Consider the following 57,671-nt stretch of genomic DNA (forward strand, 5'->3'; position numbering starts at 1 on the left):
CTTTGAAAGAATTTCATTTTCATACTCCCTCTGAAAATGCTATAAATAATATTAAATATCCCTTAGAACTTCATTTTGTGCATAAAAATTCTTTAAATCAAATTTTAGTTATAGGAGTTTTATTTAAAGAGGGAAGAGAAAATTTAACTTTAAAACAAATTTTAAAAAATATAAAAGAGATTAAAAAGAATCAAAAATTAGATTTGAAAACTTTATTACCTAAAAATAAATCTTATTTTAATTTTGAAGGTTCTTTAACAACTAAACCTTATACAGAAGGCGTAGAATGGATAGTTATGGAGTATCCTTTAGAATTATCAAAAGCTCAAGTTTTAGAATTTCAAAAATTATTAAAAAATAATGCAAGAGCTTTACAAACTTTAAATAATAGAATAATTAAATATTATAAAGAATGATTTTTTACTGATCAGCTAATCAGTAGTTTATAAAATTTTATTTATTGATTGCTTAATCTATTTTACTAAATATAAAACTTGGAACACTTCTTGCTTTTTGTATAGTAAGTTATAGATTAAAGGAATAATCAATGAGAGTTTTGGCACTTTTTTTACTCTTTATCGCTAGTGCTTTTGCGGTTCAAATTAAGGATATTGCTAATACCGTCGGAGTAAGAGATAATCAACTTATAGGTTATGGTTTGGTTGTTGGACTTAATGGGAGTGGAGATGGAACAAGTTCTAAATTTACTCTTCAATCTGTTTCAAATCTTTTGCAAGGTATGAATATAAAAGTTGATCCAAATAATATTAAATCAAAAAATATAGCAGCAGTTATGGTAACTGCCAAGCTTCCTGCTTTTGCAAAAAGTGGAGATAAACTTGATGTAACTGTCTCATCGTTAGGAGATGCTAAATCCTTACAAGGTGGAACTCTTTTACTTACGGCTTTAAGAGGAATTGATGGAGAAATTTATGCTATAGCACAAGGTTCTTTATCTGTAGGTGGTTTAGCTCCAAGACCTGGAGCAGCAGGATCTCATTCTACTGCCGCTACAGTTATAGGTGGAGCTAATGTTGAAAGAGAAATTCCTCAAAATTTTAATGAAAGTAATAATTTAACTCTAAGCTTAAAAACAGCAGATTTTAAAACAGCTAATGATATAGAAAGAGTTTTAAATACTGTTTTTGAAGAAAATGTTGCAAAAGCTGTTGATTCAAGAACGATAAAATTAAATAAACCTGAAGATCTTTCTAATGTAGAATTTATGGCTAAAGTTTTAGAACAAGATATTTCTTATACTCCGCAAAATAAAGTTATAATTGATGAAAGAACTGGAACAGTTATTGCAGGGGTTGATGTAGAAGTTGAACCTATTTTAATCACTCATAAAGATATTACCATTAAAATTGATCCTAATAATACTACACCTTTAGCTGGTAATGAGATTGATATGAAGGATGGGGGAATCGTTGATCCAAATTCTAATACTTTAAGGATTAATAGTTCAAAAACAACTGTAGCAAATATAGCAAGAATGCTTAATAAATTGGGTGCTAGTCCAAATGATATTATAGCTATTATGGAAAATTTGAAAAGAGCAGGTGCTATTAATGCTGATTTGGAGATTATATAATGAAAATTGATAATTTCTTAAATACTTATAATATGTCAGGTCAAGTTTATGATTTGAAAAAACCTTTTGAGGCTAGAGTAAAAGATAACGAAGTTGTTGCAAAAACACCACAAGATCAAGCCTTAAAAGAGCAAACAGATGCTTTTGAAGCTTTTTTGGTTAAGTCTGTTCTTGATATTTCGCTAAAAAACCAAAATTCACTTTTTGGAAAAGATGCAAGTGATGAGATATATTCATCAATGTATAATGATGCTATGAGCAAGGCTTTAAGTGGCGGACTCGGATTTTCTAAATTATTATATGATTTTTTAAAAGAAAGGAGTTAATTTTTTTTAGATTTATCCGATATGCCTTATAGGAAATTGTAAAATCCATTTTAACAAGGAAGGCAAAAATGATAAATCCAGTAAAACAAGGTTATCTTAGTAGTATTGCTACCATAGATACAAATAAATCAGATAAAAAAATAAAATTAGATAATACTCAAAAAACAGAAAATGAAAAAGTTGCTAAAATTGCTGAGCAAATTAAAAATGGAGAATATAAAATCGATTTAAAAGCTACAGCAAGTGCTATTGCAGATTCTTTAATCTAGCTTTTTTCTCTTCTTTTTTTGAGTAAAAAAGGAGAGAAAAATGATAAAAAAACATTTAGATAAAGTTAATACGATTTTAGAGAAGTTAATTTCTCTAACTACTGAAGATATAGAAAATATTAAAGTTGCTAAACATGAAAGCGTTTCTTTAAGCGTGGAAGAAAAAAATAAGCTAATAATAGAATTTAATCAAGCTAAAAAAGAATTAGATCAAGCTCTTATTACTCTTAATAATAGTTCTACGGCAGGATTATCTCAAATGCTTGATGAAGAAGATAAACAAAAACTTGATCAACTTAAAAATAATCTTCAAGCTCTTTATACAAAAAATAAAGAATATGCAAAATTTGTTTTAATTGTTAAAGATTTTTTAGATGGTTTGCTTAATAAAATGTTTGATGCAAATAATGGAACAAATAATGCTTATGGAGATAAAAAAACTACACCAGAATCATTTTTTAAAATAAATGTTTAAAGGGTTATATAATGGGTATTTTTTCTACGCTTCATACAGGGGTAACAGGTTTAAAAGCAAGTGAAGTTCAAATTGCTACAACAAGTAATAATATTTCAAATGCTAATAGCACTTTTTATACACGTCAAAGAGTTGTTCAAACAACCAATGGATTTTATACAACAGGAGGAGTACAGGTTGGCACTGGAACGAGTGTTGATAGTATTATTCGCTTGCATGATGAATATTCTTATTACAAACTAAAAAATGCTTCAACGCAACTTGAATATACAAAATATTTAGGAGATACATTAAAAGAAGTATCTCAGAGATTTCCAGATTTACAATCAACTGGAATTTTAAAAGATTTGGAAAATTATAATAAAGCTTGGAATGATTTTGCTTCAAACCCAAACGAGAATGCAACAAAAGTAGCTCTTGTTAAAGCTACTCAAACTTTAACAGAAAGTTTAAATAATACTTTTGTTACTTTGGGAAAAATGCAACAAAAAGTCAATGATGATATAAAATCAACAGTTGATGAGATCAATCGTATTGGTGAAGAAATTGCAACAATTAATAAACAAATTTATGGACAAGAAGCCTTAACTACAGAGCATGCCAATGAATTAAGAGATAGAAGAGATGAGTTAGAACTAACTCTTTCGAAATTAGTAGATAGTGTTGCTTCCAAAAATCCTATCAATCAAGACAATCGTTTTGATCAAACAGTTACAGATCCTGGACATCAATATAACCTTAGCATAGAAGGTTTTACTATAGTAGATGGAATAAATTTTCATCCTTTAAAACTTGATTATGATGATAAAAATAAATCTTATAGTATTTATTATGAAACCGCAGATGAGAAAATTCGTGATTTAACTGGAAAGATTAAAGGAGGTCAACTTGGAGCACAACTTGATCTTCGTGGTAGAGATTATAATAAACTAGAAGGAAAATATGAAAATGGGATTCTTCAAGGTTATATGGACTCTTTAGATACTTTTGCTAAGACTTTAATCAATGAAACAAATAATTTATATGCGAGTTCTGCAAAAAATTCGATGACTTCTGATTATATTAGCGGTTTGCAATCTAATATACCTTTAATGAATTATGATAGAACCATACAGCCTGGAAGTTTTGATATTGTTATTTATGATGAAAAAGGAGATAAAAAAGCTACAAAAACTATTACCATAGATGTTAATACTACTATGGAAGATTTGATAAAACAGATAAATTTTAACTCCGATGATAATGGCAATCATAATAACCAAGATGATGTAGATGATTATATTAATGCAAGTTTTAGCTATGATCCAAAAAGCGATAGTGGATTGTTTCAAATCAATGCAAAATCAGGGTTTAAGGTAGCTATTGAAGATAAAGGGACAAATTTCGCAGGAGCTTTTAGTATAGGAGGATTTTTTAGTGGAAATAATGCTGGGAATATTTCTGTTAAAGATAGCATTTTAAATGATCCTAGTACTTTAAGAGCAAGTTTAAGTGGTGTTGATAGTGGTAATGACATGGCGAATAAAATTATACAGCTTCAATACGATAAAGTAAATTTTTATAATGATGATGGGACTATTGATAAACTAACTTTAGAAGAATATTATAGAAAATTTACAGGTAAAATTGCAAGTGATGGAGAAAATAATGAAGTTGTTCTTGCAAGTAATACTACCTTATATAATTCTGTTTATACAGAATATCAGTCAAAATGTGGTGTAAATACCAACGAAGAATTAGCAGCTTTAATACAATATCAATCAAGTTATGGAGCAGCAGCAAAAATCGTTAGTACTGTTGATCAGATGCTTGATACTTTATTAGGACTTAAATCTTAAATATTAATTTTGAAATTTGACTTTTTATTTTTTGTCAAATTTCTTTAATCTTTAAAAATTCTTTTATTTTTATTGTTTTAATTTTCGGCTTTCTAAAAAATTTAAATTAGAATAAATAAAGGATTTTAATGCAAAATTTAATTAATCTTAAAATCAAGCTAGATGAATTAGCAAGAGAAAAGAATAATTCTAAAGCTTTATTTAGTGCTCCTGATCCTCTTCAAGTTGCCAAAATATATAATGATGAATTTATAGCATTAATTTGTGCTTTATTTTCTTATGGAAATGCAAAAAATATGCTTAATTTTTTAAAAAAGCTTGATTTTAATTTAATTAATTTAAACGAAGAACAAATTCACAAAAAATGTAAAAAATTAAAATATCGTTTTCAAAATGAGCAAGATATTGTTCAGATTTTTATTACTTTTAGAAGATTAAAACAAGAAATTTCTCTTAATGAATTATTTACTAAAGCTTATCAAAAAGAAGAAAATATTTTAGATGCTATTTTAGTTTTTATACAGAAAGTAAAAATGCTTAATAATTATGAAAGTTATGGATATACTTTTTTCTTTTCTAAAAGCTTTGAAAATATTCCAAAATCACCATTAAAACGTTATAATATGTTTTTAAGATGGATGGTAAGAAAAGATAATCTTGATATGGGACTTTTTGATAAAATTCATACTAAAGATCTATTAATGCCTTTAGATATACATACTTTTAAAACCTCGATTGCTTTAGGACTTATTAAGCGTAAAGTATATGATTTTAAAAGTGTGTTAGAATTAACAAATAAACTCAAAGAATTTGATTTTTATGATCCTGTAAAATATGATTTTGCTCTTTATAGATTAGGGCAAAGTAAGGAGATTTTAAAGTATGGGAATTGAAAATTTTGATATATTTTATTATTTTGTGCTTTTGTTTGTTGCTATTTTTGCAGGATTTATTGACTCTATTGTAGGTGGCGGGGGTCTTATAACTATACCTGCTCTCCTTGCTTGTGGAATTTCACCGCATTTGGCTATAGCAACTAATAAGCTTCAGAGTGTTTTTGGATCTTTAACTGCTGCTTTTACGTATTATAAATCAACTACTTTACCTCATTTAATTTGGGGAGTTTGTTTTACAGCTATTGGTGCAGCTATCGGAAGTTATGGTGTTTTATTTATTGAAGATGATTCTTTAAAAATTATAATATTAGTGTGTTTAACTTTTACTTTTTTATATATTGCATTCAAGCCTAATTTTGGAAAAGAACAAAGCAAAGCAAAGATTAAAAATATCAAAGTTTTTCATATTATTTGCGGATTAACTTTGGGTTTTTATGATGGTTTTTTGGGACCAGGAACAGGATCATTTTGGATTTTTGCTTGTGTCTTTTTATTGGGTTTTAGCATGAAACAGGCTAGTATTAATACTAAAATTTTAAATTTTTCTAGCAATATTGTTGCTCTTTTTATTTTTATTTGGCAATATAAAGTTTTATGGGATATAGGTTTTTTAATGGGATTTGGTCAAATTATAGGTGCATTTTTAGGTTCAAAACTTGTTCTAAAAACTAAAGGACATTTTATAAAAATTTTATTTTTAGTTGTTGTTGCTTTAACTATCATAAAAGTATCTTGGGATTATTTTATAAAATGAAGGCGTTTATGTATAAAATTATCTTTTTAATGTTTTTTTCTTCTTTGCTTTTTGCAAAAGATTTTATTAATTTTGAACAAAATATTTCTAAAAAACAACAAATAGATAAAAAGAAGATAGTTAAAATTCCAACTCATTAAGGATATAGTTTGGAGCTTTTGCATTTTTTTCAATACAAAGAAGGCTATCGTTACAATAGTGATTCTTTATTGCTTGTAGATTTTATATTAAAAGAAGGTATAAAATCTGAAGTTTTAGATGTTGGTAGTGGTTGTGGTATTATAGGAATATTATTGAAACAAAATATTCCTAGTTTGAGTTTAAATTTATTAGATATTCAAAAAGAAAATATAAAACTTATTAAAAAAAACTTAGAATATAATTTTTTGGAAGCTGAGGTATTTTGCGAGGATTTTAAAAATTTTAATTCTTTAAAAAAATTTGATTTTATTGTTAGTAATCCTCCTTTTTACAGACAAGGGGCACAACTTAGCAATAATATCCATAAAAATATAAGCAAATTTAGAGAATTTTTACCTTTAGAGGTTTTTATTGAAAAATCCTATCATTTATTAAAACCGCAAGGAATTTTATATTTTTGCTATGAAAGCATAGCTTTAAGTGAAATTTGTGCTTTATTGGAGAAAAATAATATAAAAATTATTAAAATTTGTTGTGTTCATAAAGATATTAAATCAAAGTCAAGATTAGTTTTGATTAAAGCAAGAAAAGGAGTAAAAAGTTCTTGTGAAATTTTAGCTCCTTTTTTAATGTATGAAAATAATCACTTAAGTGATAAAATGAATGAAATTTGCTTAAGGTTTGGGATAAAAAGTTATGATATATGAAAAAGATTTTCCTTATGCTTTTGATGAGAATGCTTGTGCTAAATGTGGCGGGAAATGTTGCACTGGAGAAAGTGGGAATATTTTTATAAATAATGATGAAATAAACCTTCTTAGTGATTATTTAAAGCTAGATAACAAGCAGTTTATGGAACGATTTATAAAAAAAGTTGGCTTAAGATATAGTTTAAAAGAAGTTGAATTTGAACAAGGATATGCTTGTATTTTCTTTGATAAAAAGAAAAGAAATTGTAGTATTTATGAATTAAGACCTAATCAGTGTAAAACATTTCCATTTTGGAAATATTTTAAATTTCATAAAGAGGAATTGCAAAAAGAATGTATAGGAATTTATTATTTATCTTAATAACTATTTTTTTAACAGCTTGTGCAAATAAAAACCAAGTAGTTTTTAAAGATTATGAAGAGCAAAAAAGTAATAAGCTTGATATGCAGATTCTTAGTGCTTTAAATTATGAGTATTTTAATGATTATAAAAAATCTAGAGATATATTTTTAGATCTTTTTAAAGAATATAAAGATGTTGTTTTTTTACAAAATGCTTATTTTTTGACATTGGCAAATAATTTAAATGATATTAAAGAAATTGACAATATTGCTAGAGTTTATGTAGATGAAAATGATAATCTTAAAAGACTTAGTGCTTTTTATGCTTTAAAAAGTTTAGAGCTTAATAGAGCGCAAAAATTAATCAACGAACTTTTGGCTAAAAATTCTAATGATCTTAGAAATTTGGAACTTTATGGCGATTTATTTGTGCAAAAAAAAGATTTTATCAATGCTTTAAAATATTACAAATTAGCTTATGAACAAAATCCAACAGAAGATTTTTTATTTAAAATTATCAGCACTTATGCAATTTTAGATGATACTAAAAGCATTAAAAAATTTCTTGAACAATGGCGTCAAAAAAATGGTTGCACATTAAAAACTTGTTCAGTTTTAGCTAAAATTTATAATGATGAAAAGAAATTTGATTTGCTTGAAAATATTTATATCGATCTTTATAAAATAAGCAATAATAAAAGTTTTATTTATTCTTTGCTTGATATTTTAAATAAAGAGCAAAAAAAACAAGAGGCACTAGATTTAGCTTTAGAATATGATTTAGATAATGATATTAAAATCTTTTTATATCAAGATCTTAAAAAATTTAATGAAGCTAAAAATTTAAGTTTAAAAATGTATGAGCAAAGTGGAAATAAAGAATATCTTATGCGTGCTGCCGTTTTCGAATTTGAACAAGCGAGTTTAGATAAAAAAATAACTCCAAGTTTAGTTTTATCTGTAGCAAAAAAATTCGAACAAGGAATAGATTATAATAGTAATGCTTTATATTTAAATTATTATGGATATTTATTAATTGATAATGATATAGATATTGAAAAAGGGATATATTTAGTAAAACTTGCCCTAGAAAAAGAACCAAATAATTTATATTATATTGATTCACTTGCTTGGGGTTATTATAAATTAAAAGATTGCAAAAAAGCTTGGGAGTTTTTGGAAAAAACTTTTGTTGATAAAGAGTTTTCAAATTCAAAAGAAAGTAAAGATCATATTAAAGCGATTAAAGAATGTTTAAAATAACAGATGAAATAATAAATGAAAGCAAGATAGAGCTTGAAAAAAGAAAGAAAATTTTTCCTTATGATATGCTAGGAAGATCTTTAGCTTCAAATCCCTTTTTTCCAAAAGAAGTGAAAAAAAATCTACAAAGAAGCAATAATGAAATAAAATTTATGCCTATTATAAAAGAAGAAAAAGAAGAAAAACTTTTACAACAAGCTTTGGATTTAGAAAAAGATAAAGCTAATTGTGCTTTATGTATTGAATTACAACCCCAAAATCTTCAAAATTTAAGTTTAATAAGACGTTATCTTAAGCTTCCTTTGCTCAATAAACAGCTTATTTTTGATGAATATCAAATTCTTGAATCTTTAGTTTATGGAGCAGATTTTATTTTGCTTAGTGCTAAATTTTTAAATTTAAAAGAACTTAAAAGATTACTTGAATTTACAAGATACTTAGGACTTGAGGCTTTAGTTTTAATTAGTGATAAAGAAGATTTAAGTAAGGCAATTTTTGCTGGAGCGGATATTTTAGGAATTTATTTTTTGCAAACCTTTAATGAAGTATCTTATAAAAAAATAATTTCTTTAATTCCTAATTCTAAAATTATTTTAGCTTGTAATATGATAGAAAAAAATGAGATAGAAAAATATCAAAATTTAGGAATTGATGTTTTTTGTAAGGATAAATAATGCAATATTTGTATGCACCTTGGCGTCAGGAATATTTTAATCATAAAAAACAAAGTTGTGTCTTTTGTGATTGTGCGAATAAAATTAAAAGTGATGAAGAATTAGGAGTTATTTTTAGAGCAAAATATTGCTTTGGTGTGATGAATGCTTATCCTTATTCTGTAGGACATTTTATGATAGTTCCTTATATACACGAGGAGCATATAGAAAATTTAAAAAATGAAATTTGGCAAGAAATGAGTGATTTAGTAAGAGTTGGTGTTAAAATTTTAAAACAAGAATTAAATGCTAGCGGGGTTAATATAGGTATGAATTTAAGCAAAGACGCTGGAGCTGGGATTGCAATGCATTGTCATTATCATCTCGTGCCACGTTGGAGCGGGGATACCAATTTTATTACAACAATAGGAGAAACTAGAGTTTATGGAAGTGATTTTAAAAAAAATTACGAAAAAATAGCAACAGCTTTTAATAATGTTTCAAGAGTTTGAATTTCAGGAATTTGATAAGCAAAATTTTGATTGTTTGATTGATGCAAGAAGCCCTAGAGAATTTATTTATTCCCACATTTTTAGAGCCAAAAATTTTTATGCATTAAATAATGAAGAATTTGAAGAGATAGGTATTTTATATACTAAAAATCAATCTTTGGCTAAAATCAAGGGTGCAAGCTATATTTGCAATAATATGGCAAAACATATTTTAGAATTATATAAAGAGTTTCCATTAAAATCTTTGATTGGAGTATATTGTGCTAGAGGAGGAATGCGCTCTAAAAGTGTGAGCATTATTTTATCAGAACTTGGTTATCGCGTGGTTAGATTAAAAGGAGGTTATAAAGCCTATCGATCGTATTTAAATAATTATTTTTCCAAACAACTCAATTTTAAACTTTTATCGCTTTGTGGTAATACAGGATGTGGAAAAACAGAACTTTTAGAATTATTACCTCAAAGTATTAATCTTGAAAAACTAGCTAATCATTTAGGTTCAGTTTTTGGATCGATTTTGGGAGAGCAGCCAAATCAAAAATTTTTTGAAACTATGCTTTTTGAGAATTTTAAAAATATTAAAAATCAGGCTTTTATTGAACTTGAAAGTAGAAGGATAGGAGATATTATTTTACCTTTAAATTTATATGAAGCTATGCAAAATTCTTTTAAAATTTATTGTTTTTGCTCTTTGGAAAATCGTATTTTACGAATAGAAAAATTTTATAAATCGAAAATAACACCTTTAAAATTTAAGAAAGCTATAGAAAAAATTACACCTTATATTAGTATGAATTTACGTCTTGATTTGTTAAGTTCTTATGATAGAGGTGATTTAAGAAGGGTTATTGTTATGCTTTTAGAATATTATGATAAAGTTTATAAAAAACCTAAAAATATTGATTTTATATTAAATACAGATGATATTTTGCAAGCAAAAGAGAATCTTTTAAATTTATTCAATTTAAAAGATTCTTTAGATTAAAGCCCTAATGCAAATTTAAAAATAACAAAAACAATAGCCGCCATAAGTCCCGCTGCAGGTAAAGTAATCACCCAAGCTAAACCTATAGGCTTCATAAGAGACCAATTTGCATTTTTATTATAAAGACCTATGCCTAAAATTGCCCCTATTAAAATATGAGTTGAACTTACTGGGATACCAAGCCCTGTAGCAAGAAGTATAACCAAACTTGCACCAAGTTCTGCACTAAATCCTGTTGTTGGTTTAATTTTTGTGAGTTTAGAACCAACTGTTCTTATCACTTCTTTTCCTAAAAACCAAAGTCCTATTACTAAAGCTACACCAAACATACAAAGAGCAGCAAAAGGAACTGGAGAATTTGCATTGATTGTATTATTTTTTAAAACGTCTAAGATAGCAGCAAAAGGTCCAATGGCATTTGCTATATCATTTGCACCGTGTGAAAAAGCAAAACTTGAAGCAGTAAAAATTTGAAGCCATGCAAAAATCCTATTAGTTGTTTTATTTAGTTCTGTTTTTCTTACAATTTTTACAATGGCAAAAGTAACTATATATGCAACAATACCTAATATTCCTATAATCCATACATTTTGTAAAATATCTAATGTGCTAACATTATTTAAACCTTTAAATAAAAACATAGCGGAAATAATAATAGCACTCAAGCAACCTATTATAGGCATATGAGTTTTTAAAACAGAGTAAATATCAATAGCTTTTTCTTTTTCTTTAAAATTTTTAATTTGATTTTTATAAAAACTCTTTTCCTTTTCTCCATCATCTAAAACGATCAAGCTTAATTCTTTGATTTGCTCATCTTGAGATTTGTTTTTAAGAGCTTGAAAATATTCTTCTTTGAATTTTTTCTTTTCTTTTTTTATATTTTTAATTTGATCATTTAAGTTTTTAGAAGGTTTAAGAATTTTTTTATCTATGTAGCTAAAAATGCAATAAGCTACTAAACCACCTAAAAGAGGAGAAATAACCCAGCTAATAGCAATTTTTAAAATTCCACTCCATTTTACCATAGAAAGAGTTTGTTCACCATCAAAATATATCATTCCCATCATAATACTAGCACCAACAATTCCTCCTATAATACTATGAGTCGTTGAAACAGGAAGCCCTTTTTTTGTAGCAATAAAAATCCAAGTTCCAGAGCTTATAAGAGCTGCCAACATAATAGATACAAAGAGCATAGGATTTAAATCTTGTGAAAAATTTACTATATTTGAACGAATGGTTTTTGTAACCTCTCCACCTGCAAAAATAGCTCCACTTAATTCAAAAATAGCGGCTATTATTAGAGCTTGTTTTATGGTAATGGTTTTTGCGCCAACGCTTGTACCAAAAGAATTAGCCACATCATTTCCACCAATATTAAAAGCCATAAAAATTCCAAAAATACTTGCAAGAATAAAGAGTATTAAATGATCATTAGAGATATAATAACTCCCCCAAACAAAAAAGACAACAATACTAATAATAAATATGCCAGAAGCAACAATATTATCCTTTTTCAAACAAAATCCTTAAAATTAAATTGCGATCGCAATTGAAGTTTAGCAAATTTTTCTTATTTTACTTTTAATTTGTTTTATTTTTTTATAATGTTTTTTATTTTATTTTGGATAATGATGAAAAGAGTATTTTTAATTGTAGTAATATGCACTATAAATGTTTTAGCAGGATCTAACCCAAATAATCAATGGAAGAAATTCGATTTTAATATTTCTCAAAAAAAAATAAAAACACCAGAATATAATATAAATTTTAAAGATTCTTTTAGTTCTTTGTTGTCTAATGTCTTGGAAAATAAAAATGGCATTGATAAAACTTGGGATGATTTGAATTTTAACAATGGGAATGTAAAAATTAAAAATTTAAATTCTTTATATGAATATAAAAATATTTCTTTGTTATTTCAAAAAGAACTTTATGTGAGTGAAGATAATTATAATTATTCTGGTGGATTGATTAATCGCTATAAGCAAGATAATTTTTTAATTGGTGTTAATAGTTTTATCGATAGAAAAAAAGAGCAAAAAGATGTCAGTTTCGGGGGAGAATTTGGTTATAGTAATTTTTTAAAAGCTTATACAAACTATTATTATTTTGATCAAGCAAAACGTAACATTCAACTTGGGGTAAGTTTTACTATTCCAAATTATGATTATTTTTATTTTGATATAAATAAAAACGAAGAAAATATTGATTATAAAGTATCTTATTCTCCTTATAGTATTTTTAATTTAAATTTTATTTTTAGAGAATTGGATCAAAGTGAAGATAGAATTTTGCAATTAGGTTTTAAGATTGATTTGAATAAAAGTTTTTTTAAACAGCTTAAAAAAAATAATGATATTTTTGAGGAAGTTCAACGTTATGATTTCCTCAAAAGATAACTAATACATTCCAGCATTACGAAATTCTTCAGGGTGATCTAGAGCATATTTAAATTTTTCTCTATCGATTTGTTTATCCCATATACTTACAATTAAAGCTGCAACACTATTTCCGCAAAGATTGCCCACAGCTCTCATTTCTGACATAAATTTATCAACTCCAAGTAAAATTCCTATAGCAGCTACAGGTAAAACTTCAGCTAAGGTTCCACCAAATCCATTATTTGCTTCCGGAATTTGCATACCACCTAATGCCGCTAAAGTGCTTCCAAGAACTATAAATCCAGAACCAGTAACACCAACAGCCCCCTTAGATGCTATCATTAAAACAATTAAAATACTAATTTCATGACTTAAAGATAAATTTACATTAAAGGCTTGCGCTAAAAAGATTAGACTCATTGCTAAATAAATATTTGTACAATCTAGATTAAAACTATATCCTGTTGGTAAAACTAATCCAACTGTTGTTTTTGATAATCCTGCTTTTTCTAATTTTCTCATTAAAGGAGCAAGAGCTGACTCACTTGAACTTGTAGCAAAAACAATTAAAACTTCTCTAGAAATAAAACGCATAAATTTAAAAATATTTACTTTAACTAAATAACAAATAATACCTAAAATAATAAAAATAAAGACAAGACAAGAAATAAGCATTACAAAAAGTAAATAACCAAGATTAATTAAAGATTCAATGCCATATTGTGCAATCAATACAGCCATAGCGGAAAATGCTGCAATAGGGCTAAAATACATTACAATTTGTAAAATTTTAAATACAAAATTTTGTGCAATTTCAAATGTTTTTTGTATTATTTGTTTATCTTCTTGCTTCATTAAAGAAATAATTAAAGCTGTAATAATAGCAATAATAAGAACTTGCAAAGTTTTTCCTTCTGTAAAAGGACTAATAATATCTGTTGGAATTGCATCTTTTAAAATATGCATAATTTCTGATTTGGCGCTAATTTCTTGAGTTTGATTTACATATTTTTCAACTTTAGTTAAATCAAGTGTTTTTGGATCTAGATTCATTCCAGATCCTGGTTGCATGATATTTGCCATAAAAATTCCAATAGCTAAAGCTAAAGTGCTTACTATTTCAAAATAAAGAACAGATTTAACACCAATACTACCAAGTTTTTTAAGATTTTCAAGACTAATAATACCCAATACAATGGTAATAAATATAATAGGTCCAATTAAAATTTTTAAAGTTTTAATAAAATATTCAACTCCGCCTTTACTAGCAAAAGCTAAATCTTTATTAAAATATCCAAGTATAACTCCTCCAACGATGCCAATAATAACCCAAAAACCGAGACTTTTTATTAAAGATTTTAAAAAAGGTGGTTTTCTTTTTACCAATGTTTGACTCAAAGTTTCCAAAATAAACTCCTCTAAAAAAACTTCAAAAATTTTAACAGAAAAATAAATACTTAGCATTATTTTAATATGAATTCTTTTTTAAGTGTTACTTATTTTCTCAAATATATATTATTTTAATAAAAATATTTAATTTTTATTTTAATTAAACACGATATAATGCGTCAAAAATTTAGAGGTGAATTATTATGAAAGAGATTTTTTTATCAAAAGATGCTTTAATTACTTCTAAAACAGATCTTAAGGGAAATATTATTTATGCAAATGATGATTTTTCCAAATATGCTGGTTATGAGACTAAGGAATTTTTAGGAAAGCCTCATAATATTGTAAGGCATCAAGATATGCCAAAAACTGTTTTTAAATGTCTATGGGATACCATACAAAAAGGAGAAGAAATTTTTGCCTTTGTAAAAAACCAAGCAAAAAATGGAGATTATTATTGGGTTTTTGCAAATGTTACCCCATCGTTTAATTCTAGCGGTAAGATAATTAATTATTATTCAGTTAGAAGAGCTCCAAATCGCAAAGCTTTGCCTATCATAGAGAGTGTTTATAAAACTATTTTAGAAAAAGAGAAGCAAGGAGGCATTAAGGCAGGATTAGATTCTTTGATAGAAATCGTTTCATCTTATAATGTCAGTTACAATCAGTTAGTTTTCGATTTGCAAGAAAATCTTAGATAATTAAGATAGAATTAATCTTGTTTTTAATATAATTTCCTTTTCAAAAATTCTAAAAAATTATAAGTCTATTTGGCTTAAAAATCATTCTTTTTAAAATATCTTAAAATTTATTAATTTTCATAGGAGTATAGATTTAAAATGGTAAATTGGTTTATATTTTCTATTTTATCGGTTATATTAGGAATTTTAGGAGCTTTTATAAGTATTTTTATAGCAATCCCTATTTTAATTTTATCTTTAGTATTGCTTATATATATGTTTTTTTACTATAAAAATGAACAAGTTATAATTGATAAATTGCTTCAACTTTCTGGGGAGTTAAGAGAGGGTAATTTTGATGGTAGAATTATTTATACTAATACCAAAAGTAAAAAATTAGGTATTATTGCTGATAATATGAATAATACCATAGATAATTTAGAGGCTTATTTAAGAGAAATTAATACTGCTATTTCTTGTTCTCAAAAGGGTGAATTTTATAGAAAAGCACTTCCTGAGGGTTTAAAGGGAACTTTTGCTTCTAATATAGAATTTATTAATAAAGTTTTATCAAGTATAGAGGCTACTTCTAAATTGGCATACAAAAATGCTTTATCAAAAACTTTAATGGATTTAAGTCTTACAAATCAAAATAAAGATATGTCAGAAATTTCATCTTCTTTAAATCAAGATATAAGTATTATGAAAAATGTTTATGATATGGTTGATTTTATAACACAAACTGCAACTCAAAGTGGTTCTGAAGTGAATTCTTTACAAAATTCTATGAGTTCTTTATTAGAAGTTGTAAATTCAAGTAAAGATACTGTGCAGACTTTCGTAGCAAATTCTCAAAATATCACTTCTGTTGTAGAAGTAATTAGAGATATAGCAGATCAAACAAATTTATTAGCGTTAAATGCTGCAATAGAAGCTGCACGTGCAGGAGAACACGGACGTGGATTTGCTGTTGTTGCCGATGAAGTTAGAAAACTAGCAGAGAGAACTCAAAAATCTACAAGCGAAATTTCAATTGCCATACAGACAATGCAGCAAGATTTTACAAATATTCAATCAGGTAGTGAGCAAATATTTGGTATTGTGAGTGAGTCAGAAGAAAGAATTAATAAATTTTCTCAAGCATTTAAGCGTCTTGAAGAGAATAGTCTATCTTTAGGAAAAGATTTTGTAGAATTTGCAAAAAGACTTATACTTTCAACTGTAAAAATAGATCATATTTTGTATAAATCAAATATTTATCTTAACCTTAATGGAGCTCAACAATTTAATCTTGAAAGTGTTGATCCAATTTCAAATCTTTGTAATGATGACAGAGCTAAAAGCATTATTGACGAATGTATTAAAGAGAATGAATTAAATCAAGGAAAAGAGTATATAAAAGATAATGCTCAAAAAGCAATTAAAGAATCAAGTCTTGAATATATTGATCAGAATGCATATAATATAATTGTTAATGATGTTAAAAATTTAGAACAAAAAAGTTTAGAAATTTTAGAAAAATTAAAAGTATAATTCAAAGAGGAATAACAATGTCAAAGGAGATTTTTTTAACACAATATTGTTTGATAACTTCAAAAACTGATTTACAAGGAAGAATAGTTTATGCAAATGGCGATTTTTTAAAATATGCCGGTTTTTCAATGAGTGAAATTTTATATAAACCTCATAATATAGTAAGACACTCTTCTATGCCAAAAGCTGTTTTTAAACTCTTGTGGAATTATATGAAAGAAAAAAAGGAAATTTTTGCTTTTGTAAAAAATCAATCAAAAAATGGAGATTATTATTGGGTTTTTGCAAATGTTACTCCATCATTTGATTCTATTGCAAACAAAGTTATAGGATATTATTCTGTTCGTCGTAAACCTAATAAAAAAGCTGTTGATATAATTGAAAAATTTTATGATGAATTATTAAAAATTGAAGATAAAGAGGGTATCAGTGCAAGCTTGCAAACTTTAGATGAATTTTGTAAAAGTCAAAATAAAACTTATAATGAACTTATGTTTCACCTTCAAGAATCTTAAATAGTTTTTTAAGATTCTTTTTTACTCAACATATTTTAGAGGTTAGCTATGTTTGATATTATTGTTATAGGCGGAGGTCATGCAGGAATTGAAGCAAGTGCAGCAGCTTCTAGAATGGGTAAAAAAATCTTACTTTTAACTACTCTTATTGAGCAAATTGGCGCAGCAAGTTGCAATCCTGCTATAGGAGGGCTTGCTAAAGGACATTTAGTAAAAGAACTTGATGCTATGGGTGGTTTGATGGGAGAAATTACAGATCAAACAGGAATTCAATTTCGTATATTAAATGAAAGCAAGGGTGTAGCTGTTAGAGGTTCTAGAGCGCAAATTGATATGGATGCATATAGAATTTATGCTAGAAATAAACTTTTAAGTTTGGATAATTTAGATATTTCTCAAGAGCAGGCTGTAGATTTAATTATTGAAAATAATCAAGCGCTTGGTGTTAAAACAAATTTAAATAATGAATATTTTGCTAAAAAAATTATTTTAACAACAGGGACATTTTTAAATGGACTTATTCATATTGGGGAGAAAAAAATTGAAGCAGGAAGAGTAGGGGAATACTCTTCTATAAAACTTGCGAATTCTTTAAAAAAAATTAATTTAAATATTGGAAGATTAAAAACTGGAACTTGTCCAAGAGTTGATGCTAAAAGTATTGATTTTAATCTTTTAGAAATTCAATACGGAGATAAATTTCCTAAAGCTTTTAGTTTTAGAACAAAAAATTTTAATCCTATTCAACTTCCATGTTTTATTGCAAGGACAAATTTAAAAACACATGATATAATCAAAAATAATTTTTATCGTGCTCCACTTTTTACTGGACAGATTGAAGGTATAGGTCCAAGATATTGTCCTTCTATAGAAGATAAAATTAATCGTTTTGGCGATAAAGAAAGTCATCATTTATTTATAGAACCTCAGACAAAAGCTGCAAATGAATACTATATAAATGGTTTTTCTACCTCATTGCCATATGAGGTGCAAATTGCAATGTTAAGAAGTATAAAAGGTTTTGAAGAAGCCAAAATAACGCGCTTTGGTTATGCCATAGAATATGATTATATTGATCCAATGGAGCTTTATCATACTTTAGAAACTAAAAAAATTAAAAATTTGTATTGTGCTGGACAAATTAATGGAACAACAGGTTATGAAGAAGCTGCAGCTCAAGGTTTTATGGCTGGGGTAAATGCGGTTTTAGCTATTGATAAAAAAGAACCTTTTATTTTAGATAGGGATGAAGCTTATATAGGCGTATTGATTGATGATTTGGTAACAAAAGGAACAAAAGAGCCATATAGAATGTTTACTTCAAGGGCTGAATTTAGACTTTTATTAAGAGAAGAAAATGCTATATTAAGACTTGGTAAATATGGTTTTAAATTAGGGCTTCTAAGTAAAAAAGACTTTGGTTTTATTGAAAATATTAATAAGAATTTGAATAAAGGTTTAAAATTTTTACTAGAAAAAGAACTTACCCCAAATAATGAAAATAATGAATTTTTAGCAAGTATTAAAGAAGAGTCAATCACCTCAGTATTAAACTGGCAAAAAATCGTTGCAAGATCAAGTTTTAATATTGAAAAACTTAGAAAAGTTGATACAATTTTTGAGGATATGGATGAGTATTCTTTACAAGAAATTTTAAGTGAAGCCAAATATTATCATTATATTAAAATGCAAAAAGCACAAATCAATAAAATGAAAAATTTAAATGAATTAAAAATTCCAAATGACTTTAATTTTAGAAATATTAGTGGTTTAAGTAATGAGGTAGTAGAAAAATTAGAAAAATTTAAACCCCAAACTCTTTTTGCAGCAAGTAAGATTAGTGGTATTACTCCAGCGGCTTTAGATATTTTACATATTTATATTAAAATGAAAAAGAGTGATAAAAAAAATTATTGATTAGAATTATTTTGTATAGGTTTTAAAAAATCTTCATTGATCAAAATATCAATAACATCTTTAAACATAGGTAAAGCACTTTGTGCAGCATAATAAGTCTTAGTAGGATTTCTTACTAAAACCCCTATAGTATAGCGATGATTTTCATCATTAGCAAAGCCAAAAAAGGAAGCATTGTAGCGATTAGATGTGTAACCTTGTCTTTCTGCAATTCTTGCTGTTCCTGTTTTGCCTCCTATGATAATACCAGGTGTCATAGCCTTTTTTCCTGTTCCTTTTTCTATAACGTCAATTAAAATATTTTGCATAGTTTTTGCTGCTTCATTTGAAAGAATTTTTTCTTTTTTAATTTCATCGTCCAAGCTAATAAAACGTCCATTCTGATAAAACTTATCTGCAAGTTTTGGGGTGATGTAAATTCCATCATTATTAAAGACATTATAAGCTCCAAGAAGTTGTATAAAAGTAGTTTTTAAACCATATCCATAACTTAAAACAGATTTTTCTATATCTCTTAATCTTTTAGGATTTGGAAGCTCTCCTTTTTGTTCATAAGGCAAATCTATACCACTTTTTTCTCCAAATTTAAAAATTCTAAGTCCTGAAATAATTTCTAAATTATTTAATCTTTTAGCGATTTGAATCATTCCTATATTTGATGAATATCGAATAATTTCTTCCATACTCATTTTATCTTTTCTATGATCATCGCTGATAATAAAACGTCCTAGTTTATATTTCCCTCCATAAGTATTAATGATTTCATCGAGTTTAATTTTATTAAGTCTTAAAGCTGTTACAAAAATAAATGGCTTAATAACAGATCCAGCTTCATAGCCATATTCTATAGCACTAGCATTTAAAACAGATAAATCTTTGCTACGGTTTTTAGGATCATATCTTCTTGAGCTAGCAAGGGCTAGTATTTTACCTGTTTTGCTTTCCATAACCCCTACAATAATTTCATTTGCTTTTAATTCTTCATTTCTTTGATCAATTGCCTTTTCTATATTTTTTTGAAGTTTTAGTGAAACATTAAGATAAAGATCGCAACCATTAATTTTTTTTTGTTGCAAGGAGTTAGAATTTAAAATAATATTCCCTCCTATATCTTTAAGACCTTGAATTTTTTCATCTTGTAAAGGACTTAAACATTCATCATAGTATTTTTCTAAACCTTTAACACCTATATTTTTTAAAATATTATTGTCTTTATCTAAAAAAGTTTTTGTATAGCCAATAGCAGGAGTTAAAGTATCTGCTGACATATAAATTCTATCTTCTCTATGTTCAATAATACTTAAACCTCTAGTTTCAACACGATTGTTATTGTTAAATGCTTTAAAAAATCCTTGTATATATAGTTTTTTAGCAAGTTCTTTTAAATAGCTTGCTCTTTTTGAATCAAGGTTTTGCAAAAGGACAAAATTATAACTTTTTTTCTTTGCGTTTTGAATTCTTTTTCTAATATCAAGCATTTGTTCATTGCTAGCTCCACTATAAATTTGAAAAAGCTTTAAAAATAAATCAAATTTATCTTTATCAATGCTTCTAAGATCAATTTCAGCACGATATACTTGACGCGATGATGCAATGGTAAAATTATCTTTTGTAACAATATTTCCTCTTAATGCGTGAGAATATTGATCTTTTTCTGTGTTTGGAATATGACGTTTTGAAGTTAGAAAAAAAGTTGAAATGAGAAAAATAATCATAAATAAAAGTGCCATGCAAAAAGCAAAGGCAACTTTTGATATTCTATTTCTCTTGTTTTCTTGTATCAAAGTTTAAATTTGTGTTCTTGTAATTTCTTTGTAGGCATTAATAGCTTTATTTCTAACCTCAAGCATAAATTTCATACTACTTTCGGCTTTAGTTATAGCAATTGCAGCTTGATGCAAATCTTTAACTTCTCCTGTTGCTATATCTGTCATAGCTGCTTCAGCATCTTCTTGAGTTTTGTTGAGGCTATTAATTTCATTTTTTAGAAGTTTTGAAAATTCATCTCCAATATTATTTGAAGTTTTATTATCAGATAAGTTATTATTTGAAATTGTATTAAGTCTTAAATCATTAATATTATTCATTTTTAACCTTTAAGTAAATCAATAGCACTTTGCGCTATAGTTTTAGCACTTGTAAAAGCACTTACATTTGCCTGATAAGCTCTAGTGGCTTCAATTAAATCGGCCATTTCGATAACTGGATTAACATTAGGATAAGCTACGTACCCCTCTGCATTAGCATCTGGATGAGAAGGATCGTATTTCATACGAAAATCTTTATCATCTCTTACAACTTTATCAACCACAACACTCATAATAGCAGGTTTGGCATCATTAGGAGAAGTTGGATCATTTAAAGGGTTTTCATATTTTAAGAAATTATTATCTTTATTAATTTGTTCATTTAATAACTTATCAAAATCTGTCGCTTTAAAAATAACCTCTCTTCTTCTATAAGGCCCACCTTCTGCGGTCCTTGTTGTATTTGCATTAGCTATATTGGAACTAATGACATTCATTCTAAAGCGTTGAGCACTTAATCCATATCCGCTTATATCAAAATCACTTAAGTATGCCATAATTTTCCTTTAACTTAATTTAGAGCTTGCATCAATAATGGAGCTAAAAATATTACTTTGTCTTCTTAATACCCCATCAAGAGCTGTTATCATAACTGTATTTTTGCTCATTTCTGTAGTCTCTACATCAAGATCTACTGTATTTGCATCATTTCTCGCTAAATGTCCATCTCTTAAATAAATAGTTGATTTATTTGGATCTGGAAATTTCCAAGGTTTTTGATGTCCTTCTTCTGTTATTGCTAATTGTAATTCTTTGTTATCATTTTTCTTAAAAATTTCATTAGCACGGTTAACTAAAGCTGTTTCAAATTCAATATCTCTTGCTTTATAAAAAGGAGTATCAACATTTGCTAAATTAGAATTAATAAGTTGATTTCTTAAATTTCTACCAGCTAAAGCGCTTGCTACAAGCTCTTTCGATTTAAATGGTGAGATCATTTTCTTCCTTTTTATTTGATATTTTTAAATAATAAGCAAAAATTGTTCCATTATTTTTGTCTATTAATAGCATTATTATGATCCTTGATATTTGTGGTAAAGATATGTTTTTTTGTATTTTTATCTCTTACGAAATATAGATACTCACTTTTTATTGGGAAAATAGCAGCTTTAATAGCATTTAATGAAACATTGCAAACTGCATCTTGTGGAACCCCGCTAAATTTATAAGTATTATAAGAAGTATTATCTTGTTTTATTCTTTGAGGTGTTATTTTTTCGTGAGAATAAATTCCATAATTAAGTGTTCCATCCATTTGAAGTTTCATTCCTTTTTTAAGACGATTGTAAATAACACTTGAAACAATTGGCATTTCATCTTCACTAGCTGCCTCTTTTTGGATAATTGAAGCTATTATAATATATTGATGCCATTTTTTTGCATTATATTCCCCAAAAATTTTTTTAGAGATTTTTTGAAAATTATTTTCAGAATACTTTAATATAAAATTAATAAATAAAGATTCAGTAATTCCTTTAGGAATTTTATAAGTTTCTGGTATTAAAACTCCTTCTTTGTAAGAGGCTTGTTTTTCAAATTCTTTTAAAAGTATAGTTTTGTTAAGATCTAATTGTTTAGCAACTTGATCTAAAAAAACAATTGTTGTTTCACCTGGTATTAAAGTGATAGTTTCAAGAGCAGCTTTAGATACGGTGAGTTTATATAAAAATTCAGCACGATTTAATTCTTTGTTTCCTATATTAATCCAGCCAGATTGAGGATGACCTAAAAAAGATAAAATATATTTATCAATTATACTCATTTGATAATTATTCTGATTTAAATATGATATAATTTGTCCCACTGAGCCTTTCGGGATATAAACTACAGAATTACTTTTAAGCGGAAAAAGCAAGTAGTAAAAAATTCCAAAAATAATAAATAGAAAGAAGTAACGTATGAAGAAAAAAATACTATATTTTTTATTGACAATTTCTATATTAGTGATGTTATTATTTTTAGTTTTAAAAAACGGAATTTCCATATCAAGTGTCCAATTTGATTTTTTAAAATTAGAGCAATTATATATTAAATTAGATAAAAAATTAATTGTAAGGGCAAAAAATATTAGTATTTATCAAAAATCAGACATTAATTCCCAAAAGCAAACCAATCAATTTGCCTCAGTTAAACTTTTAAGTCTTGCTGAGAATTTAAAATATTTTTATATTTTTATACAAGAAATAGATATTCGTAATTTAGTTTTTAAAGACTATCATTTGCAGATTTTATTTAAAAACAATGAATTTTTCATTAATAATAATTTATTTTTCTTAAAAACAACTTTACAAAAAGAAAAAAATAATATAAAAGTAAATATAGAAAAAATGCTTATTAAGGATTATAATTTAAGCATAGTTGGAAATTTAGATATTAATACTAAGAGCGAGTTTTATTTTTTTGATGCTAAAGCAAATTCTGATTTGATTAATTTTAATATAAATCTTTCTTATAAAAATGGCCAACTTGCTTATAATTTTAAAGAAATTAGTTTTAAAAATATTTTAGAGATTTTTAATAAGATTCAAAATAAAGTTCAACTTCCAGAAGATCTTATTTTATGGGTTGGAAATAGAGTAAAAGGGGAATTTTATTATTTAGATTATATTAAAGGTTTTATAGATTTTAATAAAAAAAGATATTATTTAGATAATATTGAAGCTTCAGGTTATGTTGATAAAGTTAAAATTAGTTTAGATGGCAAAATGGATCCAATTGAAATTCCAAAACTTAATTTAAGTTTAAATAAGCAAAAGCTTGATTTTAATTTTAAAAAAGCTAATTATAAACAAGCAGATTTAAGTGCAAGTAAAATTTATATTTATGATTTAATGGATGAAAATAAAGCAGGAATTTACTTACATATTATATCTAATAACTTAAAGTTAGATCAAAAGCTCTGGAAAGCGCTAGATTTTTATGATGTTAAAATACCATTTTTTCAAAAAGAAGGAAAAACAAAAACCGATTTTACTTTAGATCTTGGTTTTTATAAAGATCAAAGTTTGTTTGATGGAAAATTCATTATAGAAAATTCTATTTTAAATTTTTTGGATACAAATGTTAGTAGAGCTTTGCTTAAGATAAATAATAACACACTAAATATAGAAGAAGCTAATATCACAAATAAATTTTTAAAAGCAGATTTTAATGCTAGTATTGATTTAAATACAAAAATAGGTCAATTTAATACAAAAATAGATCAATTTAGTGTGGAAAATAATATTTTTGATATAAAAAATGAAGATCTTATTATAGATCTTGATTTTACTCAAAACTGCAAAGTTTTTATCCCTAAGTGGCAATTAGATTTAGAAATTTCAGATAATTTAACAATCAATTTAAATAATCCTTCAATATTGGCTTTATATTCTCCTTTGCTTAAACAATTGGGTTTTAAAAATGCTCAAAGTGTTATTTATAGCGGAAGTGATTTTGATAATTTTAAAATAGAGATTAATAATGCTTCTTTTCAAAGTAATTTTTTAAATGGTAGCAATCCTTATCAAAATGATAGTTTTTATATAGAAAAAAAACAAAATACTATTTTTATTAACTCAAAAAGCGATTTAATTAGTGCAATATTAAGCGATAAAAATAAAGAAATTCATTTTAAAAATTTAACTTATATTTATAAAGAAGATAAAGAAAAATTTTTTAGTTTAGATTCTAATACTGAAAATATTTATTTTGGTGGAGCTAATTTTAATATTATTTTTAAAGATACTAATAATACTTTATCATTTGATCGCTTGGAAGCAAATCTTAATGAAAATACTTTAAACATTAAAGCTAATAAAAATGATACAAATTTAAATTTTGATTTTTCGCCAAATTATATAAATTTAAATATTAACAATATTAATGATGAGTTTTTAAATACTTTTCTTCAAAAGCAAGCCGTTTTACAAGGGGTTTTTGATTTAAATGTCACTGGTAGAAATTTTGAGGATTTTGAAGGACAATTTAAAATCAAAAATACTTTTATTAAAGATTTAAAAGGAACAAATCAGCTTATAAGTTTTATTGATACGGTTCCAAGTTTGCTTTTATTTAAAACTCCAACTTTTAATGAAAAGGGTCTTAGTGTAATTGATGGAGTAGTTGTTTTTGATCGCAAGAAGGATTTGTTTAGGGTTAAGGCAATTAGTTTAAATGGTGAAAGTGTTGATATTTTTGGAGTTGGAAATATTAATTTGCGTTTAAAAAATATAGATTTAAATTTAGAACTTAAGACTTTAAAATCAGCCTCTAGTGTTATTTCTAAAGTTCCAATTATAAATTACGTTATTTTGGGTAAAAATCAAGAGATAAGCACTAATATCAAAGTAGATGGTTCTTTAGATAATCCTAATTTTCATACTCAAATTTTAGGAGATGTTGTAAAATCACCTTTTAATCTTATAAAAAATATTATTGAGTTACCAACAAATTTGTTTAAATAGTTTTAAAAATTCACCATTTGAAACAAATTGAAACAAAATTGCTGTTTTTTTATGAAAATTATTATATTTAATAAAATTAAAAATAAAATCAAATTAAAATATTTAAAAATTTTTATTTTATCAAGGAGCATAAATGAGCTTGATAGCACCGGAAAATACTCCAGTTTGGGTTGATGAAAAAAGATGTAAAGCTTGTAATATATGTGTAAGTTATTGTCCAGCAGGGGTTTTAGCAATGCGTGATGAGATTCATGCTGTTTTAGGTCAAATGATAGAAGTTGTATATCCTGAATCTTGTATAGGTTGTAGCGAGTGTGAAGTCCATTGTCCTGATTTTGCAATTATGGTAGCCAAAAAAAGTGAATTTCAATTTGCTAAATTAACACCACAAGCAAGAGATAGAGCAAAATTAATAAAAGATAACAATTATAAAAAATTAATATAGGAAGTAAGATGAGAGAAATTATAGCAACTGGAAATTCATTAATTGCAAAGGCTGCAATTGATTGTGGATGTAAATTTTTTGGAGGTTATCCTATTACCCCAAGCTCAGAAATAGCTCATGAGTTAAGTTATTTATTGCCAAAAAACAATGGAACCTTTATTCAAATGGAAGATGAAATTTCTGGTATTAGTGTAGCTATAGGTGCTTCAATGAGTGGAGTAAAAGCAATGACAGCAAGCAGTGGTCCTGGAATTTCTTTAAAATCAGAACAAATTGGCTATGCTTTTATTGCAGAAATTCCTTTAGTGATTGTAAATGTGATGAGAGGAGGTCCTTCTACTGGACTTCCAACAAGAGTAGCACAAGGAGATTTGTTTCAAGCAAAATCTCCAACTCACGGAGATTATGCAAGTATTGCTATTGCCCCTGCATCTTTAGAAGAATCTTATAGTGAAACTATTAGAGCTTTTAACTTAGCTGAAAAATTTATGACCCCTGTTTTTTTACTTATGGATGAAACTATTGGTCACATGAATGGCAAAGCAATACTTCCAGAATTAAAAGATTTAGAAATTATTAATCGTGCTAAATTTGAAGGAGATAAAAAAAACTATAAGCCTTATGCTGTAGGTGAAAACGAAAGTGCTATTTTAAATCCTTTTTTTACAGGTTATCGATATCACATTACTGGACTTCATCACGGAGATATAGGTTTTCCAACAGAAGATGGTGAGATTGTTAAAAAAAATATACAAAGACTTATAGGAAAAATCAAAAATCGCACTAATGAAATATGTTCTTATGAAGAATACTATCTTGATGATGCAGAATTTTTGATTATTGCTTATGGAAGTGTTTCTCGCTCCGTAAAAGAGGCTATTTTAAGATTAAGACAAGATGGAATAAAAGTAGGACTTTTTAGGCCTATAACTTTGTATCCTGTAGCAGAAAATAAAATCGAAAAAGTTGTTAAAAAATTTGAAAAAATTATGGTTTGCGAACTTAATATGGGTCAATATTTAGAAGAAATACAAAGAGTAAGCAAAAGAGATGATTTAATTTCATTACTTAAGGCTAATGGACGTCCTATTACTCCAGATGAGATTATAGTTAAGGTAAAGGAGAATTTATAAAATGGCTTTTAATTATGATGAGTATTTAAGAGTAGATAAGCTTCCAACTCAATGGTGTTGGGGTTGTGGTGATGGTGTTATTTTAAAAAGTATTATTCGTGCTATAGAAAAAATTGGCTGGAGTATGGATGATGTTTGTCTAGTTTCTGGTATAGGATGTAGTGGTAGAACTAGTTCTTATGTTAATTGCAATACAGTCCATACAACTCATGGTAGAGCTATTGCTTATGCAACGGGTATTAAATTAGCAAATCCTAAAAAACACGTGATTGTAGTAAGTGGAGATGGTGATACTTTAGCTATCGGTGGAAATCACACTATACATGGTTGTAGAAGAAATATTGATATTACTCATATATTGATTAATAATTTTATTTATGGTCTAACAAATTCTCAAACCTCTCCAACTACTCCATTAGGTTTTTATACCGTTACAGCTCAATTTGGTAATATAGACCCTAATTTTGATGCTTGTGAGCTTACTAAAGCTGCTGGTGCTACATTTGTAGCAAGATCAAATGTAATAGAAATAAACAAACTTGAAAATATTATTTATAAAGCTTTAGAACATAAAGGTTATAGTTTTGTTGATATTTTTTCAAATTGTCATATTAATCTTGGACGTAAAAATAAAATGGGCGAAGCTGTTTCCATGCTTAATTGGATCAAAGAACGTTGCGTTGAAAAAACTAAATTTGAACAAATGGATCCCCAAGAAAGAAAAGATAAATTTCCAACAGGTATTTTATATCAAAATAAAGATTGTATAGAATATTGTGAAGCTTATGAAGAAGTGCGTAAAGCAGCTCAAGAGGGAAGAATGGTAAATTTAGGAGCATTACAATGAAATTTCAGTTAAGATTCGGAGGTGAGGGTGGTCAAGGTGTTATTACTGCAGGAGAAATCTTAGCTAAAGCTGCAATTAAAAAAGGACTTTATGCTTTTAAGGCTTCAACTTATACTTCACAAGTGCGTGGAGGTCCTACAAAAGTTGATGTAATTATAGATGAGAGCGAAATTCTTTTTCCTTATGCCATAGAAGGAGAGATTGATTTTATGCTTTCTACTGCAAATAAAGGCTATAAAGGTTTTAAAGATGGAGTTAAAGATAATGGTATTATAGTAATTGAGCCTAACTTAGTTTATCCAGAGGAACAAGATTATAAAAAATGGCAAATTTTTAAAATTCCTATTATTAGTATTGCTAAAGATGAGGTAGGCAATGTTGCAACTCAATCTGTAATTGCATTAGCTATTGCTGCTTATATGAGCAAGTGTATTGATTTAAATATATTAAGAGAAATTATGCTTGAGATGGTGCCAGCTAAAACAAAAGAAGCTAATGCAAAAGCTTTTGATTTAGGTATTGAATACGCTAGTAGAGTGAAAAATTAATTTATGAGCTAAACTTTTATATTTAACTCTTTTTATAACATTCATAAAAAGAGTTAAAAATTATTTAATATTTTTTTATTATTATTTTGATTTAGCTACTTTTAACTATTAAAATTTTATAATCAATTGTTCTTAATTAAGGAAAATAATGGATATTTTTGATGAAATGTTAAATAAAACTCCTAAAGAAAAATTTATAGAAATTATTAAAAACGGAAATTTAGGAGCATTAGAAAAAACTTTTGATAATTTTTTTGCAGAACATATAGCAATGATAGAACTTTTAGAGCGCCAAAAGATAGATGATAGAGATATTAAAAAATTTATATTTGAAAATAATGAATTTATAAAAGAAAGACAAAACGATATTTTTATTGGTTTAAGTGCTGAAATTTTAGGATATGAAGGTTAAATTTGAAAAATATTTTTATATATTTTTTAATATGTTTTTTGTTAATTTTTAGTGTGCAAGATTTAAAAGCTTCTTTGCCAGTTTTTCAGCATACTTATAAATTTATTTTAAAAAAAGATGAAAGAGCAAGTGTAGAAATTCAAGAGCTTGGATATGAGGATAAAGTGCAAAATTTTGATTTTTACTGGACTTTATTTGATAATACAAATATTATAGTACATTCTAAATTTAGAAAATTTCCAAGGCAATTTACTATGTCTTTGCGTAGAAATTTAAATTGGGTTACTCAGACTTTAATTCCAGATTATACCAATCCTCATATTGATAGAGCACGTTTGATTTTAGAATTTAACTCTTATAACAAAGGTGAGGCTACTTTTGTGGTGTATATAGAGGATAAGGATGCGCGTTTAGCTGTTAAATTTTTAGATCCAAGAAAATTTCCTTTAAAAAATCCTCCACAGGATAATCAAGTTGTACCTATGATTAACTTTAATGAACCGCAAGTTAAACCTTTAACCAATCAAGAACAAAAATAAGGAAAAAAATTGCAAGAAATTGATAGTTTAATTCAAAATTATTTAAAAGATTTAGATTATACACCAGTTTTAGTAATGTTAGATAATATCAATACAGGGAAAAAACTTCGTTCAAAACTACTTTTAAATATAGCAGGGAAAAATGATATATCCTTTAAGCTTTGTGCTATTATAGAGCTTATACATTTAGCAAGTCTTTTGCACGATGATATAATTGATGAGGCAAAATTAAGACGAGGGGCACGTTCTATTAATGATAAATTTGGAGCTAAAAACGCTTTAATGCTCGGAGATATTTTATACTCTAAAGCTTTTTTTGAGCTTTCTAAAATAGATACTAATTTTGCACAAATAGTTTCTGATGCTGTAGTTAAATTATCTCTTGGTGAATTTATGGATATTAATTTAAGTCAAGAATTTAATATTGATGAGAATAAATACTTAAAGATGATTTATCACAAAACAGCTATTTTAATTGAGGCAAGTGCAAGATGTGGTGCTATAATAGCAAATTTATCTGAAGATGATTTTGCTATATATGGTAAAAATTTAGGTTTAGCATTTCAAATTATTGATGATATTTTAGATATTAAAAGTGATGAAAAAATACTTGGAAAACCTATAATGAACGACTTTAAAGAAGGGAAAACAACATTACCTTATATATATCTTTATAAAAAATTAAATGATGTTGATAAAAAAACGTTAATGAGCTTTTTTAAAAAAGAATTAAATAAGGATGAGATTACATGGGTAAAAGAACAAATGGCTAAAAATCAAATTCTAGAAGAGGTGTTTAATGAAGCTAGATCATATGGAGATCAAGCATTAAAAGCAATTGAAAATTATAATAAAACCTCTTTAAATGAAATTATTGATAATATGATAAGTAGGGAATTTTAATGCATTATTTTTGCGTCAGTTTTACGCATAAAAATACTGATATTTCTATAAGGGAGAAATTAAGCTTTAGTAATAATGCTAAAAAAGAGGAATTTCTTAGTATTATTTGTGCTAATGAAAATATAAAAGAGAGCTTAGTTATCAGCACTTGCAATCGTATTGAAATTTTAGTTTTTGCTAAAAATAAAAATCAAATTGATAAATTTATAATCTCTTCTTTATCTATATTTTGTAATATAGATTCTCAAACTCTTTTTGAAAAAGCAGATATTTACGAAGATACTGATGCAGTGCACCATCTTTTTGCCGTTGCTAGTTCTTTGGATAGTTTGGTTGTTGGAGAAACTCAAATTGTAAAACAACTTAAAGATGCATTTATTTTTGCACTTGAAAATAAATTTTGTTCAATACATCTTTCTAGAATAATGCATTTTTCTTTTAAGTGTGCTGCAAAGGTAAGAAATCAAACTCAAATTTCTAAAAACCCAATTTCTGTAGCATCTGTTTGTGTTGCAAAGGCTAAAGAATTCTTTGATTTAAGTCAAAAAAAAGCAATAGTAATTGGCGCAGGAGAAATGAGTGAGTTGGCATCTAGATATTTGATTTCTGCTGGAGCTAAAGTCATTATTTTAAATAGAGATTTAAAAAGAGCAAAAAGATTGTGCGAAGATTTAGGAAAATCAAGTCATTTTGATCATTTAAGTCAATTGTCTTCCTATATTAATAAATACGATTTATTTTTTTCTGCTACAAATGCAAGTAATGCAATCATAACAAAAGATTTGTTACAAGAAGTAGATTTTAAACGCTATTTTTTTGATATTGCTGTCCCAAGAGATATTGAACTTGAAGAAAATGATAAGATTAAAGTTTTTTCCGTAGATGATTTAGAAGAAGTTGTTAAAAAGAATTTAATTTCAAGAGAATATGAAGCTCAAGCAGCTTATAAAATTGTAAATGCAATGACAGATGAATTTTTTAAGTATTTAAATGATTTGGCTATTATGCCAGTTATTAAAGCTATACGTTTAGAAGCAAAAGAATGTGCTATTAAACAGCTTGAAATAGCACTTAATAAAGGTTATCTTAAAAAATCAGATTTTAAAGAGGCTCAAAAACTTATTCATCAAGTTTTTAAAGCTTTTTTACACACTCCAACTATAAATTTAAAGAAAATGCAAGGTAAAATTCAAAGCGATACTATAATTAATGCTATGCGCTATGTTTTTGATATAAAAAATGATTTAGAAGATTTAAATTTAAATCAATATAAATGTGAATTCAATGCAAAGGAAGAGGATGAAATTTAGCAGACTTTATGCCCCTACAACAAAAGAAAATCCAAAAGATGCACTTTTGCCTAGCCATATTTTTTTAACACGTGCAGGTTTTATTGAGCAAATTGGAAGTGGTCTTTATAATTTTTTACCTTTAGGGAAAATGGTTTTAGAAAAAATTAAAACAATTATAAAAGAAGAAATGGATAAAGCAGGAGCGCAAGAATTAAGTCTTAGTTTTATTACTCCTTCAGATTTATGGAAAGAAAGTGGTAGGTATAATGTTTTTGGTAAAGAATTGTTAAGATTTAAAGATAGAAAAGAAAATGAATTTGTTTTAGGACCAACTCATGAAGAAGCAATACTTTCTTTAGTTAAAAACAAAATCACAAGCTATAAACAACTTCCTTTGCATCTTTATCAAATAGGATTAAAATTTAGAGATGAAGCAAGACCTAGATTTGGACTTTTAAGATGTCGTGAATTTTTAATGAAAGATGGTTATAGTTTTCATAGTAGCGAGAAAGATTTACAAGAAGAATTTGATTTAATGTATAAAACTTATAGTCAAATTTTTACAAGGCTTGGTTTTGATTTTCGCGTTGTAAATGCAGATAGCGGAGCTATTGGTGGAAGTGGATCTAAGGAGTTTATGGTTTTAACAGATAATGGTGAAGATGATATTTTGACTTGTCAAAATTGTACTTATGCTGCAAATATTGAGGTTGCCAAAAGAGCAAAAAAAGAATGTAAAGATGAAAGACCAGAAGCTAATTATGCAAGTAAATTTCATACGCCAAATATTAAAAGCATTAAAGAATTAGCTGATTTTTTTAAAATAAATGAATTTTATACTATTAAAGCTATTGCAAAAAAAGCTATTTATGAAAATGAAAGTAAAATTGTTGTGTTTTTTATACGAGGTTGTGATGAACTTCAAGAGGTAAAAGCTTTAAATGCTATCAATGCTTTAGAATTGCAAGATGCTAAAGAAGAAGAGCTTATTGAAGTAGGACTTTGTCCAGGATTTATTGGTTTTATCGGGCTTAAAGATATTGAATTTTACATAGATCAAGAACTTGAAAATGAAAAACAAATGATTATAGGAGCTAATGAAAAAGATTATCATTTAATAGGTATTGATGTTGTAAATTTAAATAAAAATCGTTTTAAAGATCTAGTAGAAGTAAAAGAAGGAGATTGTTGTATAGAGTGTGGCGCTAAATTAAAAAAAAGCAAAGGAGTTGAAGTAGGTCATATTTTTAAACTAGGACAAAAGTACTCTAAATCTATGAATGCTAATTTTTTAGATGAAAATGGCAAAGCTCAAGCCTTTTATATGGGATGTTATGGCATAGGAGTAAGTCGTTTAGTTGCTGTAGCTATAGAAGCAAGTTATGATGATAAAGGTTGTATTTGGAATAAAATTTTAAGTCCTTTTGATTTGAGTATTATTATTTCAAATATAAAAGATGAAAAAGTAGTTGCATATGCTAATAATCTTTATGAAAATTTAAAAAAAGAAGGTATTAAAGTATTATTAGATGATAGAAATGAACGTTTTGGAGTTAAAATTAATGACTTTGAACTTATGGGATTTCCTTATGCTTTAGTTATAGGAAAAAATTTTGAAGAAAATAAGATTGAATTAATTCAAAGAAAAGGCTTAAAAAAAGAATTAATTGATGCTAATAAAGCTTTAGAACTTATAAAAAAGATAGTATTATGAAATTTAAATTAAGTTTAACCCCTTTAATTTTACTTGAAATATTTTTTACGATTTTATTTATTGTTGTTTTTGGTCTTGGTAATTTTTTAGCTTTTGTTTTAATTAGTATGGTTTGTGGTATTGTAATTTTGGGAATTTTTTGGAAGAATTTGCTTGAATTTCATATCGATAGTTTTAAAAATATGTTTATACAATTTTCTTTTGTGATTTCTGGTTTTTTACTCATTTTTCCAGGAATTTTAAGTAGTATTTTAGGAATCTTAATATTTATTTTTGGTATTTTGTTAAAAATAAGCACTAATACAAATTCATTTAAGGCTAATACAAAACAGAATTCGTGCAATGATGATATTATTGATGTTGAGATAATAGAGGATAATAAATGAAAGAATTAATTATTGCTACAAGAAAAAGTCAATTAGCTTTATGGCAAAGCGAATGGGTAAAATCATTTTTGGAAAAAGAACATAAAATTAAAGTTATACTAGAAGGTTTTAAAACAAAAGGAGATGTTTTGCTTGATTCTCCTTTGGCAAAAATAGGTGGTAAAGGACTTTTTACAAAAGAACTCGAGCAAAGTATGCTTGAACGAAAAGCACATTTAGCAGTTCATAGCTTAAAAGATGTGCCAAGTTTTTTTCCAAAAGGTTTAAAGCTTGTAGCAATTTCAAAAAGAGAAGAGAGTAATGATGCTATGCTTTCTCAAAAATATCCTACTTTAAATGATTTACCTCAAAATGCTAAAGTAGGAACAACAAGTTTAAGACGTAAAATGCAACTTTTGCTTTTAAGACCTGATTTAAATATTATTTCTTTAAGAGGTAATGTAAATTCTCGTATAGACAAATTAAAAAATGGCGAATTTGATGCAATCATTTTAGCTTTAGCTGGGATAAAAAGATTAAGATTAAATTCTTTAGTTAATTATATAAGCATTTTTTCAAAAGATGAAATGATACCTGCTGCTTCACAAGGTGCTTTAGGAATTGAAGCTCTTGATGTGCCTGAAATTATTTCTTTGCTTGATTGCTTAAATGATGAAAATTCATTTATAGAAACTACTATAGAAAGAGATTTTATTAGAGTTTTAGAAGGTGGATGTCAAGTTCCTATTGGAATTAATGCTGAGTTATTTCAAGATAAAATTCATATAAGAGCTATTTTAGGACTTCCTGATGCAAGTGAATATCTAAAAGAAGATTTTACAATCAATAAAAACGATTTTCAAAATGCAGGAGAAGAATTAGCTTTAAAATTTATTAAATTAGGAGCTAAAGATTTATTAAAAAGAGCAGAGGCAATGATATAATGAAAAATTTCATTAAAATTTTAAAACAAAATGATTTGTTAAAAATTATAGAAGAACCCATAGATGTTGATCTTGAGATGGGATATATTGCTTATATAGAAGCTAAAAAACAAGAAGATGGTAAAGCTTTATTATTTACTCATCCTATAAGCAAAAAAGAAAATAAAAATTATAATTTCCCTGTTCTTATGAATACTTTTTGTAATGAAAAAGCTTTAAATTTAATTTTTTCACGTCCTTATTTGGAGGTAGCAGATGAAATTTCAAAGCTTTTAAAATTACATATCCCTACAAATCTAAAAGCAAAAATAGATTTTTTTAAGATTTTATTTTCCTTAAAAGATATTCCACCTAAAAGATTAAGTGCTAAACGTTCTAAATTTTCTTTTAAAACTTTAAATTCTTTAGAAGAACTTCCTATTTTGAAAACTTGGCAAAAAGATGCTTCTAAATTTATTACTATGGGCCAAGTTTATACCCAAAATGTAGATAAAACTCAAAATAATCTTGGAATGTATCGCTTGCAAGTAAGTGGCAAAAATGAACTTTTAATGCATTGGCAGATTCATAAAGATGGAGCACTTTTTTATCATGAGTATAAAAAAGCAGGTTTTAAAAAAATGCCAGTAAGCATTGCCATTGGTGGAGATCCTTTATATATTTGGTGTGCCCAAGCCCCTTTGCCAAAAGGGATTTTTGAACTTTTACTTTATGGTTTTATTAAAAAAACAAGAGCTTTGCTTACTCCTTGTGAAAATGGTATTTATGTTCCATATGATAGCGACTTTGTTATAGAAGGTTATGTAGATTTAGATGAGTTTAAACTCGAAGGTCCTTTTGGGGATCATACAGGTTTTTACACTCCACAAGAACTTTTTCCAGTAATGAAAGTTGAAAAAATTTATGCTAAAAAAGATGCTATTTATCAAGCCACTATAGTAGGAAAACCTCCTTTGGAAGATAAAATTATGGGACTTGGAACTGAGAGAATATTTTTGCCTTTATTGCAAACTAGTATTCCTGATTTAATTGATTATAAAATGCCAGAAAATGGTGTTTTTCATAATCTTATCTTAGCAAAGATTGATACAAAATATCCAGCTCATGCTAAACAAATTATGCACGCTTTTTGGGGTATAGGGCAAATGAGTTTTGTAAAACACGCTATTTTTGTGGATAAAGATGGTCCAGATTTAAATGATTATGATAATTTAATCCCTTATATTTTAAATCGATTTGATTGTCAAGATTTATTAATTAGCGAAGGAATTTGCGATCAATTAGATCATTCATCTCCTAATGCTTGTTTTGGGGGAAAAGCTGGACTTGATGCTACTGAAGAGAAGATAATACAAAGTTTGGAACTATTAGAAGATGAAGATTTAAAAGTACTATTTCAAACTAAGCTTGAAATTATTGATTTAAAACAATTTTATAAAGAGAGTAAAAATCCTATAGTATGTATTTTACTTGATAAAAAAGAAAGCATAAAAGAAAGTTTTGAAAAACTTTTAGATTTTAAAAAGCATTTTAGAATTTTAGTTTTTTTAGATAAAGAAAATCGGTTAGAAAATCCTTATATGCTAGTATGGAGAGTTGTTAATAATATAGATGCTAAAAGAGATATATATATAAAAGAAAAAGTAGTAGCTATAGATGCAAGTGCTAAAGGAAAAATGGAAGGCTATGAAAGAACTTGGCCTGAAGAAACTATTTGCTCCAAAGAAATTATTGATGATCTAATCTTACGTAAAATTTTAAAAAATGATACACAACTTTTCAAAAAATTTGAAATTTTTTAAATTTGAGAATACTTTTTGCTTGTAGTTTTGTAAGTTTATAAATTTCTATATAAACTATTAATTTTTTTTATTTAAATCCGATATGATGACAAAGCGAAAATTTTAAAAAGGATTTTAAAATGGAGGTAACTAAGCTTGCTAAAATGGATATATCAAATAATGTGAATATTCAAAGTCATCATAAAACCAATGAGGAAAATATTCAGAAAGTTCAAACAAATTCTGAATATTCTAAACAAACTCAACAAGAAGGTTTAAGTGAAAAATTATCAGAAATTACTAAAAATTTAAATGAGCAAATGGATTCGTTAAATACAAATATAAGATTTGCTTTTAATGATAAAATAGGCTCTATGTATATTAGTGTTACTGAAAAAAATACAGGAAGAGAAATCCGTCAAATTCCTAGTGAAGAAGCCATGAGATTGGCTGAATATTTTAGGGATGCGTTGGGATTAATTTATAATAAGGAGAGTTAAATGGCATTTGGAAGTTTATCTAGTTTAGGTTTTGGATCCGGAGTTTTAACACAAGATGTCATTGATAAATTAAAAGCAGCAGATGAGGCAAGTCGTATAAAACCATATACAACTAAAATTGAAGAAAATAACACTAAACAAAAAGATTTAACTGAGATTAAAACAAAACTCCTAAGTTTTCAAACAGCAGTTTCAGCTTTGGGTGATGCAACTGTTTTTGCAAAAAGAAAAGTAAATGCAAGTGTAACTACTAATCCTCCAGCTAGTTTAACAGCTGATAGTGGTGTAAGTTTGCAAAGTATGAAAATAAATGTAACCCAATTAGCTCAAAAAGATGTTTATCAAAGTAAAGGTCTTTCAAATGATAGTGGCTATGTTGATGCAAATTTAGATGGACAAGCTTCTTTTACTTTATTTCAAAATGGAAAACAATATACTATAACTTATGACAAGACTACGACTTATAAAGATTTGGCCGATAAGATTAATCAAGCAACAGATGGAAATATACAAGCTAAAATAGTTAACACCGGAGAAAAAGATGCTCCATATCGTCTTACTCTTTCAAGTAAAGAAACAGGCGAAGATAATGCGATTGGATTTTTTGATGGTTTCAAAAATGAAGATGGATTATATCAAGTTGATTCAAATGCTTCAAAACTTTTTTCAAATCTTGGCTGGGAACTTCATAAACCTTTATCTGATAGTAGTTCTGGTGATATTACTACCATAGATCCAAATAATTTTACAGGTTATGGTATAGTAGATGATCCTGATAATCCTTTACATATCCAAAAAGCCCAAAATGCAGAATTTACTTTAGATGGTGTTAAAATGATTCGTCAGAGTAATACAGTAACAGACTTGGGCGTTGGTATAACTTTGACTTTAAATTCAACCGGAGAGATTAATTTTGATATCCAGCAAGATAATGAATCTGTCATAAAGGCTATGAATGATCTTGTAGATAGCTATAATGACTTAATAGTTAATTTACAAGCAGCCACAGATTATAATAGTGAAACAGGAACAAAGGGAACTTTACAGGGTGTTACAGAAGTAAATAGTATAAGATCGACTATTATTTCAACACTTTTTGGAACTCAATCTGTTGATGGTTTTGTTGAAGATGCAAATGGTAATAAAATTCCTTCTAAGGTAATGGTTTCTTTGCAAGATTATGGACTTAGTTTAAGTGATTCTGGAACCTTGAGCTTTTCTCAATCAACTTTTGAAGAAAAAATGAATGAAGATCCAAGTTTTATTGAAAGTTTTTTTGCTGGTATTACTCAATACAAAGATATCAATTATACAGGTGATTTGGTAGAAACTAGCGATACAACTAAAACTTTATCAGAAAGCGAAAAAGAAATTAAATTTGAAAAAGGTAAATTTACTATAGTTTTTAACAATCAAACTTATGATTTATCAAAAACTAGAGACGGAAAAGATTTTGTTCTTACAGGTGATACCAAAGAAGAACAAATGCAAAATTTGGTTCAGCATATTAATAGTTTAAATATAGATGGATTAAATGTTAAACTTGAAGAAGTTAATAAAGATGGAAAACAAGGTGTTGTTATAAAATTTAGTAGTGATAATGGTTCTGATTTAACAATCAAAGGAGATGATGAATTTCTTAAACAATTTGGTTTAAAAAATACTACTGTAATTTCAGAGCCAGTTGAAGGACTTGGAGTTTTTGCACAGCTTAAAAGCAAGCTTCAAGGTATGACAGGAACTAATGGTTCTTTAACTAAGCTTGATGAAAGTTTAACTAATGAAACAAAATCATTAACAAAATCTAAAGAATCAACTCAATCTTTAATTGATTCAAAATATGAAACAATGCAAAATCAATTTTTGCAATATGAAAGTATTTTAAATAAATTAAATACACAGCTTAATACCATAACAAATATGATTAATGCCATGAATAATCAAAATAGTTAAGGAATATAAGATGCAAAATAATTTAGCCTATAATGCTTATTCTCAAAATCAAGTGGGGATAGAATCTCCACAAAAGCTTATTGAAATGCTTTATGAGGGAATTTTACGTTTTTGTGCAAGAATTAAATTTGCTATTAAAAATGAAGATATAGAACAAAGAGTTTATTATGTAAAAAGAGCTACGGCTATTTTTATAGAGCTTATTGATAATCTTGATTATGAAAAAGGTGGAGACGTAGCACATTATTTAAGTGGTCTTTATACAAGAGAGATTCAACTTTTATCTTTAGCAAATTTGGAAAATAATGAAGCAAGAGTAGATGAAGTAATCAATGTTGTAAAAGGTCTTTTAGAAGCTTGGAGAGATGTTCATAATAATGAAAACTTGGCTTGATAAATTTAAACTTGCTTTAATCGAAGAAAATATCAGTATTTTAGAAGAGCTTGTAGATAATTTTCCACGCAATATGGATAATGAAAAACTAATAGAAGTTAAAGCTTTAACCGAAGAAGCAATAAGGCTTATTATCAGCAAAAAAGATATAGCCGCTAAAGAAATTCATAAATTTAAAAGAGCTTTAGAATATACTAAAGCATAGCTATAAGCCGAGTTCTGTCTTGAATGCTCATTTATCTAGTTTTGTTTTTACAAACAAAATCAAGCGAAGGGTCCAACTAAAGACTTAAACCATCCCTTCTTGCTGCGAATTGGGTTTACAAAGCCGAAATTATTACTAAAATCGCTGGTAAGCTCTTACCTCACCTTTTCACCTTTTCCACTTAGTGGTAGTTTGTTTTCTGTTGCACTTTCCCTTAGGTTGCCCTAGCCATCTGTTAGATGGAATTCTTGTCTTTTGCAGCTCGGACTTTCCTCTTCATTAAAATAATAATGAAGCGAGCATTTGCTATGCTTTGTATAATTTTAACTAAAATTTCTTGTTTTGAAAATAAATTTTTTATAAGTATATAAAATAAAATTTGATAAAATAAAATTTATTTTTCATATAAGGAATGATTATGGCATCTTATTCGATGGGTGATTTAAAAAAAGGCTTAAAGATTGAAATTGATGGTATTCCTTTTAAGATAGTAGAATATCAGCATGTAAAACCAGGTAAAGGTCCTGCTTTTGTACGCATAAAAATAAAATCTTTTATTGATGGTAAAGTCCTTGAAAAGACTTTTCATGCGGGAGATAAGTGCGAAGCTCCAAATTTAGAGAATAAAAAAATGCAATATCTTTATGATGACGGTGAAAATTGTCAGTTTATGGATACTGAAACTTATGAGCAAGTAGCCATCACAGAAGATGATGTAGGTGAAGCTAAAAAATGGCTTTTAGATGGTATGATGGTAGAAGTTTTATTTCATAATGGTAAGGCAATTGGTGTTGAAGTTCCTCAAGTTGTGGAGTTAAAAATCATAGAAACAGCACCTAATTTTAAAGGTGATACTCAAGGTTCTAATAAAAAACCAGCTACTTTAGAAACAGGTGCCGTTGTTCAAATTCCTTTTCATGTTTTAGAAGGAGAGATAATTAGAGTGGATACCACAAGAGGTGAATACATAGAAAAAGCAAGCAAATAGCATTTTTATGCTATTTTGCAAGTTTTAATATTAAGTCCAAAACCTTTAAGTCCTATAAAATCTTTATCATGGCTTTGTGATATTAAATTTATTTCTTCTATCCCAAAATATCTAAGAATTTGCGCTCCAATTCCATAGTTTTTAACCTGAGTTGCTTGTGTTTTTTCTCCTTGCATAAAAACTATAAGGCCACCATTTTGATATAAAAATTCTATTTGTTTTAATAATGTAGAAAATTTATCAGAAGTAAGGAGTTCAAAGTCGCTTCCGCTTGAATGAAATTTTACATTTTCAATTTTTTGTGGCTCTTTAAAAGAAAAAACAATATGTGTAATGCCATTATGATCTTTAAATTCGTATTTTTGTGCTGCAAAACCTGCAAGAGAACTAGAACTTTGATTGATTAATTCAATTAAACTTTCATTTTTTAACCGATATTCTATCAGATCAGAAACTGTGATCATGTTTAGATTATGTTTTTGACAAAATTCTTCTAAATCAGTACGTCTTGCCATATCTCCATCATCTTTAACAATTTCACAAATTACACAAGCTTCTTTAAGTCCTGCTAAACGACATAAATCAACACTACCTTCAGTATGTCCAGTGCGTTCTAATACCCCACCATTTTTAGCTACTAAAGGATTTATATGCCCTGGACGAACAAAACTCTGTGCTGTTGCATTTTCATCTGTTAAAAGTTTTATAGTCATGTTTCTTTCATGGGCACTAACTCCAGTTGTTGCTTCTTTTGCATCAATGGTTATAGTAAAAGCTGTTTCGTGATTGGAAGTATTATTTGGAACCATTAAAGGAAGTTCAAATTTTTTGGCTAGTTTTTCACTTAAAGCAACGCATACAACCCCTCTTGCTTCTTTTATAGTAAAATTTACTTTTTCTTTTGAGCTAAATTCAGCTGGAAAAATAATATCTCCTTCGTTTTCTCTATCTTCTGCATCTACCATTACAAGCATTTTTCCTGCTTTTAGATCTTCAATAGCTTGTTCTATGCTTATAAAATTCATTTAAATCCTTAAGTTTTTTAAAAAATTATAGCTTTATTTACTTGACAAATCAATTAAATTTAATTATAATTTTGGCTTTTAATGGGGTATCGCCAAGCGGTAAGGCAACAGGTTTTGGTCCTGTCATTCAGGGGTTCGAATCCCTTTACCCCATCCATTTTTTAAGATCGCGAAGTAGAGCAGTGGTTAGCTCGTCGGGCTCATAACCCGAAGGTCGGGAGTTCAAATCTCCTCTTCGCAACCAGAGATATTATTTTTTATTCTTTTTAATTTTCTTTACTTCTTTTTACTTATCTATAAAATAGGCTTTTCATAGATGTTTAATTTTTTTAGATTATTTTTAATTTATTATACTTGCAAATATTTTTATTGACTTTATTATTGACCTAGCTGACCTTATTGATCTAAAGGAATAAAAGTGTTAAATGATACCAAAATAAAAGCTTTAAAAGCTAAAGATAAAAAATATTATATTGCTGATTTGATAATTTGCTTATTTGTGTTTATCTAATGATAAAAAAAACGTTTAACTATAAATGCTTTAAAGCTTTAAATTATAAAAAGTAACTTTAGGTGAATATCCTGCTTTAAGTCTTTCAAATGCAAGAAAAGAAAAAGATAATTTAAAAATCAATTTAGCCCAAAATGATAGCATAAGAGAAAAATCTCAAACAACATTTAAAGAACTGGCATTAGAAAAAATAAAACTTTAAAAAATAGAATTAAGCGAAAAAAGTTATATGATTTATTTGCAAAGATTTGCTTTTGTATTATATTAGATAAATTACAAATTAAAGATATTTTTAAAAAGTTTTGAGAAATTTAGAAAAAAATATAAAAGAAGGTGCTGATAAATTTTTTCTCTTTTAAATGAAATTTTTAAATATGATGTTATAAAAGAATATATCAAAAATATCTTAATATAATTACGCTTTAAATTTAAAAAATTATCCTGTGAAGCATTAGGCTGACCATATTGATGAGATTGCTAATTTAAATTAGCAAGTCCAAAATATTTTTTATAAAATTTTCAATATCTTCTTTAGAATATAATTCTGAATAATCTCTATACTACTTAAACTCTCTAAATTTACTCTTTATTCAAAAACTAATGATAAGTTGGATCTATACAGATCTTATGAGAATAGATGAAAGACTTGTAAAACTTACTCAAATAAGAAATGATGAATTAAGAAATATTTATAAAAAAAGGAAAACAATGAAAAATGATTTAAAAAGAGTATGTGTAAAACCTTATGATAAAGATAGGTTTGAAGTAGTTGATGATTATGCTTTTTCTTTACCAAGCTTTAACGGTGTTATACCAAAGGGTTTTAAAACTGATGGAGCAAGTATTCCTAGAATTTTTTGGAGTATTTATCCACCTTTTAAAAGTGAGTATTTTAGTGCTTGTGTAATACACGATTTTTTATGCATAAAAGCAAGAAGTAAGAATGATTATATGTTAGCCAATAAGGTTTTAAAAGAGGCAATGCAAGCTTTAGAAATAAATGAATTTAAAATTTTTATTTTTTATCACTCTTGTAATTTGTTTCATAAAATTAAATGTTTAATAAAGGGGATAAAATGAGTTTGAAGTATTAAAATGAAGTATAGCATTGGGAAGTTAAATAAAGAATTATAAACAATACTAGAAGAATATACAACAAGTACTTGCGTTATAGGAAAATTTAGAGTTTTTGATGATAAAGAAAATATACTTTTAGATTGCTTTTCTTTAGAAAAAGATAAAGAGGGCTTAGAAAGAGAGCAAGATTTAAGAGTTCTTGCTGGAATTTATAATCTTAAAAAACACAAGACTTCGAGCTTTAACGATAAAGGTAAAAAAGAAGTAGCAGGAGTTAAAGTTTTAAAGGATGATGATAGCGTTATTAATATTTTTAATAATGATGTTCCTTTTGATAGACATATTCTTATACACTGGGGTAACACTGATAAAGATACTAAAGGTTGTATTTACTAGGACTTATAAAAGCAAATGATAATGAAAGCATAGGTTCAAGTAGATTAGCTTGTAAAAAATTTTATGATTTGATGTATCATCAAGATTTAAGCAATATTAAGCTTGAAATAATTAATGAGTTAAACTAGTCAATGAATTTTTTATTTCAATATAAAAGCTATATTTTTATAGGAATACTTATTATTTCTATGGTATTTTTAAGCTTTAATCTTAAATTAACTAAGCAAGAATTAGAAACGACTAAAAATAATCTAAATCTTGCTTTAGAAGCTAATAACGAAAATTTAAAAAAACTAGAAGAGATAAATAAAATACATAAAGCACAACTACAAGCTATAAGCAATGCAAATAATGAAAAAGAGCAAATAAGAGAAAAGGTGAAATATGTTAAAGAATACATTTATAAAAGCAATGAAAATAATATTACTAAGCTTTTTAATGATGTTATTGATAGGTTGTGGGAGCACAACGCAACAAGTGGTAACAAAAATACAAATTCAAAAGGTTAAAATACCTAAAGAATTGCTAAGTTTAAGCCCATTGAAAAACCTAAATGTCAAATGATATAGAATAAAAACTTTAAAATTTAATAAAATATTGTATTATATTGTATAATTTATTTTTTTTCTGTTTGTCTTTTCTGGATCAATAAATTAAAGACTATAATTTTATTTAGCTTAGGGTTAATTTTTTAAAAGATAATAAGGATCATCTAGTAATTTTTTTAAAGTATTTGTTAGATAAGATTTAGAATCTATATTTATTATACAAGAATTTCCAAATTTTTCTTTTTTAAAATTATTAGAATTTTTTAATATCTTTATTTGTTTATAAACATCAAGATTTGAATTTGTATTTAGATTCCTTACATAGTATTTTATGTTTTTTTGAGAAATATTTCCCAACTCATCAATGATTTTTCCGCTAAAATTTTTAAAATATCTATAAGGTACTTTTGCTTTTTCTTCTATGAAATGTGTAAAAGTATAACCATTGATTTCTGATCCAAGAAGTATAATTTTTCCATTCATTTTATAAAGCGTATCATAAACACTGTTTTCTCCAAAGCAACTTGAATGATCTTTTAAAAATTCTTTTTGCTCTTTCCTTTTATAGCAAAAGAAAAAAATAGGATCATTGTTCCTTGTTGCTCCTTCATAGAATCTGAAAAACTCATTTAAAATTCCTACTTTACATTTGGAGTTTAATTTGTCATAATTTTCATTTTTGCAGAAACTATAAGTAAAAGTAGGCATTATAAGAGTTCCAGTTTCTCCTAAAATTTCTAGAAAAGCTTTAATATAAGTATCAAGGTATTCTTTTTTGGAAAGCAAAGGAAAACCAAAATTAAAGAGTTCGGTATGTATGCAAAGTACGTCACCTTTTTTAATGCCTAATTTTTCTAAGGTAATAAGTAAATCATTTAAGGTATAGTTTTTATCAGCTCTTAAAAAAGTATCTATTTTGCTTCTTTTATTATTTTTGAGGACTTATTATATAAGATTTTGATAAATATGATATTCAAAAAATAAATAATTAAATATATCCAGCGCTTAAGGCAATTAAATATCCAGCTACACAAGAACTAAATACACCCAAAAGTCCAGGTATAATAAAGCTATGATTGATTACAAATTTACCTATATGAGTTGTTCCTGATCTATCAAATTGTATAGTTGCTAAATCACTTGGATAAGTAGGCAAAATATAATATCCATAGCAAGCTGCTGCAAAGGCTATGATTATACCTGGTTCTACGCCTATATTTAAAGCTAGTGGAACAAAAGCTGAAATAGCTGCTGCTTGAGAATTAACAAATTTTGAAATCAATAAAAGCATAATTGCATAAGTATAAGGATAATCTTTAACTATGTTTCCAAGTATTTCTTTCATCATTGGAGTGTGGATAGCAAACATAGTATCAGCCATCCAAGAGATTCCAAAAACTGCTACCATGGCAATCATACCAGATTTAAAAATTTCATTTGATGCAATTTTTTTAGTTTCTGTTTTGGTAAAAATAATTATCAAAGATCCAGCTAAAAGCATAAACATTTGTATAACAGATACCATAGATAAAATGTCTAATTTTGGATTTCCTAAACTATCAAATTGAGGGATATTATTTTTTACAATTTGTCCCCAATTTGGACGTAGAAAATCAAAAATTCCAAGCAAGGCAACACAAACAATAGCACCTAAAAAAATCCACATTGCCAACCAATTGTCTTTTGAAAGTTTTTCATTTAGTAAAGTTTTAGTATTTCCATAAACGTAATTTTAAATTCTTCATTTTTAAGTTTATTTTGAAATTTTTCATCTCTATCTAAATCTTTACCTCTAAACCATGAAAAAATTCCCACACACAAAACCCCAAAAAGCGTACTAGGTATTGTAATTTGAAGCAAATTGATATACCCATCAAAACCTGCTAATTTATGATTTGAATTTAACAAAAGCGCAGTAAGTGAGACAACAGCAACAGAAACTGGGCTTGCTATAATTCCCATTTGAGAAGAGATTGAAGCTGCTGCCATAGGGCGTTCTGGACGAATATTATTTTTAATGGCTATATCATAAATGATTGGCATTATAGTATAAACAACATGACCTGTTCCGCAAAGTATAGTTAAAAAGCAGGTTATAAAAGGTGCAAGTATAGTTAAAAATTTGGGATTACGTCTTAAAATACGTTCTGCAATTTGAAGCATCACATCAAGTCCTCCACTAGCCTGCAGTGTTGCACTTGCAATAACTACTGCTAAAATTGTTAGCATTACATCAATAGCAGGTTTTCCTGGCTTTATATGAAAAGCAAAAACAAGCATTAAAATTCCTATTCCACCTAGTAATCCAAGTGCTATACCTCCTTTTTTGGCTCCATAAAAAAGACAAGCAAGAACTATAATAATTTGAATTAGAAATTGAACGCCTTCGCTAAGATTGGTTAAAAATTCCATTTTATTGCCTTTAATTTTTATTAATACTAATAAAATATTATATTAATAAAAATTAAATATATCTTATTAAAATATAAAAATATTTTTTATTTTAAGTTATTTTGATATTTTATTATGAGATAAATCAAGTAGCTTGACAATTTAAATATTGTTTTAGATAAATTAAAAATTGTATTAATTTTATACAAAAATTAACCAAAAATATTTGTAAAAATTTTAAAATTTAAATTAGACTTTTTTATCCATTCCCATATTTAAATCAAAATTTTTTGTATGTATATCAAATTTTGATTTAATGATATCTCCAACAAAGAAATTTGCACTTAAAAGACCTGCTTTATTGATATTTTTTTTAAGTTTATGCGCATTTTCATAAATATTTTTTCTAAATTCTTTATTTTCCACCATTATATTTATATCTATATATTTTTGATTATTTAAGGCAATTAAAATTTCTAAATTGCCAAGTTTTGAAAATTCAAGTTTAATTTGAGCAAAAAATTTATCTTTTTTTCCTCTTTTAAAGATGATTTTAGAATCATTTAAATCATCCCAAGAGAAAGGAATATGAGTATTGATAGAATTATTAGCTAAAGACATTAATTGATTGATTTCAATTTGTGCAATAAGTCTATTAGCTTGATTGAAAATAGCTTCATTGTCTGTTGTTTTGGCTAAATTTGAAATTTGAAGCAAGGTGGATTTTATGTCGTTGTGTATATCATAGTTTATATCATTTTGTGTTCTTGGTTTAATATTTTGTATATCTTTTATAGAAAGATTAACCTTATGATCAAGATTTTTTAGCTCTATTAAAAGATTTTTAGCATTTTTGGAATTTGGATCAAGCTGTTTTAAACTTTCTTCAATTTTTTTAGAAAATGAAGTTAAAGCCTTGCTTAAATCTTCTGTTTCATTTAATACTTCTCCATTGTTTAAAAAAATTAAATTTTTAACATTTTGTTCGTTTAAATTTTCATTTTTTATAAGATTATTAAAGATATTTTGATTTAAAAATTCGTTTTTGTGAGTGGTATTTTCTATATTTACATCCATTTTTTGGGAATTTTTTATTTCTTTTTGTGGTATCTTATCTTCATTTTTACTAGTTTTTATCTCTTTTTTATCATTTTCCTTTTTTTGTGTTGTTGGTATTTTTTCTTCTATATTTTCTTGTTCTTCTTCTATATTTTTTTCTTGTTCTTTTATATCTCCTTGTTTTTTTATCATTGTATCTTTTGAATCTTCTTTAGTTTCTATTTTATTATTTTGTTCTTTTATTGTTTTATCTTTTGAATCTTTTGTTTCTAATTTAATATCTTTGGTATTAATTTGATTTTCTTTTTTTTCTATTGGAGTTGTAGTTCTAAAATTTTTTTCATTATCTGGTTTTTGATATTTGTTTTCAATAATGTTTTTTAAAATGCGTTCGAGTTTATCTAAGCTTTGCATAGCTTGTTTAAGAATTTGAGGATTTTTAATTGCTATATTTTGAGGCTTGCTAAGATCTTTTATAAAGTCTTTTTTTAATGCATTGATTTCATTTAAAATTCTATTTGCCACTGTAATAATTTTTTTTTGAGAGAATTCAGGATTTTTATTAATATAGTTTTTAAAATTTGTAATTTTTTTACCTAAGTTTATTAAGGCGTTAAAAGAACTATTTTTTAAAATTTGTTTATTTTCATCGATATTTTTTTCTATAATACTTTTGAGTTTTTCTAAACTTTGTTTTGGGCTTAAATTTAATGAATCAAGTTTTAAAATTTCATTGATAATACTTTCTTTGCTTAAAGATTTAATTCCATTGACAAGAGTATGAAAACTTTTGGGTAAAAGATCTTTATTAAGAGAATCTTTTAATTTGGCTTCAAAAAATATTCCAGAATTTTTAAACAATAACGCTACATCATTGTTTTTAACTTCTGCCATAGGTTTTAATAAATTTTGTAATTTATTCAATACTTGTGAAAATTGATTATTTTTTGAAAGTTCTTGTATTAGAGTTTTTAATTCATTTGCAAAATTTGGAGCAAGATTTAATCTATTGGCTTGTTTTAAAACAGGAGAATTTGGGTTTTTTTGGGCATTAATTTGATCAAGAAGCTTATTGATTAATTCTTTAAATTTTAAATCAGTTTTATTTTGTATAAATTTTTGTATATTTTCTTCAGAATCTATAACTTTATCTAAATTTTGTTTTAAGGTTTTATTTAGAAGATCTTTTGGATCTAATTTATCTTTTGATATAGTATCTTTAGAATTTGAATCAGGTTTAATTTCATTTTTAAGTTTGTTTCCTATTTGATTTGTAAGCGCTGTATTAATCATCATCTTATCTTTAATATTTTTATTTTTTTAGAAATAAAATTTGGTTTATTGATGGCAAAAATAAATAAAAATGCAAATAAAAATGCATAAAAATATATAAAACCATAAAAACTCAAATATTGCATTAAAATACCTAAGATTAAAGGAGAAAGTAAAGATCCTAAAGAATAACAAAACAATACTCCACGCCCAAGTTCTACTATATTATCTTTTGAAGTTAAAGCATCATTAGCACGAGCAAGTGCTAAGGCATAAAGACAAAAAGTTCCAAAACCTAAAAAGAAAGCTAAAAAATACTGAAAATAAATATTTGGTTTAAGAAGCAAAAAACATAACATGGTTAAAAAACCTATGAGAACGCAAATAATAATAGCAAATTTTCTTCCTAATTTATCGGAAATAAAACCCATAATTGCTTGAGCTAAAAATCCTCCTAAAGTTGCACAAGCTATAAAATAAGAAACAAATTTTGTATCATAGCCTTGCAAAATGATAAACAAAGAAGACATAGAAAAAAATCCCCCAATGAGTAAGCCCCCAACAAAACTTGTTGCAATAGCTAATGGAGCTATATTAAAAATTTTAGGTATAGAAATAGGATGAGGTTTTGGTATTGCTGGTTCTTTAATCTTGATTAAATTTAAAGGCAAAGAAGAAAATAAAATCAAGCTAGCACTTATAATAAAAATAGTATATTGATTTAAATTTAGAGCTAAAATTAAAGTTCCTAAGGCATAAGAGAAGTAAAAAATTATTTCATAAAAACCTAAAATTCTAGATCTTGTAGCATTTTTAGATTTTTCGTTAAGCCAAGACTCTATAGCCATAAGCAAGCCATAATAGCAAATTCCAATTAAAAATCTTAAAAAAGCCCAAAAAAATAAATTATTACTTAAAGCGTGTAAAATAGCAGAAATTCCAAAAATAGAAACAAAAATTCCAAAAGATCTAATATGTCCTATTTTAGATATAATTTTATGAATTCCTATTGTTGCACATAGGGCACCTATAAAAAAACAAGAACTAATCACTCCTATCATTAAAGAACTTGAGTTGTTTTCTTTTAAAATAACTCCTATAGAGCTCATCATCAAGGCATTTCCAGCAAATAAAAAAGCCATAGAGGCAAATAATGCCATTAAAGATCTAATAATTCTTGTTAAACTCATATTTTACACATAAAGCAAATATTATAATACATATTAATAAAGCCGAAATTCCACCCAAATAAGCAAAAGTAGAAAAAATGCCTTTGCGATTTAAAAATAAAAATCCAGCGACTAAAATTCCATAAGCTAATAATTTAAATAAAGTAAAAAACAAAGTAAAATTTTGTATTTTATCTTTAAAATTCAGTTTTAAATCGTCATTTACCTTTTTAAATTTTATAATTTTTTGATCTTTTTTATAATTTTTAATGAAAATATTTGGTATTTGATCAAATTTATATTTATATGTATTTTTTACAATATTCTTTTGATAATTAAAATAAGAAATAATGATGATCAATAAACTACTAAAAAAAGCAATTTCAAAACTTAAAATATTTTTTTGGTTTAAAGAATGAGTAAAAAAAGAAAGTCCATAAAAAAATATATGGACTATAATAAACAATAAAAATAATTTTTTTTTATCTTTTGTTTTCATTTTTTATTTTGAAATTCTTCATAACTTTTAACCTGTGCTTTATAGGCTTTATATACATTTAAAATAGCTGCTGCTATTCCCCAAAAAATTCCAATCCAAAAAAGAAAGGTAATTCCTGTAATCTTTTTTAAAAAATAACCCAAAGCTATACCAAGGATAATAGCTACAATGATAGAAATTCCAAGACTTAAACCATTTGCAGCCTCTATGCTTTTTTGAATAATTTTTTTTCTTTTACTCATAATTTTTTAAAACTTTCTCTTGCGGCTTCTAGTGTAATATCAATGGTTTTTTGATTCATTTTTGAACAGATAAAACCTGTCTCAAAAGAAGAAGGAGCTAGATAAATTTTATTTTTAATCATATTTTGATGAAATTTAGCAAAAAGTTTTAAATCAGATTTTAAGGCATCTTGATAATTTTTTACTTCATTTTCATTAAAAAAATATCCAAACATTGAGCCAACATAAGAAGTTTGCAACGCTATACCTTTTTCTTTAGCGAGTTGTTTAAGTCCTAAAGTCAATTTCTTGGCAAGTTTTTCAAGTTTGTTATAGAGATTTTTTGTATTTTTTGCTTTGCTAATGCTTGCAATTCCAGCCGCCATAGCCAAAGGATTACCACTTAGTGTTCCAGCTTGATAAACTCCACCTAATGGGCTTAAATAATCCATAATTTTAGCTTTTGCTGCAAAAGCTGCTGCTGGCATTCCTCCGCCAATAACTTTACCAAAAGTTACGATATCAGCTTCTATTTTATTGATTCCATATGAACCTAAAAATGAAGCCCTAAATCCACTCATTACTTCATCAAAGATGAGTAAAGTTTCATTATCTTTACAGATTTTAGTCAATTCTTTTAAAAAGTCAATTTCTCCTTTTACTAAACCCATATTTCCAGCTATAGGTTCTATAATAACACAAGCTATATCTTTATGCTTATGAAAAAGTTCTTTAACGCTTTCTATATTATTATAAGTTGCTACTAAAGTTTGCTTTGCAACATCTTTTAAAACTCCTAAAGAGCTAGGAGAATTAAATGTAGCAGCTCCGCTTCCAGCACTTACCAATAAAGAATCAGAATGTCCGTGATAACAACCTTCAAATTTGAGAATTTTATCTTTTTTTGTATATCCTCTAGCAAGTCTTATAGCACTCATCGTTGCTTCTGTGCCACTATTTACGAAACGAATTTTATCAAGATGAGGAAAAGATTCTAGGATAAGTTTTGCAAGCGTGGTTTCAAGTAAAGTAGGGGCACCAAAACTTGATCCTTTTTTTAAAGCTTTAATGCAAGCATTTTGTATATCTTTATCGCAATGTCCAAAAAGTAATGGACCCCAACTCTGAACATAATCAATGTAAGCTTCATTATTGATATCATAAATATAAGCCCCCTTGCCATGATCTATAAATAAAGGATTGCTTTGAACGTTTAAAAAAGCACGCACAGGAGAATTAACTCCACCTGCTATAAATTTAGATGATTCTTCAAAAGCTTGTTTATTTGTCATTATTTTTCCTTATGATTAATATAATTATATAAAGTTACTATTTCATCTTCGGTAAGAGAATAACTTGGCATAATAGATTTTGAATCTTTTTCTTGAGTAAGAGCTAATTTAAATTGTTCAAAACTCAAATTTTGAATGCTTGGAATTTTATAAGGTATTTTTGTATCTTTTTTGGTGATATATCCTAGAATTTGCTCATCTCCATTTTTTCCGTGACATTCTTTACAGCTGATTCCTCTTGGGTTTTCATATAGCATTTTAGCGTATTCTCTCATAGTGATAAAATCTTCTGCAAAAAGTCTTGGAAAAATAAACAATATTATAAAAATAAGTCTCAAATTCTACCTTGTTAATAAATTCTTAATATGATACAATTTTTATTTTAAAAAATGTATAAATTTAAAAAGGAAAGCAATGGTTTTACTTGATGGCAAAGCTTTAAGTTTAAAAATAAAAAATGAATTAAAACTTAAAGTACTAGAGCTTAAAGAAAAATCTATAGAACCTTGTTTAGCTGTTATTTTAGTTGGAGATGATGAAGCAAGTAAAGTTTATGTGCAAAATAAAATTAAAGCTTGTGAATTTTGTGGTATTAAATCGCTTTCTTATCATTTAAAAAAAGATATAACTCAAAATGAACTTTTAGCCCTTATTAATACTTTAAATTATGACGATAGTGTCCATGGGATTTTGATCCAACTTCCTTTACCTAGTCATATTAATAAAGATATTATTTTAGAAAATATTGCAAGTTCTAAAGATGTTGATGGTTTTCATCCTATAAATGTAGGATATTTAAATTTAGGTTTAGAAAGTGGCTTTTTACCTTGTACACCTTTGGGGGTAATTAAACTTTTAAAAGCTTATGATATCCATTTAACAGGACTTGATGCTGTGGTTATTGGAGCTTCTAATATAGTAGGGCGTCCTATGGCAACCATGCTTTTAAATGCTGGTGCTAGTGTAAGTATATGCCACATTAAAACAAAAGATTTAAATTTTTATACAAAAAAAGCTGATTTGATTGTAGTAGCTGCGGGTTGTGCTCATTTATTAAAGGCTGATATGATAAAAGAAGGTGCTATTATCATAGACGTTGGCATTAATCATCTTGATAATAAAATCGTAGGTGATGTTGATTTTGAAAATGTTTCAAAAAAATCAAGCTATATTACACCTGTTCCTGGTGGTATAGGCCCTATGACTATAGCAATGCTTTTAGAAAATACAATTAAATCAGCAAAAAATAGACTTTAATTTAGGAAAATTATATGCAATTTTTAAAGAAACTTTATCATTTTTCTCAATCTTGGACCGGAACTATTGTTATCGTTCTTTTAGTGATATTCTTTTTTATTCAAGCTTTTGTTATTCCTTCTGGTTCTATGAAAAATACTTTGTTGATTGGAGATTTTTTATTTGTAAAAAAATTCAGCTATGGTATTCCAACCCCGCATATCCCTTGGCTTGAAATTCCTGTTTTGCCCGACTTCAATAAAAATGGACATTTAATTTCTGCAGAAGGTCCTAAAAGAGGGGATATAGTAGTTTTTAGAAATCCTAAGAATACTAAAGAACATTATGTAAAACGCTGTGTAGCCTTGGGACTTGATCGTGTAGTTTATGCTAATAAAACCTTATATATAAGGATGCACGAAGGTGATGATTTTATGAAAGAATACTATAAAGATGATATAGTTGTTTTAGGTGGAGAAGTTTATGTTAAAGAACCTTACAAACAAAAAGGTATTCACTATGATCCACATAAAAATATAGAAAGAGAAATTTTAGAATATATGATGAGAAGTGATTTTGCTATGTCTCCTGTCTATTTTAAAGAATTAGGCACCAATGTGGGCTTTAATGGTGGTAATGCTTATATTTTTGATGTTCCAGAAAATGAATATTTTATGATGGGAGATAATAGAGACAATTCTTATGATAGTCGTTTTTGGGGAAGCGTGCCTTATAGTTTGATTGTTGGAAGTCCTTGGTTTGTATATTTTTCTTGGGATGAAGAAAAAAATGTGCGTTGGGATAGGGTAGGACGTTTTGTAGAAACTCTAGAAAGCGATGAATATTTTGATAAAAATTCAAATCAGATTTCATCACAATGATACCGAGTCTTATTAGATTTATAATTATATGCTAATATAACTTTAGTGTTATAGACTAAACAAAATTAAGTATATTTTTTAAAATAATACTTGACAAAATATCACTAAAGTTATATAATTATCAAAAATTATAGATTTTTTAAGAGTTTGACAATGATAAAAGTTGAGGATAAAAGAGAATTAATTTTAAAATCTATCATCGAAACTTATTTGTTAGATAATACACCTATAGGTTCTAATGAATTAAATTCTAGTCTTTGTATTCCAGCTTCTACTATACGTGTTTATCTTAAAAAGCTTAGCGATGAAGGACTTATAACTCAAATTCATATTAGCAGTGGTAGAATTCCTACTATTTTAACTATGCAAAATTATTGGAAAAATGAGCTTGATATTGATAGTGAGCTTGATATTAAAAATGAAATATTTTTATATCATTTACTTAAAGAATACAAGATTTATTGTTTAGTTTATGGCGGTAGAGATCTTATTTTAAAAGAAATTTTTAACTTAAATAATAAATTTATTGTTTTAGATTTTGAAGAAAATGAAATCGTTTTAAAATATAACATTCAAGCTTTTGATTTTTTAAAAACTTTAATAGGATTAAATCTTTTTGATTTAGAAGATATAGTTTTAAAAGTTAAATTTTTTGAACTTGCTCAAAAAATTTCAAATTTAAAACAAGGTTTAATTTATAGTAAAATCAATGAACAAAGAGCTTATCAAATTTATCAAAACGATGAATTTGCTAAGCTCTTAGATTGTGCAGTTGATAGAAAATTCGGCGAAAGTCTTCAATTTGAACCTTTATTTAAAAAAGGTTTTATGGGATTTAAAATCAATGCACAGTTTTTGGGCAAAAGTGTAAATATTATCTTCGCGGGTAGTGTTTATACGGATTATAATAAAGTTTTAAAACAGATAAAGGAGGCTGCGTGAATCAAGAAAACAATGAAGAAATGATTGAAAATAATCAAGAAATAGAACAAGAAAAGCAAGAAGAAAGCAAAGAAGCCATTTTACAAAAAGAATTAGATGAACTTAAAGATAAATATATAAGAGCTAATGCTGAATTTGAAAACATTAAAAAAAGAATGGAAAAAGAAAAAATTTCAGCAATGCTTTATGCAAATGAAAGTTTTGCTAAAGATTTGCTTGATGTTTTAGACGCATTAGAAGCAGCTTTAAATGTTGAAGCAAATGATGAAATAAGTTTAAAAATTAAAGAGGGGGTTCAAAATACTCTAGATTTATTTATAAAAAAGCTTGAAAAAAATGGTGTAAAATCCATAGATGAAATTAAAGAATTTGATCCTAATTTACATGAAGCTATGTTTCACGTAGAGAGTAAGGATCATCAAAGCGGAAGTATTATACAAACTCTACAAAAGGGTTATAAAATCAATGATCGTGTAATACGACCTGTAAAAGTTAGTGTAGCAAAATAAATTATTATAAAGGATATAAAATGAGTAAAGTTATAGGTATAGATTTAGGAACAACCAATTCTTGTGTTTCTGTATATGAGCGTGGCGAAAGTAAAGTAATTCCAAATAAAGAAGGGAAAAATACAACTCCTTCTGTAGTTGCTTTTACAGATAAAGGTGAAATTTTAGTTGGTGATAGTGCTAAGCGTCAAGCAGTAACTAATCCTGAAAAAACAATTTATTCCATTAAAAGAATAATGGGTCTTATGATAAATGAAGAAGCAGCAAAAGAAGCTAAAAATAGACTTCCATATCATATTACTGAAAGAAATGGAGCTTGTGCTATAGAAATTGCTGGAAAAATTTATACTCCACAAGAAATTTCAGCTAAAGTTTTAATGAAATTAAAAGAAGATGCAGAAGCTTTCTTGGGTGAAAAAGTTGTTGATGCGGTTATTACTGTACCTGCGTATTTTAATGATGCTCAAAGAAAAGCTACAAAAGAAGCAGGAACGATAGCAGGACTTAATGTTTTAAGAATTATCAATGAGCCTACCGCTGCAGCTTTGGCTTATGGTCTTGATAAAAAAGATAGTGAAAAAATCGTTGTTTATGATTTAGGTGGAGGAACATTTGATGTTACTGTGCTTGAAACCGGAGATAATGTTGTAGAAGTTTTGGCAACTGGTGGTAATGCTTTCTTAGGTGGTGATGATTTTGATAATAAATTAATTGATTTTCTAGCAACTGAATTTAAAAATGAAACAGGCATAGATCTTAAAAATGATGTAATGGCTTTACAACGTTTAAAAGAAGCCGCAGAAAATGCTAAAAAAGAATTAAGTTCAGCTAATGAAACTAATATCAATTTACCATTTATTACAGCTGATGCAAGTGGTCCAAAACATTTAACTAAAACAATCACTAGAGCAAAATTTGAAAGTATGATTGAAAGTTTAGTGGCTGAAACTATTACTAAAATCAACGAAGTAGTAAGTGATGCAGGACTTAAAAAAGATGAAATTAAAGAAATCGTTATGGTAGGGGGCTCTACTCGTGTTCCTTTAGTTCAAGAAGAAGTTAAAAAAGCTTTTGGAAAAGATCTTAATAAATCAGTAAATCCAGATGAAGTTGTAGCAATTGGTGCTGCAATTCAAGGTGCGGTTATAAAAGGTGATGTTAAAGATGTACTTTTACTTGATGTTACTCCGCTTTCTTTAGGTATTGAAACTTTAGGCGGAGTAATGACTAAAATCATCGAAAAAGGCACTACTATACCAACTAAAAAAGAGCAAGTTTTCTCAACTGCAGAAGACAATCAAAGTGCAGTTACTATCAATGTTTTACAAGGAGAGAGAGAATTTAGCCGTGATAATAAATCTTTAGGAAATTTCAATCTTGAAGGAATTCCACCTGCACCACGTGGTATGCCGCAAATTGAAGTTACTTTTGATATCGATGCTAATGGTATTTTAACTGTAAGTGCAAAAGATAAAGCAACAGGAAAAGCTCAAGAAATCAAAATCACAGGTTCAAGCGGTTTAAGTGAAGAAGAAATTGATAAAATGGTAAAAGATGCAGAACTTCACAAAGAAGAAGACAAAAAACGTAAAGAAGCTGTAGATGCTAGAAATTCAGCTGATAGCCTTGCTCATCAAGTAGAAAAATCTCTAAATGAGCTAGGAGAAAAAGTTGCAGATGATGAAAAAGCAAAAATCCAAAAAGCATTAGATGACTTAAGAGAAACTCTTAAAAATGAAAGTGCAAGTAAAGAAGAAATCGAAAGCAAAATGAAAGCTTTAAGTGAAGTTTCTCATAAATTAGCTGAGAATATGTATAAAAAAGATGAGCCAAATACAGCAAATGATAAAAAGAAAAAAGATGATGATGTAATCGACGCTGAAGTTGAATAAAACTCTCTAAATTCTTCAATCAAGCCTTTTTAAAAGGCTTGATTCAATTCTATTTTATCTTATTTAATTTTTAAATA

60 protein-coding genes, 2 tRNA genes, 1 other RNA gene and 2 pseudogenes are annotated in these 57,671 nt (G+C 27.0%); 48 read left to right on the forward strand and 17 right to left on the reverse strand.

All coding sequences use genetic code 11. The annotated features are described in order from the left end of the window. The 15 genes from JG676_RS03360 to mnmH form a co-directional block, all read left to right on the forward strand. Window positions 1–416, forward strand: a 416-nt coding sequence (locus JG676_RS03360) for a carbonic anhydrase family protein (RefSeq protein WP_200217312.1), incomplete at its 5' end; no start/stop codon positions are given. A gap of 131 nt (window positions 417–547) precedes the next feature. After that, window positions 548–1,594: a flagellar basal body P-ring protein FlgI gene (locus JG676_RS03365; protein WP_200169621.1), complete on the forward strand. Its 1,047-nt coding sequence runs from the start codon at window positions 548–550 to the stop codon at window positions 1,592–1,594. Further along, complete coding sequence (locus JG676_RS03370; protein ID WP_200217313.1) at window positions 1,594–1,920, forward strand: rod-binding protein; 327 nt, start codon at window positions 1,594–1,596, stop codon at window positions 1,918–1,920. Before JG676_RS03365 ends, JG676_RS03370 begins: the two co-directional genes overlap by 1 nt. 68 nt (window positions 1,921–1,988) lie before the next feature. Continuing rightward, window positions 1,989–2,189: a flagellar biosynthesis anti-sigma factor FlgM gene (locus tag JG676_RS03375; RefSeq protein ID WP_200169625.1), complete on the forward strand. Its 201-nt coding sequence runs from the start codon at window positions 1,989–1,991 to the stop codon at window positions 2,187–2,189. A 40-nt stretch (window positions 2,190–2,229) separates the two neighbouring features. Next, entirely contained in the window at window positions 2,230–2,664 is a 435-nt protein-coding gene (locus JG676_RS03380; protein WP_200217314.1) for a flagellar protein FlgN, read from the forward strand. 11 nt (window positions 2,665–2,675) lie between these two features. Further along, window positions 2,676–4,502 carry a flagellar hook-associated protein FlgK gene (gene flgK / locus JG676_RS03385; protein ID WP_200217315.1) on the forward strand — a complete coding sequence of 609 codons (1,827 nt, stop codon included), beginning with the start codon at window positions 2,676–2,678 and terminating at the stop codon, window positions 4,500–4,502. Between the two features lie 128 nt (window positions 4,503–4,630). Continuing rightward, complete coding sequence (locus JG676_RS03390) at window positions 4,631–5,395, forward strand: TIGR02757 family protein (protein ID WP_200217316.1); 765 nt, start codon at window positions 4,631–4,633, stop codon at window positions 5,393–5,395. Next, window positions 5,385–6,152, forward strand: coding sequence for a TSUP family transporter (locus JG676_RS03395; RefSeq protein ID WP_200169634.1), 768 nt, complete (start codon window positions 5,385–5,387; stop codon window positions 6,150–6,152). The genes JG676_RS03390 and JG676_RS03395 overlap by 11 nt, the downstream gene beginning before the upstream one ends. A gap of 8 nt (window positions 6,153–6,160) precedes the next feature. Continuing rightward, complete coding sequence (locus JG676_RS09090; protein WP_267904825.1) at window positions 6,161–6,292, forward strand: hypothetical protein; 132 nt, start codon at window positions 6,161–6,163, stop codon at window positions 6,290–6,292. 9 nt (window positions 6,293–6,301) lie between these two features. Further along, window positions 6,302–7,000, forward strand: coding sequence for a tRNA1(Val) (adenine(37)-N6)-methyltransferase (locus JG676_RS03400; protein WP_200217317.1), 699 nt, complete (start codon window positions 6,302–6,304; stop codon window positions 6,998–7,000). After that, a complete protein-coding gene (locus tag JG676_RS03405) occupies window positions 6,990–7,364 on the forward strand; it encodes a YkgJ family cysteine cluster protein (RefSeq protein WP_200169638.1) in 375 nt (124 codons plus the stop codon). The genes JG676_RS03400 and JG676_RS03405 overlap by 11 nt, the downstream gene beginning before the upstream one ends. Continuing rightward, window positions 7,337–8,608: a lipopolysaccharide assembly protein LapB gene (locus JG676_RS03410; protein ID WP_200217318.1), complete on the forward strand. Its 1,272-nt coding sequence runs from the start codon at window positions 7,337–7,339 to the stop codon at window positions 8,606–8,608. Before JG676_RS03405 ends, JG676_RS03410 begins: the two co-directional genes overlap by 28 nt. Further along, the gene (locus JG676_RS03415; RefSeq protein WP_200217319.1) at window positions 8,596–9,282 is read left to right on the forward strand and encodes an indole-3-glycerol-phosphate synthase TrpC; all 687 of its coding nucleotides are present in this window, start codon (window positions 8,596–8,598) and stop codon (window positions 9,280–9,282) included. Before JG676_RS03410 ends, JG676_RS03415 begins: the two co-directional genes overlap by 13 nt. Further along, the gene (locus JG676_RS03420; protein WP_200217320.1) at window positions 9,282–9,773 is read left to right on the forward strand and encodes an HIT domain-containing protein; all 492 of its coding nucleotides are present in this window, start codon (window positions 9,282–9,284) and stop codon (window positions 9,771–9,773) included. The genes JG676_RS03415 and JG676_RS03420 overlap by 1 nt, the downstream gene beginning before the upstream one ends. Next, complete coding sequence (gene mnmH / locus JG676_RS03425; protein ID WP_200217321.1) at window positions 9,757–10,758, forward strand: tRNA 2-selenouridine(34) synthase MnmH; 1,002 nt, start codon at window positions 9,757–9,759, stop codon at window positions 10,756–10,758. The genes JG676_RS03420 and mnmH overlap by 17 nt, the downstream gene beginning before the upstream one ends. Here mnmH and JG676_RS03430 read toward each other — a convergent pair. Further along, window positions 10,755–12,281, reverse strand: a complete 1,527-nt coding sequence (locus tag JG676_RS03430) for an inorganic phosphate transporter (protein ID WP_200169647.1) — start codon at window positions 12,279–12,281, stop codon at window positions 10,755–10,757. The genes mnmH and JG676_RS03430 overlap by 4 nt on opposite strands. Window positions 12,282–12,395: 114 nt before the next feature. Between JG676_RS03430 and JG676_RS03435 the strand changes: the two genes are divergently transcribed. Further along, window positions 12,396–13,163 (forward strand): inverse autotransporter beta domain-containing protein, encoded by a 768-nt coding sequence (locus JG676_RS03435; RefSeq protein WP_200169648.1) that lies wholly within the window; start codon window positions 12,396–12,398, stop codon window positions 13,161–13,163. Here the strand turns inward: JG676_RS03435 and JG676_RS03440 are convergent, their stop codons facing one another. Beyond that, window positions 13,164–14,552, reverse strand: coding sequence for a cation:dicarboxylate symporter family transporter (locus tag JG676_RS03440; protein ID WP_200169734.1), 1,389 nt, complete (start codon window positions 14,550–14,552; stop codon window positions 13,164–13,166). Between the two features lie 185 nt (window positions 14,553–14,737). Here JG676_RS03440 and JG676_RS03445 point away from each other — a divergent pair, with 185 nt between their 5' ends. From JG676_RS03445 to mnmG, 4 genes are all read left to right on the forward strand, one after another. After that, complete coding sequence (locus tag JG676_RS03445; protein ID WP_200169650.1) at window positions 14,738–15,235, forward strand: PAS domain-containing protein; 498 nt, start codon at window positions 14,738–14,740, stop codon at window positions 15,233–15,235. Between the two features lie 138 nt (window positions 15,236–15,373). Next, window positions 15,374–16,747 (forward strand): methyl-accepting chemotaxis protein, encoded by a 1,374-nt coding sequence (locus JG676_RS03450; protein ID WP_200217322.1) that lies wholly within the window; start codon window positions 15,374–15,376, stop codon window positions 16,745–16,747. Window positions 16,748–16,764: 17 nt separating this feature from the next. After that, complete coding sequence (locus JG676_RS03455) at window positions 16,765–17,262, forward strand: PAS domain-containing protein (protein ID WP_200169653.1); 498 nt, start codon at window positions 16,765–16,767, stop codon at window positions 17,260–17,262. 48 nt (window positions 17,263–17,310) lie between these two features. Further along, window positions 17,311–19,179 (forward strand): tRNA uridine-5-carboxymethylaminomethyl(34) synthesis enzyme MnmG, encoded by a 1,869-nt coding sequence (mnmG, locus tag JG676_RS03460; protein ID WP_200217323.1) that lies wholly within the window; start codon window positions 17,311–17,313, stop codon window positions 19,177–19,179. Here mnmG and JG676_RS03465 read toward each other — a convergent pair. From JG676_RS03465 to mltG, 5 genes are read right to left on the reverse strand one after another with little or no spacing between them, the layout of a single operon-like run. Then, on the reverse strand, window positions 19,173–20,960 hold the full coding sequence (locus JG676_RS03465) for a penicillin-binding protein 2 (protein WP_200169736.1): 1,788 nt from the start codon (window positions 20,958–20,960) through the stop codon (window positions 19,173–19,175). The two genes, mnmG and JG676_RS03465, sit on opposite strands and share 7 nt — an antisense overlap. A gap of 6 nt (window positions 20,961–20,966) precedes the next feature. After that, window positions 20,967–21,266 (reverse strand): flagellar hook-basal body complex protein FliE, encoded by a 300-nt coding sequence (fliE, locus tag JG676_RS03470; protein ID WP_200169655.1) that lies wholly within the window; start codon window positions 21,264–21,266, stop codon window positions 20,967–20,969. A gap of 2 nt (window positions 21,267–21,268) precedes the next feature. Next, window positions 21,269–21,763 (reverse strand): flagellar basal body rod protein FlgC, encoded by a 495-nt coding sequence (gene flgC, locus JG676_RS03475; RefSeq protein WP_200169657.1) that lies wholly within the window; start codon window positions 21,761–21,763, stop codon window positions 21,269–21,271. A 9-nt stretch (window positions 21,764–21,772) separates the two neighbouring features. Beyond that, complete coding sequence (gene flgB, locus JG676_RS03480; RefSeq protein ID WP_200169659.1) at window positions 21,773–22,204, reverse strand: flagellar basal body rod protein FlgB; 432 nt, start codon at window positions 22,202–22,204, stop codon at window positions 21,773–21,775. 50 nt (window positions 22,205–22,254) lie between these two features. After that, a complete protein-coding gene (gene mltG / locus JG676_RS03485) occupies window positions 22,255–23,250 on the reverse strand; it encodes an endolytic transglycosylase MltG (protein ID WP_200217324.1) in 996 nt (331 codons plus the stop codon). Here mltG and JG676_RS03490 point away from each other — a divergent pair. The 17 genes from JG676_RS03490 (at window position 23,165) to JG676_RS03570 (ending at window position 39,686) form a co-directional block, all read left to right on the forward strand. Next, window positions 23,165–25,711, forward strand: a complete 2,547-nt coding sequence (locus tag JG676_RS03490) for an AsmA-like C-terminal domain-containing protein (RefSeq protein WP_200217325.1) — start codon at window positions 23,165–23,167, stop codon at window positions 25,709–25,711. The genes mltG and JG676_RS03490 overlap by 86 nt on opposite strands. 133 nt (window positions 25,712–25,844) lie before the next feature. Beyond that, on the forward strand, window positions 25,845–26,156 hold the full coding sequence (locus tag JG676_RS03495) for a 4Fe-4S binding protein (RefSeq protein ID WP_200169666.1): 312 nt from the start codon (window positions 25,845–25,847) through the stop codon (window positions 26,154–26,156). An 8-nt stretch (window positions 26,157–26,164) separates the two neighbouring features. Beyond that, window positions 26,165–27,289, forward strand: coding sequence for a 2-oxoglutarate synthase subunit alpha (locus JG676_RS03500; protein ID WP_200169668.1), 1,125 nt, complete (start codon window positions 26,165–26,167; stop codon window positions 27,287–27,289). A gap of 1 nt (window position 27,290) precedes the next feature. Continuing rightward, window positions 27,291–28,136 carry a 2-oxoglutarate ferredoxin oxidoreductase subunit beta gene (locus JG676_RS03505; RefSeq protein ID WP_200217326.1) on the forward strand — a complete coding sequence of 282 codons (846 nt, stop codon included), beginning with the start codon at window positions 27,291–27,293 and terminating at the stop codon, window positions 28,134–28,136. Further along, window positions 28,133–28,684 carry a 2-oxoacid:acceptor oxidoreductase family protein gene (locus JG676_RS03510; RefSeq protein WP_200169671.1) on the forward strand — a complete coding sequence of 184 codons (552 nt, stop codon included), beginning with the start codon at window positions 28,133–28,135 and terminating at the stop codon, window positions 28,682–28,684. The genes JG676_RS03505 and JG676_RS03510 overlap by 4 nt, the downstream gene beginning before the upstream one ends. A gap of 148 nt (window positions 28,685–28,832) precedes the next feature. Next, on the forward strand, window positions 28,833–29,096 hold the full coding sequence (locus tag JG676_RS03515) for a DUF2018 family protein (protein ID WP_200169673.1): 264 nt from the start codon (window positions 28,833–28,835) through the stop codon (window positions 29,094–29,096). A 17-nt stretch (window positions 29,097–29,113) separates the two neighbouring features. After that, window positions 29,114–29,635: an exporting protein gene (locus tag JG676_RS03520; RefSeq protein WP_373563798.1), complete on the forward strand. Its 522-nt coding sequence runs from the start codon at window positions 29,114–29,116 to the stop codon at window positions 29,633–29,635. A 9-nt stretch (window positions 29,636–29,644) separates the two neighbouring features. Then, window positions 29,645–30,538 carry a polyprenyl synthetase family protein gene (locus JG676_RS03525; protein WP_200217327.1) on the forward strand — a complete coding sequence of 298 codons (894 nt, stop codon included), beginning with the start codon at window positions 29,645–29,647 and terminating at the stop codon, window positions 30,536–30,538. Then, on the forward strand, window positions 30,538–31,848 hold the full coding sequence (gene hemA, locus JG676_RS03530; protein ID WP_200217328.1) for a glutamyl-tRNA reductase: 1,311 nt from the start codon (window positions 30,538–30,540) through the stop codon (window positions 31,846–31,848). The genes JG676_RS03525 and hemA overlap by 1 nt, the downstream gene beginning before the upstream one ends. Beyond that, a complete protein-coding gene (locus tag JG676_RS03535) occupies window positions 31,838–33,544 on the forward strand; it encodes a proline--tRNA ligase (protein ID WP_200217329.1) in 1,707 nt (568 codons plus the stop codon). Before hemA ends, JG676_RS03535 begins: the two co-directional genes overlap by 11 nt. Continuing rightward, window positions 33,541–33,930, forward strand: a complete 390-nt coding sequence (locus tag JG676_RS03540) for an integral memnbrane protein (RefSeq protein ID WP_200169681.1) — start codon at window positions 33,541–33,543, stop codon at window positions 33,928–33,930. Before JG676_RS03535 ends, JG676_RS03540 begins: the two co-directional genes overlap by 4 nt. Next, window positions 33,927–34,853: a hydroxymethylbilane synthase gene (hemC, locus tag JG676_RS03545; RefSeq protein WP_200169683.1), complete on the forward strand. Its 927-nt coding sequence runs from the start codon at window positions 33,927–33,929 to the stop codon at window positions 34,851–34,853. The genes JG676_RS03540 and hemC overlap by 4 nt, the downstream gene beginning before the upstream one ends. Then, the gene (locus JG676_RS03550) at window positions 34,853–36,655 is read left to right on the forward strand and encodes a menaquinone biosynthesis decarboxylase (RefSeq protein WP_200169685.1); all 1,803 of its coding nucleotides are present in this window, start codon (window positions 34,853–34,855) and stop codon (window positions 36,653–36,655) included. The genes hemC and JG676_RS03550 overlap by 1 nt, the downstream gene beginning before the upstream one ends. Before the next feature lie 119 nt (window positions 36,656–36,774). Then, entirely contained in the window at window positions 36,775–37,134 is a 360-nt protein-coding gene (locus JG676_RS03555) for a FlaG family protein (protein ID WP_200169687.1), read from the forward strand. After that, window positions 37,135–39,087 (forward strand): flagellar filament capping protein FliD, encoded by a 1,953-nt coding sequence (gene fliD / locus JG676_RS03560; protein ID WP_200169689.1) that lies wholly within the window; start codon window positions 37,135–37,137, stop codon window positions 39,085–39,087. A 10-nt stretch (window positions 39,088–39,097) separates the two neighbouring features. Next, window positions 39,098–39,481 carry a flagellar export chaperone FliS gene (gene fliS / locus JG676_RS03565; RefSeq protein ID WP_200169691.1) on the forward strand — a complete coding sequence of 128 codons (384 nt, stop codon included), beginning with the start codon at window positions 39,098–39,100 and terminating at the stop codon, window positions 39,479–39,481. After that, window positions 39,465–39,686: a hypothetical protein gene (locus JG676_RS03570; RefSeq protein ID WP_200169692.1), complete on the forward strand. Its 222-nt coding sequence runs from the start codon at window positions 39,465–39,467 to the stop codon at window positions 39,684–39,686. The genes fliS and JG676_RS03570 overlap by 17 nt, the downstream gene beginning before the upstream one ends. On the opposite strand, the gene rnpB is transcribed toward JG676_RS03570, so the two are convergent. Next, an RNA gene (gene rnpB / locus JG676_RS03575) (RNase P RNA component class A) lies at window positions 39,674–40,001 on the reverse strand. The genes JG676_RS03570 and rnpB overlap by 13 nt on opposite strands. Window positions 40,002–40,104: 103 nt before the next feature. Between rnpB and efp the strand changes: the two genes are divergently transcribed. Continuing rightward, window positions 40,105–40,674, forward strand: coding sequence for an elongation factor P (gene efp / locus JG676_RS03580; protein ID WP_200169694.1), 570 nt, complete (start codon window positions 40,105–40,107; stop codon window positions 40,672–40,674). A 5-nt stretch (window positions 40,675–40,679) separates the two neighbouring features. On the opposite strand, the gene JG676_RS03585 is transcribed toward efp, so the two are convergent. Then, complete coding sequence (locus tag JG676_RS03585) at window positions 40,680–41,699, reverse strand: bifunctional 3,4-dihydroxy-2-butanone 4-phosphate synthase/GTP cyclohydrolase II (protein ID WP_200169696.1); 1,020 nt, start codon at window positions 41,697–41,699, stop codon at window positions 40,680–40,682. A gap of 82 nt (window positions 41,700–41,781) precedes the next feature. Between JG676_RS03585 and JG676_RS03590 the strand changes: the two genes are divergently transcribed. From JG676_RS03590 to JG676_RS03610, 5 genes and pseudogenes are all read left to right on the forward strand, one after another. Next, window positions 41,782–41,856 (forward strand) — tRNA-Gln (locus tag JG676_RS03590). An 11-nt stretch (window positions 41,857–41,867) separates the two neighbouring features. Continuing rightward, a tRNA-Met gene (locus JG676_RS03595) sits at window positions 41,868–41,943 on the forward strand. A 975-nt stretch (window positions 41,944–42,918) separates the two neighbouring features. Beyond that, entirely contained in the window at window positions 42,919–43,290 is a 372-nt protein-coding gene (locus tag JG676_RS03600; protein WP_200217337.1) for a DUF1353 domain-containing protein, read from the forward strand. A 57-nt stretch (window positions 43,291–43,347) separates the two neighbouring features. Further along, a pseudogene (locus tag JG676_RS03605) lies at window positions 43,348–43,811 on the forward strand (DUF5675 family protein). A 3-nt stretch (window positions 43,812–43,814) separates the two neighbouring features. Then, a complete protein-coding gene (locus JG676_RS03610; protein WP_200217330.1) occupies window positions 43,815–44,192 on the forward strand; it encodes a hypothetical protein in 378 nt (125 codons plus the stop codon). 174 nt (window positions 44,193–44,366) lie between these two features. Here JG676_RS03610 and JG676_RS03615 read toward each other — a convergent pair whose 3' ends face one another. The 8 genes and pseudogenes from JG676_RS03615 to JG676_RS03650 all read right to left on the reverse strand — a co-directional run bounded on the left by JG676_RS03615 (window position 44,367) and on the right by JG676_RS03650 (window position 52,472). Further along, window positions 44,367–45,146 carry an AAC(3) family N-acetyltransferase gene (locus JG676_RS03615; RefSeq protein ID WP_200217338.1) on the reverse strand — a complete coding sequence of 260 codons (780 nt, stop codon included), beginning with the start codon at window positions 45,144–45,146 and terminating at the stop codon, window positions 44,367–44,369. A gap of 73 nt (window positions 45,147–45,219) precedes the next feature. After that, a pseudogene (locus JG676_RS03620) lies at window positions 45,220–46,643 on the reverse strand (anaerobic C4-dicarboxylate transporter). A gap of 228 nt (window positions 46,644–46,871) precedes the next feature. Then, the gene (locus JG676_RS03625; protein WP_200217331.1) at window positions 46,872–48,974 is read right to left on the reverse strand and encodes a flagellar hook-length control protein FliK; all 2,103 of its coding nucleotides are present in this window, start codon (window positions 48,972–48,974) and stop codon (window positions 46,872–46,874) included. Beyond that, window positions 48,974–50,143, reverse strand: coding sequence for an MFS transporter (locus tag JG676_RS03630; RefSeq protein WP_200169706.1), 1,170 nt, complete (start codon window positions 50,141–50,143; stop codon window positions 48,974–48,976). Before JG676_RS03630 ends, JG676_RS03625 begins: the two co-directional genes overlap by 1 nt. Continuing rightward, window positions 50,121–50,621: a hypothetical protein gene (locus tag JG676_RS03635; RefSeq protein ID WP_200217332.1), complete on the reverse strand. Its 501-nt coding sequence runs from the start codon at window positions 50,619–50,621 to the stop codon at window positions 50,121–50,123. The genes JG676_RS03630 and JG676_RS03635 overlap by 23 nt, the downstream gene beginning before the upstream one ends. Then, window positions 50,618–50,863 carry an AtpZ/AtpI family protein gene (locus JG676_RS03640; RefSeq protein ID WP_200217333.1) on the reverse strand — a complete coding sequence of 82 codons (246 nt, stop codon included), beginning with the start codon at window positions 50,861–50,863 and terminating at the stop codon, window positions 50,618–50,620. The genes JG676_RS03635 and JG676_RS03640 overlap by 4 nt, the downstream gene beginning before the upstream one ends. Next, window positions 50,860–52,134 carry a glutamate-1-semialdehyde 2,1-aminomutase gene (gene hemL, locus JG676_RS03645; protein ID WP_200169712.1) on the reverse strand — a complete coding sequence of 425 codons (1,275 nt, stop codon included), beginning with the start codon at window positions 52,132–52,134 and terminating at the stop codon, window positions 50,860–50,862. The genes JG676_RS03640 and hemL overlap by 4 nt, the downstream gene beginning before the upstream one ends. Then, window positions 52,134–52,472 carry a hypothetical protein gene (locus JG676_RS03650; protein ID WP_210328634.1) on the reverse strand — a complete coding sequence of 113 codons (339 nt, stop codon included), beginning with the start codon at window positions 52,470–52,472 and terminating at the stop codon, window positions 52,134–52,136. Before JG676_RS03650 ends, hemL begins: the two co-directional genes overlap by 1 nt. Before the next feature lie 76 nt (window positions 52,473–52,548). Between JG676_RS03650 and folD the strand changes: the two genes are divergently transcribed. The 5 genes from folD (at window position 52,549) to dnaK (ending at window position 57,594) form a co-directional block, all read left to right on the forward strand. Beyond that, window positions 52,549–53,391 carry a bifunctional methylenetetrahydrofolate dehydrogenase/methenyltetrahydrofolate cyclohydrolase FolD gene (gene folD, locus JG676_RS03655; protein WP_200169714.1) on the forward strand — a complete coding sequence of 281 codons (843 nt, stop codon included), beginning with the start codon at window positions 52,549–52,551 and terminating at the stop codon, window positions 53,389–53,391. Between the two features lie 14 nt (window positions 53,392–53,405). Continuing rightward, window positions 53,406–54,251 (forward strand): signal peptidase I, encoded by an 846-nt coding sequence (lepB, locus tag JG676_RS03660; RefSeq protein ID WP_200217334.1) that lies wholly within the window; start codon window positions 53,406–53,408, stop codon window positions 54,249–54,251. Between the two features lie 156 nt (window positions 54,252–54,407). Further along, a complete protein-coding gene (locus tag JG676_RS03665; protein ID WP_325099502.1) occupies window positions 54,408–55,193 on the forward strand; it encodes an HrcA family transcriptional regulator in 786 nt (261 codons plus the stop codon). Further along, window positions 55,190–55,702 (forward strand): nucleotide exchange factor GrpE, encoded by a 513-nt coding sequence (gene grpE / locus JG676_RS03670; RefSeq protein WP_200217335.1) that lies wholly within the window; start codon window positions 55,190–55,192, stop codon window positions 55,700–55,702. Before JG676_RS03665 ends, grpE begins: the two co-directional genes overlap by 4 nt. A gap of 20 nt (window positions 55,703–55,722) precedes the next feature. Beyond that, window positions 55,723–57,594 carry a molecular chaperone DnaK gene (gene dnaK / locus JG676_RS03675; RefSeq protein WP_200217336.1) on the forward strand — a complete coding sequence of 624 codons (1,872 nt, stop codon included), beginning with the start codon at window positions 55,723–55,725 and terminating at the stop codon, window positions 57,592–57,594. Window positions 57,595–57,671 lie beyond the last annotated feature (77 nt).

This window comes from Campylobacter sp. 2018MI34, from assembly GCF_016598975.1.
Classification (GTDB): domain Bacteria; phylum Campylobacterota; class Campylobacteria; order Campylobacterales; family Campylobacteraceae; genus Campylobacter_D.

What these genes read in the sequence shown, in the direction of transcription:
- JG676_RS03365 (WP_200169621.1), top strand. Translation starts at nt 548, where the DNA reads ATGAGAGTTTTGGCACTTTTTTTACTCTTTATCGCTAGTGCTTTTGCG.
- JG676_RS03370 (WP_200217313.1), top strand. Translation starts at nt 1,594, where the DNA reads ATGAAAATTGATAATTTCTTAAATACTTATAATATGTCAGGTCAAGTT.
- JG676_RS03375 (WP_200169625.1), top strand. Translation starts at nt 1,989, where the DNA reads ATGATAAATCCAGTAAAACAAGGTTATCTTAGTAGTATTGCTACCATA.
- JG676_RS03380 (WP_200217314.1), top strand. Translation starts at nt 2,230, where the DNA reads ATGATAAAAAAACATTTAGATAAAGTTAATACGATTTTAGAGAAGTTA.
- flgK (WP_200217315.1), top strand. Translation starts at nt 2,676, where the DNA reads ATGGGTATTTTTTCTACGCTTCATACAGGGGTAACAGGTTTAAAAGCA.
- JG676_RS03390 (WP_200217316.1), top strand. Translation starts at nt 4,631, where the DNA reads ATGCAAAATTTAATTAATCTTAAAATCAAGCTAGATGAATTAGCAAGA.
- JG676_RS03395 (WP_200169634.1), top strand. Translation starts at nt 5,385, where the DNA reads ATGGGAATTGAAAATTTTGATATATTTTATTATTTTGTGCTTTTGTTT.
- JG676_RS09090 (WP_267904825.1), top strand. Translation starts at nt 6,161, where the DNA reads ATGTATAAAATTATCTTTTTAATGTTTTTTTCTTCTTTGCTTTTTGCA.
- JG676_RS03405 (WP_200169638.1), top strand. Translation starts at nt 6,990, where the DNA reads ATGATATATGAAAAAGATTTTCCTTATGCTTTTGATGAGAATGCTTGT.
- JG676_RS03410 (WP_200217318.1), top strand. Translation starts at nt 7,337, where the DNA reads ATGTATAGGAATTTATTATTTATCTTAATAACTATTTTTTTAACAGCT.
- JG676_RS03415 (WP_200217319.1), top strand. Translation starts at nt 8,596, where the DNA reads ATGTTTAAAATAACAGATGAAATAATAAATGAAAGCAAGATAGAGCTT.
- JG676_RS03420 (WP_200217320.1), top strand. Translation starts at nt 9,282, where the DNA reads ATGCAATATTTGTATGCACCTTGGCGTCAGGAATATTTTAATCATAAA.
- mnmH (WP_200217321.1), top strand. Translation starts at nt 9,757, where the DNA reads ATGTTTCAAGAGTTTGAATTTCAGGAATTTGATAAGCAAAATTTTGAT.
- JG676_RS03435 (WP_200169648.1), top strand. Translation starts at nt 12,396, where the DNA reads ATGAAAAGAGTATTTTTAATTGTAGTAATATGCACTATAAATGTTTTA.
- JG676_RS03445 (WP_200169650.1), top strand. Translation starts at nt 14,738, where the DNA reads ATGAAAGAGATTTTTTTATCAAAAGATGCTTTAATTACTTCTAAAACA.
- JG676_RS03450 (WP_200217322.1), top strand. Translation starts at nt 15,374, where the DNA reads ATGGTAAATTGGTTTATATTTTCTATTTTATCGGTTATATTAGGAATT.
- JG676_RS03455 (WP_200169653.1), top strand. Translation starts at nt 16,765, where the DNA reads ATGTCAAAGGAGATTTTTTTAACACAATATTGTTTGATAACTTCAAAA.
- mnmG (WP_200217323.1), top strand. Translation starts at nt 17,311, where the DNA reads ATGTTTGATATTATTGTTATAGGCGGAGGTCATGCAGGAATTGAAGCA.
- fliE (WP_200169655.1), bottom strand. Translation starts at nt 21,266, where the DNA reads ATGAATAATATTAATGATTTAAGACTTAATACAATTTCAAATAATAAC.
- flgC (WP_200169657.1), bottom strand. Translation starts at nt 21,763, where the DNA reads ATGGCATACTTAAGTGATTTTGATATAAGCGGATATGGATTAAGTGCT.
- flgB (WP_200169659.1), bottom strand. Translation starts at nt 22,204, where the DNA reads ATGATCTCACCATTTAAATCGAAAGAGCTTGTAGCAAGCGCTTTAGCT.
- JG676_RS03490 (WP_200217325.1), top strand. Translation starts at nt 23,165, where the DNA reads ATGAAGAAAAAAATACTATATTTTTTATTGACAATTTCTATATTAGTG.
- mltG (WP_200217324.1), bottom strand. Translation starts at nt 23,250, where the DNA reads ATGGAAATTCCGTTTTTTAAAACTAAAAATAATAACATCACTAATATA.
- JG676_RS03495 (WP_200169666.1), top strand. Translation starts at nt 25,845, where the DNA reads ATGAGCTTGATAGCACCGGAAAATACTCCAGTTTGGGTTGATGAAAAA.
- JG676_RS03500 (WP_200169668.1), top strand. Translation starts at nt 26,165, where the DNA reads ATGAGAGAAATTATAGCAACTGGAAATTCATTAATTGCAAAGGCTGCA.
- JG676_RS03505 (WP_200217326.1), top strand. Translation starts at nt 27,291, where the DNA reads ATGGCTTTTAATTATGATGAGTATTTAAGAGTAGATAAGCTTCCAACT.
- JG676_RS03510 (WP_200169671.1), top strand. Translation starts at nt 28,133, where the DNA reads ATGAAATTTCAGTTAAGATTCGGAGGTGAGGGTGGTCAAGGTGTTATT.
- JG676_RS03515 (WP_200169673.1), top strand. Translation starts at nt 28,833, where the DNA reads ATGGATATTTTTGATGAAATGTTAAATAAAACTCCTAAAGAAAAATTT.
- hemA (WP_200217328.1), top strand. Translation starts at nt 30,538, where the DNA reads ATGCATTATTTTTGCGTCAGTTTTACGCATAAAAATACTGATATTTCT.
- JG676_RS03535 (WP_200217329.1), top strand. Translation starts at nt 31,838, where the DNA reads ATGAAATTTAGCAGACTTTATGCCCCTACAACAAAAGAAAATCCAAAA.
- JG676_RS03540 (WP_200169681.1), top strand. Translation starts at nt 33,541, where the DNA reads ATGAAATTTAAATTAAGTTTAACCCCTTTAATTTTACTTGAAATATTT.
- hemC (WP_200169683.1), top strand. Translation starts at nt 33,927, where the DNA reads ATGAAAGAATTAATTATTGCTACAAGAAAAAGTCAATTAGCTTTATGG.
- JG676_RS03550 (WP_200169685.1), top strand. Translation starts at nt 34,853, where the DNA reads ATGAAAAATTTCATTAAAATTTTAAAACAAAATGATTTGTTAAAAATT.
- JG676_RS03555 (WP_200169687.1), top strand. Translation starts at nt 36,775, where the DNA reads ATGGAGGTAACTAAGCTTGCTAAAATGGATATATCAAATAATGTGAAT.
- fliD (WP_200169689.1), top strand. Translation starts at nt 37,135, where the DNA reads ATGGCATTTGGAAGTTTATCTAGTTTAGGTTTTGGATCCGGAGTTTTA.
- fliS (WP_200169691.1), top strand. Translation starts at nt 39,098, where the DNA reads ATGCAAAATAATTTAGCCTATAATGCTTATTCTCAAAATCAAGTGGGG.
- JG676_RS03570 (WP_200169692.1), top strand. Translation starts at nt 39,465, where the DNA reads ATGAAAACTTGGCTTGATAAATTTAAACTTGCTTTAATCGAAGAAAAT.
- efp (WP_200169694.1), top strand. Translation starts at nt 40,105, where the DNA reads ATGGCATCTTATTCGATGGGTGATTTAAAAAAAGGCTTAAAGATTGAA.
- JG676_RS03585 (WP_200169696.1), bottom strand. Translation starts at nt 41,699, where the DNA reads ATGAATTTTATAAGCATAGAACAAGCTATTGAAGATCTAAAAGCAGGA.
- JG676_RS03600 (WP_200217337.1), top strand. Translation starts at nt 42,919, where the DNA reads ATGAAAAATGATTTAAAAAGAGTATGTGTAAAACCTTATGATAAAGAT.
- JG676_RS03610 (WP_200217330.1), top strand. Translation starts at nt 43,815, where the DNA reads ATGAATTTTTTATTTCAATATAAAAGCTATATTTTTATAGGAATACTT.
- JG676_RS03625 (WP_200217331.1), bottom strand. Translation starts at nt 48,974, where the DNA reads ATGATTAATACAGCGCTTACAAATCAAATAGGAAACAAACTTAAAAAT.
- JG676_RS03630 (WP_200169706.1), bottom strand. Translation starts at nt 50,143, where the DNA reads ATGAGTTTAACAAGAATTATTAGATCTTTAATGGCATTATTTGCCTCT.
- JG676_RS03635 (WP_200217332.1), bottom strand. Translation starts at nt 50,621, where the DNA reads ATGAAAACAAAAGATAAAAAAAAATTATTTTTATTGTTTATTATAGTC.
- JG676_RS03640 (WP_200217333.1), bottom strand. Translation starts at nt 50,863, where the DNA reads ATGAGTAAAAGAAAAAAAATTATTCAAAAAAGCATAGAGGCTGCAAAT.
- hemL (WP_200169712.1), bottom strand. Translation starts at nt 52,134, where the DNA reads ATGACAAATAAACAAGCTTTTGAAGAATCATCTAAATTTATAGCAGGT.
- folD (WP_200169714.1), top strand. Translation starts at nt 52,549, where the DNA reads ATGGTTTTACTTGATGGCAAAGCTTTAAGTTTAAAAATAAAAAATGAA.
- lepB (WP_200217334.1), top strand. Translation starts at nt 53,406, where the DNA reads ATGCAATTTTTAAAGAAACTTTATCATTTTTCTCAATCTTGGACCGGA.
- dnaK (WP_200217336.1), top strand. Translation starts at nt 55,723, where the DNA reads ATGAGTAAAGTTATAGGTATAGATTTAGGAACAACCAATTCTTGTGTT.